At 65.9% G+C, this 55,514-nt stretch carries 53 protein-coding genes and 1 tRNA gene (1 of these 54 only partly in view); 21 read left to right on the top strand and 33 right to left on the bottom strand.

Translation table 11 applies throughout. The features are described from left to right. Positions 1-180: 180 nt before the first annotated feature. From fliG to ACQKLX_RS05115, 5 genes are all read right to left on the bottom strand, one after another. Positions 181-1,263, bottom strand: a complete 1,083-nt coding sequence (gene fliG / locus ACQKLX_RS05135) for a flagellar motor switch protein FliG (RefSeq protein ID WP_427360062.1) — start codon at positions 1,261-1,263, stop codon at positions 181-183. Between the two features lie 14 nt (positions 1,264-1,277). Beyond that, positions 1,278-2,966: a flagellar basal-body MS-ring/collar protein FliF gene (gene fliF, locus ACQKLX_RS05130; protein WP_427360061.1), complete on the bottom strand. Its 1,689-nt coding sequence runs from the start codon at positions 2,964-2,966 to the stop codon at positions 1,278-1,280. A 200-nt stretch (positions 2,967-3,166) separates the two neighbouring features. Then, entirely contained in the window at positions 3,167-3,442 is a 276-nt protein-coding gene (sciP, locus tag ACQKLX_RS05125; protein ID WP_057191455.1) for a CtrA inhibitor SciP, read from the bottom strand. A 112-nt stretch (positions 3,443-3,554) separates the two neighbouring features. After that, positions 3,555-4,232, bottom strand: a complete 678-nt coding sequence (locus tag ACQKLX_RS05120) for a flagellar hook assembly protein FlgD (RefSeq protein WP_427360058.1) — start codon at positions 4,230-4,232, stop codon at positions 3,555-3,557. 14 nt (positions 4,233-4,246) lie between these two features. After that, positions 4,247-5,854, bottom strand: a complete 1,608-nt coding sequence (locus tag ACQKLX_RS05115; protein ID WP_427360056.1) for a flagellar hook-length control protein FliK — start codon at positions 5,852-5,854, stop codon at positions 4,247-4,249. 246 nt (positions 5,855-6,100) lie between these two features. Here ACQKLX_RS05115 and mnmA point away from each other — a divergent pair, with 246 nt between their 5' ends. The 3 genes from mnmA (at position 6,101) to ACQKLX_RS05100 (ending at position 8,079) form a co-directional block, all read left to right on the top strand. After that, the gene (gene mnmA / locus ACQKLX_RS05110; protein ID WP_427360054.1) at positions 6,101-7,285 is read left to right on the top strand and encodes a tRNA 2-thiouridine(34) synthase MnmA; all 1,185 of its coding nucleotides are present in this window, start codon (positions 6,101-6,103) and stop codon (positions 7,283-7,285) included. Continuing rightward, positions 7,282-7,911: a class I SAM-dependent methyltransferase gene (locus ACQKLX_RS05105; RefSeq protein WP_427360052.1), complete on the top strand. Its 630-nt coding sequence runs from the start codon at positions 7,282-7,284 to the stop codon at positions 7,909-7,911. Before mnmA ends, ACQKLX_RS05105 begins: the two co-directional genes overlap by 4 nt. A gap of 91 nt (positions 7,912-8,002) precedes the next feature. After that, positions 8,003-8,079 (top strand) — tRNA-Met (locus tag ACQKLX_RS05100). A 233-nt stretch (positions 8,080-8,312) separates the two neighbouring features. Here the strand turns inward: ACQKLX_RS05100 and ACQKLX_RS05095 are convergent. From ACQKLX_RS05095 to ACQKLX_RS05085, 3 genes are all read right to left on the bottom strand, one after another. Beyond that, positions 8,313-9,038, bottom strand: coding sequence for a hypothetical protein (locus ACQKLX_RS05095; RefSeq protein ID WP_427360050.1), 726 nt, complete (start codon positions 9,036-9,038; stop codon positions 8,313-8,315). Between the two features lie 625 nt (positions 9,039-9,663). Beyond that, positions 9,664-11,499, bottom strand: coding sequence for a methyl-accepting chemotaxis protein (locus ACQKLX_RS05090; RefSeq protein ID WP_427360049.1), 1,836 nt, complete (start codon positions 11,497-11,499; stop codon positions 9,664-9,666). Between the two features lie 190 nt (positions 11,500-11,689). After that, positions 11,690-11,986 (bottom strand): acylphosphatase, encoded by a 297-nt coding sequence (locus ACQKLX_RS05085; protein ID WP_427360047.1) that lies wholly within the window; start codon positions 11,984-11,986, stop codon positions 11,690-11,692. Positions 11,987-12,507: 521 nt separating this feature from the next. On the opposite strand from ACQKLX_RS05085, the gene ACQKLX_RS05080 reads away from it, so the two are divergent. From ACQKLX_RS05080 to ACQKLX_RS05065, 4 genes are all read left to right on the top strand, one after another. Continuing rightward, a complete protein-coding gene (locus tag ACQKLX_RS05080) occupies positions 12,508-13,410 on the top strand; it encodes a helix-turn-helix domain-containing protein (RefSeq protein WP_427360113.1) in 903 nt (300 codons plus the stop codon). A gap of 127 nt (positions 13,411-13,537) precedes the next feature. After that, positions 13,538-14,824: an MFS transporter gene (locus ACQKLX_RS05075; RefSeq protein ID WP_427360045.1), complete on the top strand. Its 1,287-nt coding sequence runs from the start codon at positions 13,538-13,540 to the stop codon at positions 14,822-14,824. Further along, entirely contained in the window at positions 14,817-15,719 is a 903-nt protein-coding gene (locus ACQKLX_RS05070; RefSeq protein WP_427360043.1) for an amidohydrolase family protein, read from the top strand. The genes ACQKLX_RS05075 and ACQKLX_RS05070 overlap by 8 nt, the downstream gene beginning before the upstream one ends. Continuing rightward, entirely contained in the window at positions 15,716-17,119 is a 1,404-nt protein-coding gene (locus ACQKLX_RS05065; protein WP_427360111.1) for an FAD-binding oxidoreductase, read from the top strand. The genes ACQKLX_RS05070 and ACQKLX_RS05065 overlap by 4 nt, the downstream gene beginning before the upstream one ends. A 700-nt stretch (positions 17,120-17,819) precedes the next feature. Here the strand turns inward: ACQKLX_RS05065 and ACQKLX_RS05060 are convergent. Genes ACQKLX_RS05060 through ACQKLX_RS05050 form a run of 3 tightly spaced genes read right to left on the bottom strand, consistent with a single transcriptional unit; the run spans position 17,820 to position 21,076 of the window. After that, positions 17,820-18,779, bottom strand: coding sequence for a PDR/VanB family oxidoreductase (locus tag ACQKLX_RS05060; RefSeq protein WP_427360041.1), 960 nt, complete (start codon positions 18,777-18,779; stop codon positions 17,820-17,822). A gap of 1 nt (position 18,780) precedes the next feature. Beyond that, positions 18,781-19,839: a Rieske 2Fe-2S domain-containing protein gene (locus tag ACQKLX_RS05055; protein WP_427360039.1), complete on the bottom strand. Its 1,059-nt coding sequence runs from the start codon at positions 19,837-19,839 to the stop codon at positions 18,781-18,783. A 40-nt stretch (positions 19,840-19,879) separates the two neighbouring features. Next, the gene (locus ACQKLX_RS05050; protein WP_427360037.1) at positions 19,880-21,076 is read right to left on the bottom strand and encodes an ABC transporter substrate-binding protein; all 1,197 of its coding nucleotides are present in this window, start codon (positions 21,074-21,076) and stop codon (positions 19,880-19,882) included. Positions 21,077-21,284: 208 nt separating this feature from the next. Here ACQKLX_RS05050 and ACQKLX_RS05045 point away from each other — a divergent pair, with 208 nt between their 5' ends. Continuing rightward, positions 21,285-21,926: a TetR/AcrR family transcriptional regulator gene (locus ACQKLX_RS05045; RefSeq protein WP_427360035.1), complete on the top strand. Its 642-nt coding sequence runs from the start codon at positions 21,285-21,287 to the stop codon at positions 21,924-21,926. A gap of 16 nt (positions 21,927-21,942) precedes the next feature. Here ACQKLX_RS05045 and ACQKLX_RS05040 read toward each other — a convergent pair whose 3' ends face one another. The 8 genes from ACQKLX_RS05040 to ACQKLX_RS05005 form a co-directional block, all read right to left on the bottom strand. After that, positions 21,943-22,644, bottom strand: coding sequence for an ABC transporter ATP-binding protein (locus ACQKLX_RS05040; RefSeq protein WP_427360034.1), 702 nt, complete (start codon positions 22,642-22,644; stop codon positions 21,943-21,945). After that, a complete protein-coding gene (locus tag ACQKLX_RS05035; RefSeq protein WP_427360109.1) occupies positions 22,644-23,381 on the bottom strand; it encodes an ABC transporter ATP-binding protein in 738 nt (245 codons plus the stop codon). The genes ACQKLX_RS05040 and ACQKLX_RS05035 overlap by 1 nt, the downstream gene beginning before the upstream one ends. Positions 23,382-23,383: 2 nt before the next feature. Next, on the bottom strand, positions 23,384-24,382 hold the full coding sequence (locus tag ACQKLX_RS05030; protein WP_427360033.1) for a branched-chain amino acid ABC transporter permease: 999 nt from the start codon (positions 24,380-24,382) through the stop codon (positions 23,384-23,386). Positions 24,383-24,396: 14 nt separating this feature from the next. After that, entirely contained in the window at positions 24,397-25,311 is a 915-nt protein-coding gene (locus ACQKLX_RS05025; RefSeq protein WP_427360107.1) for a branched-chain amino acid ABC transporter permease, read from the bottom strand. Between the two features lie 64 nt (positions 25,312-25,375). Next, a complete protein-coding gene (locus ACQKLX_RS05020; protein ID WP_427360031.1) occupies positions 25,376-26,560 on the bottom strand; it encodes an ABC transporter substrate-binding protein in 1,185 nt (394 codons plus the stop codon). Between the two features lie 26 nt (positions 26,561-26,586). Further along, on the bottom strand, positions 26,587-27,318 hold the full coding sequence (maiA, locus tag ACQKLX_RS05015) for a maleylacetoacetate isomerase (RefSeq protein ID WP_427360029.1): 732 nt from the start codon (positions 27,316-27,318) through the stop codon (positions 26,587-26,589). An 88-nt stretch (positions 27,319-27,406) separates the two neighbouring features. After that, positions 27,407-28,222, bottom strand: coding sequence for an IclR family transcriptional regulator (locus tag ACQKLX_RS05010; protein ID WP_427360027.1), 816 nt, complete (start codon positions 28,220-28,222; stop codon positions 27,407-27,409). After that, positions 28,219-28,629 (bottom strand): acyl-CoA thioesterase, encoded by a 411-nt coding sequence (locus ACQKLX_RS05005; RefSeq protein WP_427360026.1) that lies wholly within the window; start codon positions 28,627-28,629, stop codon positions 28,219-28,221. The genes ACQKLX_RS05010 and ACQKLX_RS05005 overlap by 4 nt, the downstream gene beginning before the upstream one ends. Before the next feature lie 88 nt (positions 28,630-28,717). Here ACQKLX_RS05005 and ACQKLX_RS05000 point away from each other — a divergent pair, with 88 nt between their 5' ends. From ACQKLX_RS05000 to ACQKLX_RS04980, 5 genes are all read left to right on the top strand, one after another. Next, positions 28,718-29,860 carry an FAD-dependent monooxygenase gene (locus tag ACQKLX_RS05000; RefSeq protein WP_427360024.1) on the top strand — a complete coding sequence of 381 codons (1,143 nt, stop codon included), beginning with the start codon at positions 28,718-28,720 and terminating at the stop codon, positions 29,858-29,860. Continuing rightward, complete coding sequence (locus ACQKLX_RS04995; RefSeq protein ID WP_427360022.1) at positions 29,857-31,527, top strand: benzoate-CoA ligase family protein; 1,671 nt, start codon at positions 29,857-29,859, stop codon at positions 31,525-31,527. The genes ACQKLX_RS05000 and ACQKLX_RS04995 overlap by 4 nt, the downstream gene beginning before the upstream one ends. 35 nt (positions 31,528-31,562) lie before the next feature. Then, positions 31,563-32,621, top strand: a complete 1,059-nt coding sequence (gene gtdA / locus ACQKLX_RS04990; protein WP_427360020.1) for a gentisate 1,2-dioxygenase — start codon at positions 31,563-31,565, stop codon at positions 32,619-32,621. 20 nt (positions 32,622-32,641) lie between these two features. Further along, positions 32,642-33,349 carry a fumarylacetoacetate hydrolase family protein gene (locus ACQKLX_RS04985; protein ID WP_427360018.1) on the top strand — a complete coding sequence of 236 codons (708 nt, stop codon included), beginning with the start codon at positions 32,642-32,644 and terminating at the stop codon, positions 33,347-33,349. A 775-nt stretch (positions 33,350-34,124) separates the two neighbouring features. Further along, positions 34,125-35,072 carry a lipid kinase gene (locus tag ACQKLX_RS04980; RefSeq protein ID WP_427360016.1) on the top strand — a complete coding sequence of 316 codons (948 nt, stop codon included), beginning with the start codon at positions 34,125-34,127 and terminating at the stop codon, positions 35,070-35,072. Positions 35,073-35,116: 44 nt separating this feature from the next. On the opposite strand, the gene ACQKLX_RS04975 is transcribed toward ACQKLX_RS04980, so the two are convergent. Further along, positions 35,117-36,052 (bottom strand): hydrogen peroxide-inducible genes activator, encoded by a 936-nt coding sequence (locus tag ACQKLX_RS04975; RefSeq protein ID WP_427360015.1) that lies wholly within the window; start codon positions 36,050-36,052, stop codon positions 35,117-35,119. Between the two features lie 98 nt (positions 36,053-36,150). Here ACQKLX_RS04975 and katG point away from each other — a divergent pair, with 98 nt between their 5' ends. The 3 genes from katG (at position 36,151) to ACQKLX_RS04960 (ending at position 39,341) form a co-directional block, all read left to right on the top strand. After that, the gene (katG, locus tag ACQKLX_RS04970; RefSeq protein WP_427360013.1) at positions 36,151-38,328 is read left to right on the top strand and encodes a catalase/peroxidase HPI; all 2,178 of its coding nucleotides are present in this window, start codon (positions 36,151-36,153) and stop codon (positions 38,326-38,328) included. Between the two features lie 293 nt (positions 38,329-38,621). Then, complete coding sequence (locus ACQKLX_RS04965; protein ID WP_427360011.1) at positions 38,622-38,867, top strand: hypothetical protein; 246 nt, start codon at positions 38,622-38,624, stop codon at positions 38,865-38,867. 129 nt (positions 38,868-38,996) lie between these two features. Next, on the top strand, positions 38,997-39,341 hold the full coding sequence (locus ACQKLX_RS04960; RefSeq protein ID WP_427360009.1) for a hypothetical protein: 345 nt from the start codon (positions 38,997-38,999) through the stop codon (positions 39,339-39,341). On the opposite strand, the gene ccoS is transcribed toward ACQKLX_RS04960, so the two are convergent. From ccoS to ACQKLX_RS04915, 9 genes are all read right to left on the bottom strand, one after another. Next, the gene (ccoS, locus tag ACQKLX_RS04955) at positions 39,310-39,504 is read right to left on the bottom strand and encodes a cbb3-type cytochrome oxidase assembly protein CcoS (RefSeq protein ID WP_427360007.1); all 195 of its coding nucleotides are present in this window, start codon (positions 39,502-39,504) and stop codon (positions 39,310-39,312) included. The genes ACQKLX_RS04960 and ccoS overlap by 32 nt on opposite strands. After that, entirely contained in the window at positions 39,501-41,690 is a 2,190-nt protein-coding gene (locus ACQKLX_RS04950; protein ID WP_427360006.1) for a heavy metal translocating P-type ATPase, read from the bottom strand. The genes ccoS and ACQKLX_RS04950 overlap by 4 nt, the downstream gene beginning before the upstream one ends. Before the next feature lies 1 nt (position 41,691). Further along, the gene (locus ACQKLX_RS04945; protein WP_427360004.1) at positions 41,692-42,237 is read right to left on the bottom strand and encodes a FixH family protein; all 546 of its coding nucleotides are present in this window, start codon (positions 42,235-42,237) and stop codon (positions 41,692-41,694) included. Beyond that, positions 42,234-43,688, bottom strand: a complete 1,455-nt coding sequence (gene ccoG, locus ACQKLX_RS04940) for a cytochrome c oxidase accessory protein CcoG (protein ID WP_427360002.1) — start codon at positions 43,686-43,688, stop codon at positions 42,234-42,236. The genes ACQKLX_RS04945 and ccoG overlap by 4 nt, the downstream gene beginning before the upstream one ends. Before the next feature lies 1 nt (position 43,689). After that, positions 43,690-44,574 (bottom strand): cytochrome-c oxidase, cbb3-type subunit III, encoded by an 885-nt coding sequence (gene ccoP / locus ACQKLX_RS04935; protein WP_427360000.1) that lies wholly within the window; start codon positions 44,572-44,574, stop codon positions 43,690-43,692. A gap of 3 nt (positions 44,575-44,577) precedes the next feature. Further along, a complete protein-coding gene (locus ACQKLX_RS04930) occupies positions 44,578-44,733 on the bottom strand; it encodes a cbb3-type cytochrome c oxidase subunit 3 (protein WP_091837401.1) in 156 nt (51 codons plus the stop codon). Positions 44,734-44,741: 8 nt separating this feature from the next. Next, positions 44,742-45,506: a cytochrome-c oxidase, cbb3-type subunit II gene (gene ccoO, locus ACQKLX_RS04925; protein WP_427359997.1), complete on the bottom strand. Its 765-nt coding sequence runs from the start codon at positions 45,504-45,506 to the stop codon at positions 44,742-44,744. 8 nt (positions 45,507-45,514) lie between these two features. Beyond that, positions 45,515-47,128, bottom strand: a complete 1,614-nt coding sequence (ccoN, locus tag ACQKLX_RS04920) for a cytochrome-c oxidase, cbb3-type subunit I (protein ID WP_427360105.1) — start codon at positions 47,126-47,128, stop codon at positions 45,515-45,517. Between the two features lie 181 nt (positions 47,129-47,309). Continuing rightward, on the bottom strand, positions 47,310-47,966 hold the full coding sequence (locus tag ACQKLX_RS04915) for a helix-turn-helix domain-containing protein (protein WP_427359995.1): 657 nt from the start codon (positions 47,964-47,966) through the stop codon (positions 47,310-47,312). Positions 47,967-48,186: 220 nt separating this feature from the next. Here ACQKLX_RS04915 and ACQKLX_RS04910 point away from each other — a divergent pair, with 220 nt between their 5' ends. Continuing rightward, a complete protein-coding gene (locus ACQKLX_RS04910) occupies positions 48,187-48,651 on the top strand; it encodes a hypothetical protein (protein ID WP_427359993.1) in 465 nt (154 codons plus the stop codon). A gap of 169 nt (positions 48,652-48,820) precedes the next feature. Here the strand turns inward: ACQKLX_RS04910 and ACQKLX_RS04905 are convergent, their stop codons facing one another. Continuing rightward, positions 48,821-49,018 carry a hypothetical protein gene (locus ACQKLX_RS04905; RefSeq protein ID WP_427359991.1) on the bottom strand — a complete coding sequence of 66 codons (198 nt, stop codon included), beginning with the start codon at positions 49,016-49,018 and terminating at the stop codon, positions 48,821-48,823. A gap of 246 nt (positions 49,019-49,264) precedes the next feature. Between ACQKLX_RS04905 and ACQKLX_RS04900 the strand changes: the two genes are divergently transcribed. Continuing rightward, positions 49,265-50,299 (top strand): LLM class flavin-dependent oxidoreductase, encoded by a 1,035-nt coding sequence (locus ACQKLX_RS04900; protein WP_427359990.1) that lies wholly within the window; start codon positions 49,265-49,267, stop codon positions 50,297-50,299. Between the two features lie 14 nt (positions 50,300-50,313). On the opposite strand, the gene ACQKLX_RS04895 is transcribed toward ACQKLX_RS04900, so the two are convergent. The 3 genes from ACQKLX_RS04895 to ACQKLX_RS04885 form a co-directional block, all read right to left on the bottom strand. Further along, positions 50,314-51,399 carry an SMP-30/gluconolactonase/LRE family protein gene (locus tag ACQKLX_RS04895; protein WP_427360103.1) on the bottom strand — a complete coding sequence of 362 codons (1,086 nt, stop codon included), beginning with the start codon at positions 51,397-51,399 and terminating at the stop codon, positions 50,314-50,316. Between the two features lie 131 nt (positions 51,400-51,530). After that, complete coding sequence (locus ACQKLX_RS04890; RefSeq protein WP_427359988.1) at positions 51,531-52,250, bottom strand: ribonuclease activity regulator RraA; 720 nt, start codon at positions 52,248-52,250, stop codon at positions 51,531-51,533. A 164-nt stretch (positions 52,251-52,414) separates the two neighbouring features. After that, positions 52,415-53,401, bottom strand: coding sequence for a Bug family tripartite tricarboxylate transporter substrate binding protein (locus tag ACQKLX_RS04885; protein ID WP_427359986.1), 987 nt, complete (start codon positions 53,399-53,401; stop codon positions 52,415-52,417). A 205-nt stretch (positions 53,402-53,606) separates the two neighbouring features. Between ACQKLX_RS04885 and ACQKLX_RS04880 the strand changes: the two genes are divergently transcribed. From ACQKLX_RS04880 to araD, 3 genes are all read left to right on the top strand, one after another. Then, entirely contained in the window at positions 53,607-54,311 is a 705-nt protein-coding gene (locus tag ACQKLX_RS04880; protein ID WP_427359984.1) for a GntR family transcriptional regulator, read from the top strand. Continuing rightward, complete coding sequence (locus tag ACQKLX_RS04875; RefSeq protein ID WP_427359982.1) at positions 54,304-55,218, top strand: dihydrodipicolinate synthase family protein; 915 nt, start codon at positions 54,304-54,306, stop codon at positions 55,216-55,218. Before ACQKLX_RS04880 ends, ACQKLX_RS04875 begins: the two co-directional genes overlap by 8 nt. A 171-nt stretch (positions 55,219-55,389) precedes the next feature. After that, a protein-coding gene (gene araD / locus ACQKLX_RS04870) for an L-arabinonate dehydratase (protein ID WP_427359980.1) crosses the window boundary here: on the top strand, positions 55,390-55,514 show its 5' end (the start). It continues 1,606 nt past the right edge of the window; 125 of the gene's 1,731 nt are visible here — the first part of the coding sequence; its start codon is at positions 55,390-55,392; its stop codon lies beyond the right edge, outside the window.

Genomic DNA, 55,514 nt, shown 5'->3' with positions numbered 1-55,514 from the left:
CTTGGCCGTGACGAGCGACGCCGCAATCGGGCAAAATCGCCACGCCGCTGCGCGGTGAGGTGAAACCGGCCGACCGCCGCGTCGCACCGCTTGCCGATACTGCAGTATCGGCTGCGCAACGCTCCTGGCATTCAGACGGTTTGACCTCACCCAAGTCTTATCCATGGTCCATGAAAGCCTCTAATAAACCAACTCGTCTTCGGCATTGCCCTTGGAGATGATGATCTCGCCCTTTTCGGCGAGGTCCTTGGCCAGAGCCACCATCTTCATCTGCGCTTCGTCGACCTCCTTGAGACGCAGCGGGCCAAGGCCCTGTATGTCGTCCTGCAGGACCTTGGCGGCGCGTTGCGACATCGCCCCGAGGAAGAAGGCGCGCATCTCCTCGTTCGCGCCCTTCAGCGCCCGCGCCAGGGCCTCCTTGTCGACCTGGCGCATCAGAGTCTGCAGGCCGGCGGAATCGAGCTTGCCGAGGTCCTCGAATGTGAACATCAGCGCGCGGATGCGCTCGGCCGATTCCTGGTTGGTGGCGTCGAGCGCGGCGAGGAAGCGCATCTCGGTCTGGCGGTCGAAGCCGTTGAATATCTCGGCCATCATCTCGTGCGGATCGCGCCGGCGCGTCTGTGTCAGCGTCGAGACGAACTCGGTGCGCAGCGTGTTCTCGATATGGTCGAGCGCCTCCTTCTGCACCGATTCCATGCGCAGCATCCGGCTGACGACCTCGATCGAAAGCTCGTTCGGCAGGTTGCGCAGCACGCTGGCCGAGTGATCGGGACGGATACGCGACAGGATGACGGCGATCGTCTGCGGGTATTCGTTCTTCAGGAAGTTAGCGAGCACGACCGCGTCGATATTGCCGAGCTTCTGCCACATGTTGCGGCCGGCAGGACCACGGATCTCTTCCATGATCAGCGCGACTTGATCGGTTGGCAGGATCTTCTCGAGCAGCGAGATCGTCCGGTCGAAGGAGCCGGTGATCGCGCCGGCGCTCGACAGCCTGCCGACGAAATCGAGCATCAGCTTCTCGACCTGGTCGGAATCGACCGTGCCGAGCTCCGCCATGGCGCGGGTGATGATGCGGATTTCCTCGTCGTCGAATTCCTGCCAGATCACCCGGCCGTGCTCTTCGCCGAGGATGAGCAGGATCACTGCGGCGCGCTGCGGCCCGGTCATGCTCTCGAGCGTCGCCGGGCCGTCCGAATAGCTCGACGTCTCGTCCGAGTCGGCGCTTCCGCTGCGGGTGGCGATGGAGCGTGTCGCGGCCATGGTTCAGGCTCCCGTCACGCCGGTGCTTTTTCGTGGATCCAGCCGCGCAGCACCGCGACGGAATCCGCGGGATTCTGCGCGACCATGGCGCCGATCTTCTCGACCGACTGCGCCTTGAGCTGGCCCTTGATCTGCGCGATCGCGAGCATGCGCTCCGACGGCGCATCGACGTCGATCTGTCCGGGCTCGCCATCGGCACCAGCGCCGGCTCCGCCTGACGCGGACGAGAAGGTCGAGGGATCGCCCGTGCCCTGGTCGACGACGACCACGCCGTTGCGCATGAAACTCGGGATGGCCCGGAGCTCGCGATCGGGTGCCAGAACCTGCTTGAGCAGCGGCCGGACCACGACCATCAGCACGATCAGGATGAGCAGCGCGATCACGCCTATTTCGGCGAAGCGGACGATGTCCTCCCGGGTGAACGAGGCGAGCTGCTGCATCAGCGTCTGCTCGGCCAGGTCGCTCGGCGCCTGCGGCGCCTCGGCGAAGCGCAGATTGACGACCTCGACCTGGTCGCCGCGCTGGCGGTCGAAGCCGACCGCCGTGCGCACCAGCTGGCCGATCCGCTCCAGCTCCTCCTGCGACCGCGGCTGGTAGGTCGTCTCATTGCCCTGCCGGCTATAGACGCCATCGACCAGCACGGCCACGGAGAGCTTGCGGACTCGCCCGCCATCCTGCACCTCGGTGCGGGTCGTGCGCGAGATCTCGTAGTTGACGACCTCCTCGTTCTTCGAGCTGGTGTCGCGCTGCTGGCCCTGCTGCTGGCCCTGGTTCTGCTGCGCGCCCGGCAATTCGTTGCCGACCGTGACGCCCTCGCGCTGCTCGTTGGAGGCCGAGGCTTCCGTGCGGTTCTGGCTGGAGCGGATGACCTTGCTCTCGGGATCGAAGGTCTCGGAGCGGCTCTCGATCCGGTTCGAATCGAGCAGGGCCGAAACCTGCACGCGGGCGCGGCCCGGGCCGACGATGCTGGCGACGATGTCGTCGACCTGCGCCTTGATCCGCCGTTCGATCGCGCCCTGGCGCTCGTCCAGCGCCACGCCGACCATGCCCTGCTCGCCCTGGGCGCCATCGGCGAGGAGCCGGCCGCGCTCGTCGACGATCGAGACACGCTCGGGCTTCAGGCCGTCGACGGCCGAGGAGACGAGATGGCGGATCGCCCTGACCTGGGCGTTGTCGAGATCGCCGGCGAGCTTGAGCGCGATCGAGGCGCGCGGCGGCTCTCGGTCGCGCTCGAACAGGCGCCGCTCGGGGATGACGAGATGGACCCGCGCCGCCTGGACGCGGCCGATCGAGCGGATCGTGCGCGACAGCTCACCCTCGAGCGCGCGCAGATGGTTGATGTTCTGGACGAAGCTGGTCGAGGAGAAGGCGTCGCCCTTGTCGAAGATCTCGTAGCCGACGCCGCCGCCCGACGGGATGCCCTTGCCGGCGAGTTCGAGCCTGAGCTTCGGCACGTCGGCCCGCGGCGCCAGGATGGTCTGGCCGTCGCCGCGCAGCTCATATTTCACGCCGCGCGTGTCGAGGTCCTTGGTGATGGCGGCGATGTCCTGGCTCGACAGGTCGGCGAAGAGCACGCCCATCGCCGGCTGCGACATGCGCAGCATGACGAAGGCGAAGAAGCCGATCAGCGCCAGCGTCACGGCCAGCATCGCCGCCAGCCGCGCCGCGCCGAATCTCCGGAACTGTTCGACTAGCCCGTTCACGCCATTCTTCCGTCGCCCGGTACCTGTGAGACCAACGCACAGGCACACCACTAGGCAAGTTTTTCCCGGTGCATGGTTAGCGCCCGGTTAACGGCAGTTAGGAAACGGCACAGTTCGATGGGGACGATATGCGGCCAAAACGCGAAAGGCGCCGGCCATTCAGCCGGCGCCCGACAGATTTCATTAGATATCAGAATAGTTTACTGGCGATAGTGCTGGATTCGGGTGGTGCGCAGGCCGGCAAGGCCGTGCTGATCGATCGAGGACTGCCAGCTCAGGAATTCGTCGACCGTCAGCGTATAGCGCTGGCAGGCCTCCTCCAGGCTGAGCAAGCCACCGCGCACGGCGGCAACGACCTCGGCTTTGCGCCGGATCACCCAGCGGCGTGTGTTCATCGGCGGCAGGTCGGCAATGGTCAACGGGCTGCCATCGGGCCCGATCACATATTTGACGCGCGGTCGCAGCGGCTCGGTCATGGTACTCTCACACAACTCAACAGACCTACTGCCGGAGAGCCTACCCCCGTCGGGCTTAAATTTTGCCTAAAGCAACCATGCAGGCTTTCGGCATGAGTCATGACCCGGCTCGTCAGGCGCCGCTCTTCACCGATTTGACCTTGTCGAGCGGGACTTTGAGCGTGCCGATCAACAGGGTCGGGACGGTGGTCGAGAAGTCGATGCCGTCGACCTTGCCGGTGATCTCGGTCTTGATCGTGATTGCCGCGCCGGAGACGTCGGTGCCGTCCACCGTGATGGAGTATTCTCCGTCCGGCGCCGTGGAACCGGTCGAGGTCTTGCCGTCCCAGCTATAGGTCTGGTCGCCGGCAGTCAGCGTCTTCGTGCCGCTGTAGACCACGTTCCCCTTGGCGTCCTTGATCGTGATCGTGCCGGTGCCGCCCTTGGAGGCGTTGAGCTTCCACTCAGCCTTGCCCTCTGCGAGCTGCGTCGCCGCGCCATCGGCCGTAACGGTCTGGCCGACGAAGCCGATCGCGCTGGCGCCGGTCGTCGCCTTGCTGACGCCGAGCAGCGCGGTCAGCGTCTCGTTCTGCTTGAGTTGCTGCTCGACGCCGGCGAACTGCACCAGTTGCTGGGTGAACTGGTTGGTGTCGAGCGGATCGAGCGGGTTCTGGTTCCTGAGCTGCGTCGTCAGCAGGGTCAGAAACTGGTCGAAATTGTTGGCGATCGAGGTGCCGCTGCCAGTCGCGGTATTGTTCTGGGCCGCCGCGATCTGGGAGTTCGACAGTTTACCCGTATTGGAGACGGTCATGGCACGTCCCTCCTTCAGATGCTGAGATCGACGCCGCCGAGACGGCTGGCGTTGCGCGGCAGGCTGGCCGCTTCAGGGATCAGCGCGCTGTCGTCGGAGGCCTGGACCCAGACGCGGCGCCCGCGCGGCGCCTCTTCGTCCTGGCGCTGCTGGCGCGCGCCAGCTTGCTGATCGCCGGAATCGCGCAGGCTCAGGTCGATTCCACCGTCCGATGGCTTCAGCCCCGCCTGCTCGAAGGCACGCTCGAGCGTGCGTGCATCGCGCTGCAGCATGTGCAGCGTCTCGACCCGGTCGACCGTCAGCTTGGCGCTGACCTCACCCTTGTCGGAAATCTCCAGGCTGACATCTATGCGCCCGAGCTCGGCCGGATCGAGCCTGATGTCGAAGCGCTTGTTGCCGGCGAGCGCCCTCGCGCCGATCTCGACCGGCACGACATGCAACGGCGTCGCCCGGCCGGTCTCGCCGGAAAGCGTCCTGTGGGCAGCTTCCGCCTGGGTATGAGCCGTGGCCTGGGCGGCGGCATCGAGCTCGGTCAAAGGCGCTTGCGGCGTGGTCAGGCTCTGCGGCCCGGCTGCCAGGATCGCCTGCGGGCTCACGGGGGCGTTCGCTTGCGGCGTGGCCGCCACCGGAGCGGCCTCGTCCTTGGCGCTTGCCTGCGCAGGCTGGCCGGCGGTTGCCGCCTCTGTCGCCTTGATCTCGCTGCCGGCCGCAGTCGGCATCGCCTTGCCGGCCTCGCCCGCATCCTTCGGAGCCGTTAGGCCATCTGCGGCCTTGGCGTCGCCTTGCTGCACCTCGCCGGGCTTGGTGTCCGCCTTGGGCGCGGCGCCGGCTGCGGGAAGCTGCGCCGTCACACCGGTCTTGACGCCGGCCGCGGCAGCTTCGCCGCTCGCATTGGCCTGAGCCTCGACCGTCACCGACGCTGCCGGGCCCGGGACGACGACAGCATTCGCCGCTGCCGATGCGGTGGTGCTGGTCACAGTGCTCGCCGCAGTCACCTGGCCTTCGGGTTCGCCTTCCGGCGTAGCAGCGCCGTCCGGCTTGGCCTGCTCGCCACCCTGCACCGTCAGCGCCGCCAGAGCGAGGAATTCGGCCGCGACGGCGGGAACCGGCACTGGTTGTGGCACGGCGACCGGAACAGCGGGCGTCTCCGGCTTGCCCTCGGCAACGACCACAGGTGCTCCGTCGACCGCGGCGGCCGATCCGGCCTTGCCTTCCGCCGTCTTGCCTTTCGCCGGCTTGTCGCCATCGGCCGTCTTGGCGGTCTTCCCGTCGGCAGTCGTAGCATCCTTCTCAGCCGCCTCCTCGGTCGCCGGCTCTGTCTTCGGCTTGTCGGACGGCTCCTTTGCGTCTGCCGCCTTCTTTCCCTTGCCAGCGTCGTCGGTGCGGGCGGGAGGATTGGAGTCGGCTGCCGCCGTCCTGCGCGCGTCTTCCGATTTCGAGGGCTCGCGCGGCTCCGCGCTCTCGCGCGCGCCGCGATCATCATCGAGACGCGCACGCGGCCGCTCCGCCGGCTCCTGCGGCAGCGTGAAGGCCTGCTCCGGCTCGCTGCGCTCAGGCGCCCGGCGGCTCGGAAGCGGGATTTCGGGCAGCGCGGACGAACGCGAGACCGGCGCGGCGGACATGGGATACTCTCCGGAACAAAACCGTGATGTGGCCGCAACTCGCCGAGCAAGAGCCAAGCCAACCAGAAAATCCTTTTGATTCAGCGCCTTGACAAGATCCAACGCACGATTCACCCGGCAGGAATCGCTTGCTCGGTGTCGCTGACCCGGCAGGAATTGCCGGCCGGATGCTGGCCCGCACCTGTCAAAACCGCTATAGAGCGCCCAAATCCTCGGACGCATGCGCCGAACCCGCCCGGAACCCCGATGACCGTTTCCCTCAACTCGCTCGACATCGCCAAGCCGCCATCGGCGACGCGCGTCGTCGCGGCCATGTCGGGCGGTGTCGATTCCTCGGTGGTGGCGGCCCTGCTCAAGCGCCAGGGCTACGATGTCGTCGGCGTCACCTTGCAGCTCTACGACCATGGCGCCGCCGTGCACCGCGCCGGCGCCTGCTGCGCCGGCCAGGACATCCACGACGCCCGCCGCGTCGCCGAGGCGATCGGCATCCCGCATTACGTGCTCGACTATGAGAGCCGCTTCCGCGATGCGGTGATCGAGCGCTTCGCCGAGAGCTATCTCGCCGGCGAGACGCCGATCCCCTGCGTCGAGTGCAATCGCACCGTGAAGTTCCGCGATCTGCTCGGCCTCGCCCGCGAGCTCGGGGCCGACGCGCTCGCCACCGGCCATTACGTCGCCAGCCGCGATCTCGGCACCGGCCATCGCGGCCTGTTCCGCGCCGCCGATGAGAGCCGCGACCAGAGCTATTTCCTCTATGCCACCACGCAGGAGCAGCTCGATTTGCTGCGCTTCCCGCTCGGCGGCCTCGACAAGGTCCAGACGCGCGCGCTCGCCGCCGAGTTCGGCCTCGCCATCGCCGACAAGCCCGATAGCCAGGACATCTGCTTCGTGCCGAACGGCCGCTATGCCGAGGTGATCGAGCGCCTGAAGCCGGGCGCCGCCCGCGCCGGCTCCATCGTCCATCTCGACGGCCGCGTGCTCGGCGAGCATGAGGGCGTGCTGCGCTACACGGTCGGCCAGCGCAAGGGCCTCGGCATCAGCGGCGCCGAGCCGCTCTATGTCGTCGCGCTCGACGCCGAGAACGCCCGTGTCATCGTCGGCCCGCGCGAGGCGCTGAGCGTCAGCCGCGTCGACCTGCGCGACCTCAACTGGATCGGCGACACCGCCCTCGCCGATCTGCCACCCGAGGGCATCGAGGTCGCGGTCCGCGTCCGCTCGACCCGCGCCCCGCGCGAAGCCCGCCTGCTCACCGACGACAAGGGCGTCCACGTCCTTCTGGCGCAGGGCGAGGAGGGCGTCTCGCCCGGCCAGGCCTGCGTGATCTACGACCATGCCGGCAGCGGAGCCCGCGTGCTCGGCGGCGGCGTCATCATGGCCAACCGGGCGCCCCGCCCGGCGTCGCAGCCCGAGCCCGCCTACGCCACCACATGACGACGACGAACGGTCTCGACGCGCAGAAGCGCGTCTATGCGGTCTGGGCAAAATTCTACGACCGGATCTATCAGGGGCTGCTCGCCCGCGCCCAGCGCGAGGCGGTGGCGGCGGCCTGCGCCAGCGGCCGCGACATCCTCGAGATCGGCGTCGGTACCGGCCTGACCCTGCCCTATTTCGAGCGCGACAGGCAGGTCGTCGGCGCCGACCTCTCGCTCGACATGCTGCGCGTCGCCCGGGCCAAGGTGCTGAGCCAGGGCCTCGCCCATGTCCGCGGCCTGATGGTGATGGACGCCTGCCGGCTCGGCTTCGCCGATCGCTCCTTCGACGCGGTCACCGCCCAGTTCGTCATCACCCTCGTTCCCGATCCCGAGCAGGCGCTCGCCGAGATGGACCGGGTGCTGCGTCCCGGCGGCGAGATCGTCATCTCCAGCCGCCTCGTCGACGATGGCGGCTTCGCCGCGCCGTTCTGGAAGGCGGTCGCGCCATTGGCCCGCGCAATCGGCTGGAGCAGCGATTTCAAGGTCTCGCGCCTGACCGGCTGGGCCGCCAGTACCGGCCGTTACGAGACCGTCCATGTCGGCCAGGGCTATTTCAAGGTGGTCAGGCTGAGGAAGCTGAGCTGAACCGCGCCATCAAGGCTTGACGCCGGCACCTGCCGCCCCCTATATCCGCGCCGTCGCGATTGACCGCCGTCCTTCGGCGCGTCGCCATCGGGGCGGGGTAGCTCAGCTGGTTAGAGCAGCGGAATCATAATCCGCGTGTCGGGGGTTCGAGTCCCTCTCCCGCTACCAAACTCTCTTTCATCGACATTCGGTGACGACCGTGACCGGCCCCAGAAGGGCCGGTTTCTTTCGTTTCTGGCTTGTTTTCAGTATTGGTGACAACTCCATTAATCTCACTAGAAAATGTAACATTCATATGTCCTGTATCGCCAAATTCTCCTGGCCTATAATAATTAATGGTAATTTTATAATATGATGAAATCTCTATTTCTCCGCCTTGATTTGATAAGCGCGACAATTTATCATTTGGTTCTGATCTTTATTCGGCATGTCGACCCACTTTGAACTACCTCGTCGACTGATATCGAAGCCAAGCTTTTGAAGATTCGATCTATTTCATCAGAGCTTGGGCGCATCGATTCATCGCTGATATTGGATAGTTTTTCGAATTGCCAAAGCTTTACACTACCGCTCGCTCGTAAATTATATTTTTCTATCGTCGCTTTAGTTATCGTCAGAGAATAAAAATCGCGTAAGTAAATTCGAGAAGAAATCATATCACCAAGATCATTGCAATTACCGATAGCGGGATAGATATATTCTCTTTCCTTATGGCCGGAAATGAATTTTGCGTAGATCGGGACGCAAGGTATTTCTCGTACTTCATTTTCCGGCTGGAATGGAAGAATTCCCGTTCGATGTACTTCACGCTTGCGCGACACAGGGGGAATATAAAAAAACTGCTCGAAGCTCTCCGTTGTCCGAATCGACGCCATGATCGTATCGTTGCAAACAACCCCTCCCGCAGCATACGCCGCATGCCCAAGCCAAGCGCGCGTCAAAAGACGCTCGATAAGTATTCCAGCATTTTTCAAGGATTCTTCTGCCGCAGAGCCCTTCATAATAAAGCGGCGATCGTTGGCTGACACATGAAAAGGTAAATTAAAGCCCGTCAATAAAACAAAAACAAAAAATATCTTCTTTCGGAAACCCAGATTTGCGGGACACCATATGGAATGCCTCACCATAAACGCTTCCCGAGCCGACGTCCGATCTCACGATCGCGGCTGTTCAGCACGCTCCCCATCCTCTCGCAGGCAGGCGCCAACCGCAACCCTAGCGCGAAGAGAGCATAATTCAGCAGCAGGTCGCAAGGCAGATTATCTGTATGCGGCTCACTATCAGACGTGCCTAAACTTGAAACTCACGGGCCGCACCGCGTCGCGCCGGCCCTCTACTCCATCGGCTCATGAAATCGAGCCGAAAGCGCCCTCACAGGCTGCTGGACAAGCCCGCAGCCAAGCATGGCCCTGCGCGACAAAACCGTCTAGGAGGCCATCGTTACGACCATTGATGCCACATAGCCTATCGTTTTCGTAACAGTGCGACTTTTGGCCGAACGAAGCGATCCGGAAAGGTCGAGGATCGATGCCGGAGGCCGACCTGCAACGTCCGCATTCCGGCCGGATCTCAACGTCCGGTCCTGGCGCGTTGCGGCACAAGCGCAAGCGGCGTCCGCTATCTGCAGCAGGATCGGTCCAAGGGACTAGAGTGCACAGGCATCGCACCCATCCACGAGATCGCCGCCCTTGGGAACGGCCCAGCGGCAAGGCTCAAGGAGGCTGTCGAAGCGTCCTCAAACCGCAAGACAGGTCAAAATTCGCTCCACCCGCCAACAGCGCTACCCGAGGCACGCTTCGGGGACTGCGTAGGCTTTGACGTCCCAGGCACGATGGCCGCCATATGCGAAGCCGATTGGCGCAGCTGCGAGGCGAGGTTGCCAGCAAGATCGCTTTCGACCTTGCCGCCTTCCGAAGATCCCACTCGGAAATCCTGGACCATCTTCTGCAGCGCTTCGGTCGCCCGCTGGAGTTCGGCTGCGACACCCGCGCTCTGCTCCGCCATCGAGGAATTGCGCTGGGTCATCTCGTCCATATGCGCGACGACCTTCGCGACCTCCTCGATGCCATTGGCCTGCTCGCGGGAGGCGCTGGTGATGTCGGTCAGGGCCGAGGCTACGCTGGTCGAGGAACGCACGATCTCGGCGAGCGACGAGCCGGCCTCGTTCACCAGCCTGACCCCCTCTCCAACCTCCTGCGTCGAGTTCGAGATCAGCTTCTTGATGTCGTTGGCGGCTTCGGCTGAGCGCTGCGCCAGCGTCCTGACCTCGCTGGCGACCACCGCGAAGCCCTTGCCGGCATCGCCGGCGCGGGCGGCCTCCACGGCGGCGTTGAGCGCGAGAAGGTTGGTCTGGAAGGCGATGTCGTCGATCACGCGGATGATCTCGCCGATATCGTTGGAGGCCTTCTCGATCCGCTCCATCGCCGTTACCGCATCGGTGACGATCTTGCCGCCGCGATTGGCCGCAGCGTCGGCAACAGCCCCCAGGCCCGCAGCCTCGCGGGCCCGCTCATAGCTCTGCTTGACAGAGGCTGCGAGCTCTTCCGTGGTCGCCGCCGTCTCCTCGAGCGAGGATGCCTGCTCCTCGGTGCGCTGGGCCAGGTCCTTGCTGTCGGCGCCGATGCGCTGGGACCCAACGGCGACCTGCGCCGAGATCTCGCCGACGGCGCGGATGATCGCACCGAAGGACTCGACCAGCTCGTTGACGCCCTGGCAGAGATCGCCGATCTCACCGGTCTTGCCGTCGAGCGGAACGCGCTGCGTCAGGTTCTTGGCCTGCGTCGCCGCAATGACCGTCCGCGTTTCCTCCACCGCCTGACGAAGCGCGATCTCTGCCTGCTTGTTGGCGGTGATGTCGGTGGCGAACTTCACCACCTTGCAGACCTGGCCGAGGGCATCGACGATCGGATTGTAGGATGCCTGGATCCAGACCCTGCGTCCGCCCTTGCCGATCCGCAGATATTGGCCGTCGTCATATTCCCCGCGGCCGAGCTTCTGCCAGAAGCGGACATAGGCTTCACCGTTGCGCTCGCCGGGCTCGACGAAGATCGAATGGTGCCTGCCCTTGATCTCATCGACCGTATAACCCAGCGCCCGCAGGAAATTGTCGTTGGCGTCCAGGATATTGCCGGAGAGATCGAACTCGATCACGGCCTGCGACTTGCCGATCGCCGCGATCTGGCCCTGGGCATTCGACATCGCTTCCTTGATGTGGGTTATGTCGGTCGCATATTTGATGACCTTGAAGGGCTGGCCACCACCGCGTCCGCAGATCGGCGTATAGGTCGCCTGCAGCCAGATGCGGCGGCCATCCTTGGCGACCCGGGCGAACTGCGCCTGAAACGCCTGCCCTCGCTTCAGGCCCTGCCAGAAGCTTCGATAGGTCTCGCTCTCGCGTTCCTGCACAGGAACGAACATCGCATGATGCTGACCCACGACCTCGCTGCGCGCGTAGCCGACCGTTTTCAGAAAAATCTCGTTCGCGTCCAGAATCTTCCCATCGAGGTCGAATTCGATGACTGCCTGCCAGCGCCGGATGGATGCTGCTTCCGCCGTCGCCTGAGAGTCCGCTCCCGAGAAAAAACGCATCCGCTGCCCCTGAGTTCAAGGTTTGTGCTACTGCGGAAGCGAAGCATTGATTGGCTAGCGATCCGTTAACGTCAGGATCGGAGCAGTTAATGCCAGTGTCTTTCCCAATCGCTGAAGACTGCGGCGAATGCACTCCGCTGAAGCTCAATCTCCGCCGGACATTAAACCACGCCAGAATTGGGAAGCCCGCTCAGTTACCTCCAAAGGCAGTTGCGGCAATGAAGAAGCTCTGGCCACCCCCATCCAGCCGCGGCGGGGCTGCTTCGAGCCGCCGAACGTCCTTGACAGCTGCGCCATGGGGGCCCTGCCGCGCCTCAAGAACCAATCGCTCGACACGTTCGGCTGGACCGGAAAGCGCCGCTTCCACGGTGCCGTCCGCGCAGTTGCGCACCCAACCGCTTACACCGGCAGCGAGGGCGCGGCCGCGGAACCATTGCCGGTAGCCAACTCCTTGGACCCGTCCGGAAATGCTGATGTGCAGCTCCATGCGATCCCGCGCTTGTCCGTCAAGAAATCGCTGCAGAAATTCTGACACCTCGCCTGCCCGCTCTCAAGGCATAGGCGCGGCACCGTAGCTTCGAAATTGACCGCGCCGGGACGTCGAAACAGATTGCCAACTTAAGATACGCGATCGCCGCATGGCGGTCATCCATAGGCTGGAATTGCGATTGGAATGAATGTCCGCTTCAGGCCGGCCGGCCAATGTCCGGGAATGGCGCTGCGCGGCCGTGAGTCCTGTCCGCGGGGAGTAGCCAGCTTGGGTGGTTTCCTGACGCTTGGAGCGCCTACCCATACGCCCTTGTTGCATCTCTTTTGACGTGACAGGTTAAGTGCCGGGAGGTTCGCCTATGCCGTCGTCTCCACAGCGAGCCATGCTCGCCGCCCGAGCGATGCTGCTTACATTCGAAGAGCGTCTCACTGGGGCATCTGCCACTGTTGGTTCGTCGCCTGTGGCCAGCCTGAAAGTGCAATGCTAACGGTATCAATCATCGAGTTTCACGTTCTTTGATGCAGTTGAATCCACTTCTCCACGCTGAACTGGTCACCGGGCGAAGGCAGTCAGCTCTCATCGACCTTTGGTCGACAACCGGCTTCGCTGCAGCCGTGAGTGAAGTCACGGGTCCACATCTCTACGAGTTCGGCGAACTGCCGGTTCCGACGGTCGCGATCACGCTCTACGACGTCCGCCGCCATGTGCTGATCGAAAACGGCAGGGTCCGGCGCGACGCGCCCGTCCATACGGGGCGCTTCCGCATCGGGCAGCCGGGGCGCAGCGTCGTCGTGGATGCCGTGCCCGAGGTTGGGTCCGGGAAGCTGCTTCTGCTCTATCTCGGCAAAGCCCTGCTCAAGGAGGTCGGCGCAGCGCGCGGATCTGCGGACCCGATTGCGCTGATGGACATGGCTTGGGACACCGAGGATCCGTTGCTGGAGATGTCGGCCCGGCGGCTGGTCGAGGCGAGCGACAGCGGCCAGCGGCCCAATGCGCTATTGGCCGAGCAGGTCGCCTACACGCTCGCGCTGCACCTGTCGGATCGCTATGCGGCGCCGGGTTCCCCGAAATCAGAGCCTCTGCCGAGTCTGGACGAGACGATGCGTGCGCGCGTCGTCGAGTTCGTCCGGGCCGATCCCAGCGCTCCGGTCACGTTGGCGGCGATGGCGCAGGTGGCGGGCATGACCCCTTCCAGCTTCGTCCGAAGCTTCAAGCGCTCGACCGGCCTCACACCGCATCGTTTCGTGGTCGAGCAACGTATTCTCGCCGCCCGGCGCCTGCTTGCGACCTCGGACCTGCCGATCGTCGAGATCGCACTGTCGGTCGGCTTCTCCTCGCAATCGCATTTCGGCGTCGCCTTCCGCGCGGTGACCGGCGAGAGCCCCGCACGCTATCGCCGCCTGCAGCGTGGGCACGGATAATTTTTCGACAAAACGCCGGACGCCAGGGAGCTGCCGGAGAATATTCCGGCAGACGTATCCGGCGGTTTTGGGAGACCTGTCCTCTCGCGCTGATCGCCCACGGAAGGCGATGCGAGGGAGGATACGAATGGCGACATCTACAAGCACGGTCGCGCCGGCCGAGGATACCAGCCTGACCGGCTTCTACAGGGACATGACCGTTCCCGAGAAGCGCACCTTCTGGGCCTGCGCGACGGGCTGGGCGCTCGACGGCATGGACTTCATGATCTACCCGCTGGTGATCGGCACGATCATCATGCTCTGGCAGGTCGATGCCGGCACCGCCGGCCTTGCCGGTACCGTGACCTTGCTCGCCTCGGCGCTCGGCGGCTGGGGGGCCGGCTATCTCGCCGATCGCATCGGCCGGGTCCGCACGCTGCAACTGACGATCATCTGGTTCTCGTTCTTTTCGCTGCTCTGCGCATTTGCGCAGAATTTCGAGCAGCTGCTGATCTGTCGCGCCCTGCTTGGCCTCGGCTTCGGCGGCGAATGGGCGGCCGGCGCCGTGCTGATGGGCGAGACGATCCGCGCTCAATATCGGGGCCGGGCCGTCGGCTGCGTCCAGTCGGGTTGGGCTGTCGGCTGGGGGCTCGCCGTGCTGGCGCAGGCCGCGCTGTTCTCGCTGCTGCCGGCCGAGCAGGCCTGGCGCTGGATGTTCGCGATCGGAGCGCTGCCGGCGCTGCTCGTCCTGTATCTGCGTGCCTATGTGAAGGAGCCGGAGGTCTCGATCGAGGCCCGCGCCAAGGTTGCCGCCACCGGCGATCGCCCGTCGATCCTCGAGATTTTCCAGGGCCCGATCCTGAAGACGACGATCCTCGCCTCGCTCGTCACCACCGGTTGCCAGGGCGGTTACTACGCCATCACCTTCTGGGTGCCGCGTTTCCTGACAACGGAACGGAAACTCTCGATCGTGAGTTCGACTGGCTATCTTTCGGCTGTGATCATCGGCTCCTTCGTCGGCTATCTCGTCGGTGCCTGGTTCGCCGACAAATACGGCCGCCGCCGCCTGTTCCTGACCTTCTCGCTCGGGGCCATGGTGGTCGTCCTCGCCTATACCCAGCTTCCGCTGTCGAACGAATTGCTCTGGGTGCTCGGCTTCCCGCTCGGCTTCTTCGCCTCCGGCTATTTCTCGGGCATGGGCGCCTTCCTGACGGAACTGTACCCGACCAGGCTGCGCGGCTCCGGCCAGGGCTTCTGCTACAATTTCGGACGGGGCATCGGCGCACTTTTCCCCTTCCTCGTCGGCTACCTCTCGCAGATGACGTCTCTCGCCAACGCGATCTGCCTGTTCGCCCTGTTCGCGTATGTGCTGTTCTTCCTGGCTGCCTATGCGCTGCCGGAAACGCGCGGCAAGGTGCTGCACGCAGATGCGTGAAGAAGCTTCCGTAACCGATCGGGCTCCGGCCTGCCCAGGGCCCGATCCCCGTCCGCACCGGCCGACGCGCTTCGTCGTGCCGCCAGGCGCGGTCGATACCCACGCACATGTCATAGGGCAGCCCCCGGCCCAGCCCTTCGTAGCCGGCCGCAGCTACACGCCGGTGCCGGCCACGCCGGAAGGCTACCTCGCCATGCTGGACGCGACCGGCATGGCCTATGGCGTCCTCGTCCAGGTCAGCGTGCACGGCACGGACAACCGCTTGATGGTCGAGACCTTGAAGGCGAACCGTGATCGGCTACGCGGTATCGCCGTCATTCCGCTCGGCCTGCCCGACCGGGAACTCGCGGCACTCAAGGAAGCCGGGGTGGTCGGCCTGCGCCTCAACATCCTCTATGGCGGCGGCATCGGTTTCGACCAGTTGGACGACTATGCGGCCCTGGCCAGGGAGTTGGGCTGGCATCTGCAGTTCCTCATCGACGCCAGGGACCTGCCACCGCTGGCGCCAAAGCTCGCCAAGCTGCCCGTGCCCTTCGTCGTCGATCACTGGGGACATTTTCCGGTCTCGCGCGGGATCGACGATCTGGGCTTCCGGACGCTCGTCTCGCTCGTGCGCGACGGGGGCTGGGTCAAACTGTCGGGCGCTTACCGCAATACGGTCGAGGGACTGCCCTATGCCGACACGATTCCATTCGCTCGTCTTCTTCACGAGGCAGCGCCGGAACGTTGCGTCTGGGGCTCCGACTGGCCGCATGTCGCTCACTGGCAGCACATGATGAATGTCGGCAACCTGCTCGACCTTCTCGCCGATTGGGTGCCCGACCCGGCTGCCCGCGACCGCGTGCTCACGCACAACGCGCACCGCCTCTACGGCTTCAGGCAGCAAGGCTCATGAAAACCCCTCCCAGCACGGACGACGCGTTCCTGGAGGCTCTGCGCTCCATCCTGAGCGATACCGGTCTCGTTCTCGGCGATGAAGCCATGTCGCCCTACTGCGTGGACTGGCGCGGCGAGTTCGGCGCGCCCGCGCTCGCTGTGACTCGGCCAAAGAGCGTCGATCAGGTCTCTGCCGTAGTGCGGCTCTGCGCCGAACGGGGTATCGCGATCGTGCCGCAAGGCGGCAATACCAGCCTCGCTGGTGGCGCAGTGCCGATCGCCGGGCGGGCCCAGATCGTACTCAGCCTGTCGAGGATGAATGCGATACGCTCGATTGACCCGGTCGGTATGACCATGACGGTCGAGGCCGGAGCCGTGCTCGAAACCGTGCAGGAAGCGGCGCGAGAGCATGAGCTGCTCTTCCCCGTTAGCTTCGCGGCCCAGGGCTCGAGCCAGATCGGCGGCATCGTCTCGACGAATGCCGGCGGCATCAACGTCCTGCGCTATGGCATGACGCGTCAGCGCATGCTCGGGCTCGAAGCCGTTCTTGCCGACGGCTCGGTCGTCGCTGGCCTGCGCCATTTGCACAAGGACAATGCCGGCTATGACTGGAAGCAGCTTCTGATCGGCGCCGAGGGCACACTCGGGATCGTAACGGCGGCAAGCCTGCGCCTCTCGCCACGGCCGAAGCATAGGGTCACCGCATTCCTCGCCGTGCCCGATCCGGCATCAGCGCTGGCCTTGCTCGAGCACGCCACTGCCGAGCTTGGTGACGCGATTTCCGCCTTCGAACTGATCTCGCCATCCGCCCTCGCGCTGGTGAGACAGCATTTCGGATTGAGACCGCCAATGGAGATGCAGTCCTGGGCCGTGCTGGTCGAGGCCGCCTCGAGCCTCTCCGGCCTGCGCGATGCGATGGAGGCGGCGCTGGGCAGCGCCCTGGAGGCCGGCGATGCCAGCGACGGCGTGATTGCCGAAACCGAGACGCAAGCCGCTGCCCTGTGGGCCCTGCGGGAGCATGTGACCGAGGCTGAGCTGAAATCCGGGCGCAGCGTCAAGCACGACGTCTCCGTGCCGATCAATCGCATTCCGAACTTCATTCGCGATGCCTCATATGCTCTGCACAAGGCTTTCGATGGGCTGCAGGTCGTCGTGTTCGGCCATGTCGGGGATGGGAATGTCCACTTCAATGTGCTTGCCGGCGCAGCTGAGGCCAAGGCGGCGATCAACCGTGTCGTTCATGACGTCGTAGCCGGATATCAAGGAAGCATTTCCGCCGAGCACGGCATCGGCAGCTACCGGGTCGCCGAACTCGCCCACTATAAGCAGCCTGCCCAGCTTGAGCTCATGCGGACGCTCAAACGCGCGCTGGACCCACAGGGTATCCTCAACCCAGGTAAAATTCTGGATGCGCCCTAGAACCAACCCATGTTCGGCACCTGAGGCAGGACGCCCGCTTCTGGGCAGAGCGTCAACGTCGGCTTCTGGCGCCCACCAGGCCAGCCCCATGCATAAGATCGGGGTGCTTGATGATTGTCATTCGCCAAACTGGATGCTTCCACGCCCATAGGGTCGACAACGCTCATCACTCAATCTGCTATCCTGGGCGCGAACACAAACCTAAAGCGGTATGAGAAACGGCATGATACGACGCTACACGGTTTCAGCTTGACCCATCACTCCCAGAGTGAGTTCCACCGACTCACGGAAGTCGAAAAGGGCATGCCGATGGAGCCCCCGGAGAAATTGAACCAAGCAATTCTCGAGTTCCTCGTGCTTTGCCTCGAAGACAGCTCGCTGAAAGCCGTAGGAAGCTGGGATCTCGCGCAGATTCTCAAAGAGGCTGAAGACAACGCAGGTTCAGAGCGATGAAGTTAAAAGCTCAGGCTGCCGGCGGACTGCGACCGGCCGTGAGCCCTTTGTCGTTCCGAACGGCCCGCTCGGCTCGAACTCGACCGCGAGGCGCCACACGGCAATGTCTGCTTTCGGACAACGCGCTAGTGTCCGAAAGTGGCGCACGGTGGCAGGCCGTTCCAAGAAAAGGTGGTGATTTGAGCGGTTGTTGGTGCGACCACGACCGAGTTCATGCCGCATCTGTTTCACGCACTGTACGCGCCAACTATAGGTCGAGGACGAGGCGCTGGGAGGCAGCGCGCGACACGCAGATGCAGATGCGGTCGCCCGCCGCTTGTTCCTGCTCGGTCATGTAGCTGTCGCGATGGTCCGGGAGGCCATCGAGCACGCGCGTGATGCAGGTTCCGCAAATGCCCTGCTCGCAGGACAGTTCGGGCTCGATGCCGTGACGCCGAAGCGCTTCGGCGATCGTTTCGCCGGCGCCGACCTCGATCACGCCAGGGCGCGAAGCCAGCACCAGTTCGAAATCCCGGTCGCCCGCAGCCGCCGAGGTCGCGCAGGCGCTGAAATGCTCGCAGTGCACCGCCGTACCCGGCCAGCCCAGCTCGGATGCGATGGACTGCGTGGCCGCGATGAAAGCCGGTGGGCCGCAGAGATAGACATGCGTCCCGCTCTCGATGGCCGCCAGCCGCTGGCGGAGCGCGCCGGCGGTGTGGTCGCCTGACAGGCCGTACAGAAGCTCGATCTCGCCCTTGGACGCCAGTGCGGCCAACGTCCCGGCGAAGGCGGCGTGCTCCGGCGAACGGGCGAAATAGTGCAGTGTGAACTGGGAGTCTCCGACCGCGAGATGGCGCGCCATCGACAGCAGCGGCGTGATGCCGATACCGCCGGCGAAGAGCAGGTGCCGTGTTGCCACTGCCACGAGCGGGAAATTGTCGCGCGGCGGGCCGATCTCGATGACGCGGCCTTCGGGCAAGTCATGCATCGCCGCCGAGCCGCCGCGCGATGCCTCCTCGCGCTTGACCGCGATGGTGTAGCAATGCGCCGGCCCCGGTCCGTCGCAGAGGGAGTATTGCCGCGTCAGCCCCGGCGCGATGAAGACATCGATATGCGCTCCGGGTCGGACCGGCGGCAGCATGCCGCCATCCAGCGGCTCCAAGGTGAAGCCAGCGATGTCGACGGCCTCGCGCCGGATGCTGCTGACGCGGACTGGAATGCGGCTCATGTCATTCGCCGGCCATCAGCGCCGGCGCGCGTTCGGCTGCCCTGAGCTGGTCCATGATCCGCCGCCAGCGCACGACCCCGAGATCGGTCTCGAGCATCACCGGCTTGAGCTCCGCCGGATCGCTCATCCGGATGTTGCGGTGCTGCGCGCGGATCATCGGCTCATCCTGCTCCTCGAAGGCGAAACGGCGCAGGTCGGAGATCTTCTCGCGCGTCGCCTGGTCCTCGGAATCCGGGCGAATGTTCCAGCGCGTCGCCGCAAAATGGTAATGCGTCGTGGTCTCGGTTTCCGGCGTTAGGATATGCGTGCCGAAATAGCCGGTTCCCTCCTCGCGCGGCCGGCCGGGCAGCGTGACGCCGACATCGAGCAGCAGGCAGCTCGGCGCATCCCAGCGGAAATCGGTCCAGCAATCGACCGGCGCTCCGTCCTGCCGGAACAGCATGTCGAACATCCCGGGCGGCGGCACATTGCGGGCGAAGCGCTTGACGTTGATCGTGTTGCCGGCCTGCTCGATCGTCGTCGGCGCCGCGATCATCGGCTCGTTGCCGAGGATGCCGTCGTGCAGGAAGCTTGTGTGGCTGCAGTCGAGCAGATTGTCGACGATCAGGTCATAGGGAACGTCCATCACCATGTGGTCGCGGCGCGTCACGGCCGGCCCCTCGCTGGTGTCGTCGAGTTTCGAGAAGTCCGGGATCAGTCCCGGATCGGTAGCCCGTTCGCCCATCCAGATCCACAAGCCGGAATGCTTTTCGACCACGGGGTAGCTGCGGATGCGTGCCGCAGCCGGGATCTTGCCCGAAGGATGCGGATTGCGGACACAGGCACCCGAGCCGTCGAATTCCAGCCCGTGATAGCCGCAGATGATGCGGTCGCCTTCGACGCGCCCCATCGACAGCGGTGCGAAGCGGTGCGGGCAGCGATCGTCGAGCGCGATGACCGCACCATTCCCTCGGCGGGTGAAGACCAGCGGACGGCCGATGATCGTCCGCGGGAACAGGACGCCCGGCTTGATCTGCTCGGCCCAGGCGGCGAAGTACCAGGTGTTCAGAAGATAATCCATGAGCGACCTCCCTGGGGTCTGCTTGCCGAATGCGGCTCGTTCACGAGCCCATCTTGCAGTCGCCGACATAAGGGTCGGCGCCGTTCTCGAGCGCGAGGCTGGGCGCGGTCAGCCCCCAATTGCCGTCGGGCTGCGCGGCGACGGTGAGGGCGTAGTAATTGTCCAGCGGCATCTGGTTCCTGCCGAACCGGAACACGCCGCGCACCGATCGGAATTTCGCCTCGGCCAGGGCCTTCTGCAGCGCGGCCTTGTCGGAGAGATCGCCCTTCACCGTTTCCAGCGCCGCCTTGATGAAGGGAATGACGTCGTAGGCCGCGGCAGCGTAGTTCGACGGCGTCCGGCCGTAGCGGGTGCGGAAATCGGCGACGAAGCGCTTGTTCTCGGGCGTATCGAGATCGGGGTACCAGTAGTCGATCAGCCCGGTGCCGAGCGCCCCGGTGACGTTGCCCTGCTGCAGTGACGGCAGCGCGGTCTGGTCGAGGGTATAGACGGTGTAGAGCTTGACCTTGCCAGCCAGTCCCGACTGCTCGAACTGCTTCATGAAGGCGGCGGCGCGGCCGGGATAGAAAGCGACGAGCGCCTCGGCGCCGCTGGCCGCGGCCTTGGTCAACTCCGCCGAGAAGTCGAGCTGCGGGTCGTCCCCCCATTTGGTGAAGTCTTGACCGACGACCTTGCCCGAAAAGGTCCGCTGGAAGCCGGCGATCACATCTTTCCCGGCGGCGTAGTTCGGCGCCATCGTGTAGGCCGTCTTGACGCCGCGGCGGTCGAGATCTGCGCCGAGCGCCATCGCCATCACGTCGCCCTGGCCGCGCATGGCGAAGAAGGCCGGGTTGCACAGGCGCCCTGCCATGTCGGACGGTGCGGCATTGGTGCTGATCAGGATCTTGCCGGCATCAAGCACGCTCTTGCGCGAGGCGAGCAGCACGTTCGACCAGACATAGCCGGCAACGATATCGACATTGTCCTGCCGGATGAGTTTCTCGGTCTTCTGCCGGCCGATATCGGGCTTGAGCCCGTCATCCTCGACGATCAGCTTGAGCTTGAGCCCGGCCGCTTCGCCGCCGGCATGTTCGACCGCAAGGTTGAGCGCGTCCTGAACCTCGCGCCCGATGATCGCAGCCGGCGTCGTCAGCGTCGTGACGACACCGATCCTGACCTCCCTGGGGGCCTGGCCCTGGACCGAAGTGGCCGCCAGGCATGCGGCCGCGATCGCGCCCGCTGTCGCGAGTTGTCTCATGATGTCCTCCCTAGCGGCCAACGGCCGTACATGCGGCTCTTGGCGGCCGGCACAAATTAATATACCGAATAAGCGGTATGTTTTGTCAATGCCATTTTTGAAGAGTTCTCGATTGGGTGGCGCGCCGGTGAGTGGTTATGACTGTGGCGAGGCCGCGGCGCAGCGAGGCGGGATAGTCCGACGTGGAACCGTAATGATGACGAGGACCATGCGGAGCAGAAGGACGCAGGCTGAACGCAGCGACGAGACCAGGCACAAGCTGCTGCAGGCCACCATCGAAGTCCTGGTGGCGCAAGGCTATCACGGGCTCACGACCGCGCAGGTCGACGCCAGGGCCGGCATGTCGAGCGGTGCCCGGGTCCACCACTATCGCAGCAAGGCCGATCTCGTCATCGCGGCCACGAGCTATGCCTATGACTGCGCCGCCGTGCTCGGCCGGCAGCGCGCGGCGGCGGCTGCCACGGCGCCGGAGCCGCTGCGCGAGTTCATCGCCGACCTACGGACGATCTATTTCGATTGGCCCTTCCTGGCAGCCACGGAAGTCCTCGTCACGGCGCGAACCTCGCCCGAACTGATGGCCAGCCTGAAGCCGGTCCTCGAGCACTTCCACGCCGGCATGAAGGCTGTCTGGCTGGAGGCGTTCGTGGCGGCCGGCTACGAGCCGCCACAGGCCGAAACCCTGCTCGCGCTGACCCTCAACCTGATCCGCGGCATGGCGATCAACCGGATCTGGCAGCAGGACCAGGCAAGCTACGAGCGCCTGATCGAGGACTGGTGCCAGCGCGAGGCTAGCGCACGGGCTGCGGCCGTCCAGGGCGGCGCATCACCGCGCGCCGCAGCACGGCAATAAAGCGCGGTGTACCGTCTCAGACACTGAGATAGCGGTCGACGATGCCGGGATCGCGGGCGACGGCGTCGGCCGACCCAGACCAGGCGATCCGTCCCTTCTCCACCACGTAGAAGGCGTCGACGACGGCTGCAAGACGCTTGATGTGCTTGTCGATCACGATGATCGATTGCCCGACCGAGCGCAGCTGCGAGAGGCAGGCCCAGATCTGGTCACGGATCACCGGGGCCAGCCCCTCGGTCGCCTCGTCGAGGATGAGCAGGCGAGGATTGGTCATCAGCGCCCGGCCGATCGCCAGCATCTGCTGCTCGCCACCGGAGAGCAGGTTGGCGGCTGAGGTGCGGCGGGCATGCAGTCCCGGGAACAGTTCGTAGATCCTGTCCACCGTCCAGGGCCGGGCCGCGCCCGTCCGGTTCGCGGCGGTCGCGATCAGGTTCTCGTGCGCCGTGAGGTTCGGGAAGATCTGTCGTCCCTCGGGCACCAACCCGAGACCGCGTCGCGCGATCCGTGCAGCCGGCAGGCTGGCGATCGAGGCGCCCTCGAAATTGATCTCGCCGCTCCAGCTGGGCAGAAGTCCCATCAGCGTCCTGACCGTGGTGGTCTTGCCCATGCCGTTGCGGCCGAGCAGGCAGATCGCCTGGCCGGCCTCGACCGAGAAGCTCATGTCGAACAGGACCTGGCCCTTGCCATAGCCTCCGGACAAATTCCGCACCTCGAGCATCACTCGTCCTCCCCGAGATAGGCTTCACGGACTACCGGGTCATGCCGAATCGCCTCCGGCGGGCCGCAGGCGATCACCTCCCCGCGGACAAGGACGGTCACGCGGTCGGCGAGCGCGAAGACGGCATCCATGTCGTGCTCGACCAGAAGGATCGCGACGCTGCCCTTGAGATCGGCGAGAAAACGCGTGACCCGGCGGCTCTCCTCGGTGCCGAGCCCCGCCATGGGCTCGTCGAGCAGGAGCAGGCGCGGCGAGCCCGAGAGTGCGATCGCGAGTTCCAGCAACCTCTGCTCGCCATGGCTGAGCGTCGCGACCGGTTCCTCGGCGCGGTCCGACAGGCCCACGCGCGCCAGCGCCGCCGTCACACGGCGCTCGATGGCCCGGTCCCGGCGCAGATCGCCCCAGAAGCGGAAGGCGTGACCATCCTCGGCCATCACGGCGATGGCGACGTTCTCGTAGATGGTGAGATCACGCGCCAGGGTGGTGATCTGGAAAGAGCGCGCCATGCCGAGCCCCGCCCGCGCATGGGTGGGCAGCCGCGTGACGTCGCGGCCGTCCAGCAGCACGTTGCCGGCGTCCGGCAGGATCTCGCCGAAGAGCTGGGAGACCAGGGTCGTCTTGCCGGCGCCGTTGGGGCCGATCAGGGCATGCATTTCGCCATGCGGCACGCTGAGATTGACGCCGCGCGAGGCGAGCAACCCACCGAAGGATTTCGAGACATTCCTGACATCGAGCATGCTCATGGCTGCCCCCGCCGCGTCAGGAGACCGACGATACCACCCCGCGCGAACAGCGCGACCAGGATGAGCAGCAGGCCGAAGGGAAAGTGCCAATAGATCGTCACGCTGCCGAGCAATTCCTCGATCAGCAGAAACAGGATCGCGCCGAGCAGCGGCCCCGCCAGCGTCCCGGTTCCGCCTAGGATGACGATGAAGATCAGCTCGGCCGAGCGCGTCCAGCCCATGATCTCCGGGGTGACGAAGCTGGTATGGTTCGCGCTCAGAAAGCCCGCAACGGCACAGACGGCTCCGGCGAGCACATAGGCGGCAAGCCGATATCGGAACGGATCGAAACCGCTGGCTGCGACCCGGCGCTCGCTGCCCTTGGCGCCCAGGAGCACGAGGCCGAAACGGGAGCGGCGCAACCGGGCGAAGCCGAACAGGGTCAAGGCGAGCACCGCAAGCACCGTATAATAGAGCACCGTGCGGTTCTCGAGAGTGAATGGCGCTGGGAACTGGCTGCCCTCATTGATGGTCAAGCCATCGTCGCCGCCGAACTGGCGCAGGCCGATCATCACGAAATAGAGCATCTGCCCGAAGGCGAGCGTGATCATGATGAAATGGACGCCGCGCGTGCGCAGGGCGACCATCCCGGTCACCAGCGCGAACAGGGTCGCGACCGCCAGCGCGATGGCGAGCTGCACACCGCCGGCCGTCAGCCCGAGCTCGGCGCAGATTCCGACCGTATAGGCGCCGATGCCGAGAAAGGCGGCATGGCCGAGGCTGACCAGCCCGCCGATGCCGACGAGCAGGTTGAGGCTCGTCGCGGCGATGGCGAGGATCATCACGCGGTTGAGCAGATCGGCCCAGAAGGAGTTCCCGGTGGCATTGGCGAGCGGCAAGGCAAGGAAGAGCGCCGCCAGGAGCACACCGCACAGGCCGAGATCCAGGTCGAAGCGTCGCGCCGGCGCCTCGGCCGGCAGCGGTACGGCAAGCGATTGCGAAGAGACTGTCTGCATCGGGAACTCCGGGATCAACGGCTCGCCGGCGGGAACAGGCCAGCCGGCCGCAGCACCAGGACGAAGGCCATGCTGAGATAGATCAGGATCGAGGCGAGCGCCGGCCCCGCCGAGGACGACACCGTCGGCGAGAAGACGAGGCTCATCAGACCGACGAGATAGGCGCGGCCCAGCGTGTCGATCAGCCCGACGGCGAGCGCGGCGATGAAGGCGCCCTTGATCGAGCCGATGCCGCCGACGACGATGACGACCAGCGCCAGGATGACGATCTGGTTGCCCATGCCGATCGAGGTCCCGGTGATTGGAGCGACCAGCAGGCCCGCCAGCGCGGCGAGCGCGGCTCCAGTAGCGAAGACCAGCGTGAAGAGCAGCTTGGTCTCGACACCGAGCGCCCGAGCCATCGGCTCATTCGACGCCGCCGCGCGGACCAGCATGCCGGCCCGGGTCCGGGTGATGACCAGCCAGAGCAGCGCCGCCACGACGAGGCCGACCGCCACGACGAAGAGCCGGTAGGCCGGCATGGCGATACCACCCAGCGCAACCTGGCCGCCAAGCCAGGCCGGCAGCGGCACGGACAGGCCCTCCGGCCCCCACAGATATTTCACCGCAGTGTCGAAGCACAGGATCAGGCCGAAGGTCGCGAGCACATGGTCGAGATGGTCGCGCTTGTAGAGCCGGCGCGCGACCAGCCATTCGACCGCGAGGCCGAGCAGGACCGCCGCCGGGATCGCGACGAGAAGCCCGAGGAAGAACGAGCCGGTGACGATCGCGACCGTCGCGCAGAGATAGGCACCGACCATGTAGAAGACGCCATGGGCGAGATTGATGAAGTCCATGATGCCGAAGACCAGCGACAGGCCGGCGGCGAGCAGGAACAGGATCAGGCCGAGCTGGAGCCCGTTCAGGATCTGGTTGATCAGCAGAATCATATCCACGAGGCGTCCCACCTGTGCGATGGGCCGGTGCCGGCAGCAGCGCCGGCACCGGCCGGGCTCACTGCGTCAGCTTGCAATGCCGGGCGTAGGGGTCGAGCTCGCCCTTGAGCGCGATCTCCCTGGTGCGCAACGCCCAGGCGCCGGACGGCTCGGCGACGACGTCGAGGCTGTAATAGGTGTCGATCGGGAAATGGTTCGGGCCGAGCTGGTAGCGGCCCCGCACCGAGGCGAAGTCCGCCTTCTCCAGCGCCGTGCGGACCTTGTCGGTCGCGCCGATATCGCCACCGGCCTGTTCGACCGCCGCCTTGACGTAAGGGATCAGGTCATAGGCCGCAGCCGCATAGTTCGATGGGGTGCGGCCGTATTTCGCACGAAAATCGGCGACGAAGCGGGCGTTCTCCGGCGTCTTCAGATCGGGCGACCAGTAATCGGTGAGCTCGGTGCCGAGAACGGCGTCGACCTTGGCCTCCTGCAGGCGCGGCAGGGCGATGTCGTCGACCGTGTAGACGGTGTAGAGCTTGACGGAGTCGGCGATCCCCGCCTGCTGGTACTGCCGCGCGAAGGCGGCGGCCCGACCGGGATAGAAGGCGAAGATCGCATCGGCGCCGGAGGCCTTGGCCTTGGCGAGCTCGGCCGAGAAGTCGAGCTGCGGGTCGTCGCCCCATTTCGTGAAATCACGGCCGACGACCTCGCCCTTGAAAGTCCACTCGACGCCCGCCGCCATGTCCTTGCCGGCCGAGTAGTTCGGCGCCATCACATAGAGCTTCTTGACGCCGCGCCGGTTGAGCACCTCGCCGAGCGCGATCGGGACCATGTCGTTCTGGCCGCGCATCGAGAAGAAATTGGCGTGACAGCCCTTGCCGGCGAGCTCGCTCGGCCCGGCATTGGTGCTGATCAGGAACTTGCCGGCGTCGATCACCGGCTTGCGGGCCGCCAGCAGCACGTTCGACCAGATGAAACCGGCGACGATGTCGACCTTGTCCTGACGCACCAGCTTCTCCGCCTTCTGGCGGCCGAGCTCGGGCTTCAGCCCGTCATCCTCGAAAACGACCTCGATCGGCTTCCCGGCGATCTTGCCGCCGGCATGCTCCACCGCCAGGTTGACGGCGTCCTGCATGTCGCGGCCGATCACCGCGGCCGGCGTGGTCAGCGTGGTGATGAAACCGATCCTGACGCTGTCCGCCGCCTGGGCAGCCGTCGTCGTGGCCGCCGCGAGCGCGGCAGCAATCGTCATACGCCTCATCGATGTCCCCTCCGATTGAAGCCGGCTTATTCAGCGTCCGGCTGATTGTCCGGCGCCGCCGCCCGAAAGGCCGGCAGCGCCATGCAGTTGGTGTGAATGCGCGCGATGGTCGGGTAGGCGCCCATCTCTACTTGGAAGCGCGCATTGTTGATGACCTGCCCGGCGAGGCAGATGTCCGCCAATGTCGGCTCGTCGCCATGGCAGAAGCGCCCGGTCTGCGGCTCTTCGCGCAAGCGCGCCTCCAGGGGAGCGAAGGTCTCCGCCACCCAATGGCGGAACCAGCGGGCGAGCGCCTCGTCGTCGGCGCCGAACTCCGCCTTGAGATGGCCGAGGACGCGCAGATTGTTGAGCGGATGGATGTCGAGCGCGATCATCTGTGCCAGCGAACGGACGCGGGCGCGTCCGGCCGGGTCGATCGGCAGGAGCGGCGGCTGCGGCATTGTCTCGTCGAGGAACTCGATGATCGCCAGCGACTGGGTGTAGTCGCGCCCGTCGCTCCAGCTCAGCGTCGGGACGAGCCCTTGCGGATTGAGCGCGAGATAAGCCGGGCCGCGCTGCTCGCCGCGCCGCAGATGGAAGGCGCGATAGTCGAAGGGAACGCCCTTCAGCGCCAGTGCCGCGCGCACCCGGAAGGAGGTCGAGCTGCGGAAATAATTGTGCAGCACGACCCGCCGGTCATGCGGCCGGCCCGGCTCACCACGCGCCGACGCGGCGTGCGCCTCCGTCGGCCGCTCCGCGGCCATACTCTCCTCTGACATGATTTCCGTTCCCGCTTGTCGTTTTCCGTATCCTAGAAATCATTGCACAGAATGCAAGTCATTTCTGAAGGCGGAAGCGCTGCGGGAATCAGCCGCCTCGCGACGGGCCGGACATGGAGAGCTTTTTGGTGAATTCCGTCAGCGTGCGGATCGCGCTGCCTGCCGGATCGAGGATCGCCTCTGATATGCCGATCAGGGTCACCGCCACCTGCGCCTCGCCGGCCCAATCGGTGACCGGCGCCGAGACCGCTCTGAGGCCCGGCACGAAGCGCCCGTCGACGCAGGCGAGCCGGTCGGCCCGCACGCGCGCGATCAGCGACTCGACGCTCGCCATGTCCGGGTTGAGGTCGGGCCAGACCAGGCCCGCCTCGCTGGCGCGAGCCAGTTCGACCGCAAGGCGCAGTGCCGTCACCTTGCGCGGCAGGAAGGCGAGGAAGATCCGGCCGCTAGCGGAGGTCAGCAGAGGCAAGGTCGAGCCCAGGCCGAAGGACGTCAGGATCGGGCTCGCGGCACGCTCCCAGCGGACAACGGTGGCGCCGCCATTGCCCCAGGTCGAGAGCAGCGCCGTCGCGCCGGTCGCTTCGGACAATTCGGGCAGGACATCGGCCGTGCGGTTGACGAAATCATTGCGCGCCAGCGCCGCCAGCCCGAGCTCGCTCGCAAACGGCCCGAGATCGTAGCGACCCGAGCGCTCGCTCTGAGCGACAAGGCCGGCATGGATGAAACTGGCCAGATAGCGGTGCACCTTCGAGACCGGCATGTCGACCGAGCGCGCCAGATCGGTCAGCGTCACCGAGCCCGGCAACGTCGCCATGGCGCGCAGGACGAGCAGCGCCGTGTCGAGCGACTGGATACCGCCGCGCGCGTGCCCGTCCGCGCCGGCCTCGTCGTGATCCTCGCTCATGGCTCAAGCAGGGCGCGGAACTCGGCCGGAATCGCCCCTCCCCCGATCCCGCCATCAGACTTCAGAACTGCCCATGCCCTCACTTCATGCCCCTCCGCAACCAGGCGATCGCCGCACTGCACCTCGTAGCGCAGACGGAAGCGGCGCTCTTCCCATAGCTCGATGGAGGTGGTCACCGCCAGAACGTCGTCATAGCTCGCGGGCGACCGGAAGCGTGCCCCGGCATCGACGATCGGCGTGACAGCACCGAAGCGCGCTCGCAGCCTTCTCTGGCTGAGACCGCAGCGGCGCAGCAAGCCCTGAAAGGCGCAGTCGAACCAGTAGAAGTATTTGGGATAAAACACGATTCCCGCTTCGTCACAATCCCCGAACTCGACGACCGCCTCGCGGACGAAACTCCCCGCCATAACCATAGCCTCCCCAGCGCTTGCGCAATTGATTTTCATATAATAGAAATGTTTTCATAGTATGAAAACTATGGATCTGGGAGGGACCATGCGCATTGCCGTATTGGGCGGCGGGCCCGCCGGGCTCTACGCCGCCTATCTTCTCAAGCGTCGACACCCCGAAGACGCGGTCATTCTGCTCGAGCAGAACGCGGCCGACGCCACGTTCGGCTTCGGCGTGGTGTTCTCGGATCGCGCCATGGATTTCCTGCGGGCAGACGACCCGGAGACGGCGGATGCCGTGACGGCGCGGATGGAGACCTGGCAGGACATCACGCTGGTCCACCGCAACGAGGCGATCGCGATCGACGGCGTCGGCTTCTCGGCGATCGGCAGGCTCGACCTGCTCATGCTGCTGCAGAGGCGCGCTCAGGCGGTCGGCGTCGAGCTGCGCTATCTTACGCCACTCGCCAGCCTCGACGTCCTCGACGATTTCGATCTGGTGATCGGCGCGGACGGTGTCAATTCGCTGGTGCGCCGCAGCCACGAAGGCGATTTTGGCACCTCACTCTCTTATCTCGACAACAAGTTCGCCTGGTTCGGCACGCCCAAGCGCTTCGAAACCCTGACGCAGACCTTCGTCGAGAGCGAGCACGGCACCTTCAACGCGCACCATTATCGCTACTCGCCGGAGATGAGCACCTTCATCGTCGAATGCGACAGGCAGAGCTGGCTGCGCGCCGGCTTCGATCGACTTGGGCCGGAGGAATCGCGTGCGCTTTGCGAGCGCATCTTCGCTGAGGCACTCGGCGGCGAGCCGCTGGTCGCCAACAAATCACTCTGGCGCAATTTCCCCTGGCTGTGGAGCGAGCGCTGGTCACATGGCAACCGCGTGCTGATCGGCGACGCCGTGCGCACCGCACATTTCTCGATCGGCTCGGGCACGCGGCTCGCGCTCGAGGACGCGATTGCGTTGTCGGGGGCGCTTACCGAGCACCGCGCCGACCTGCCTGCGGCGCTCGCGGCCTATGAAGCGGCGCGTCGGCCGATCGTCGAGAAGCTGGTGCGCGCCTCCAAGACCAGCGCCGCCTGGTACGACCGCTTCCCGGAGCATATGCGGCTGGCGCCCTACGATTTCGCCTACAGCTACATCACGCGCTCCGGACGCGTCGACGACGAGCGGCTTCGGGCGATGGCGCCAGGCTTCATGGCCCGTTTCGAAGCCTCGCGCAGCCGGGAGAACGCGGCATGACCGGGCGCGCGAGCGACATCACCAGCTTCTCCGCCGCGATCGTCGATCAGGTTCCGCGCGCGGCATCGGGGGCGGCCGAGATCGGCTTTTCCCTGCCCGAGCGCTACAATGCGAGCGCGCTCCTGTTCGACAATCTCGAGCGCGGCCGCGGCGAACATCCGGCCGTGACCGGCCCGGGCGGCACGCTGAGCTATCGCCAGCTCTGCCACGAGGCCTGCCGCTTCGGTCATGCGCTGGCGGGCTTCGGCCTCGAGCGAGGCGAGCGCGTCCTGCTCTTCATGGACGATACGCCGGCCTATCCGGCGGCACTCTTCGGCGCGATCCGGGCCGGCTTGGTGCCGCTCCTGGTCAACACGCTGACGCCGCCCGACCTGCTCGCCTTCTATCTCGCCGATTCCGGGGCGCGCATCGCCATTGCGGACGCCACCTTCGCCGAGCGCTTCTGTGCGGACGCCGTCGCCGCGACAGGGCTTACGGATCTGATCGTGGTCGGTGGCGAGACACTGCCGGTGCAAAGCGGAGCGATGAGGCTGCATCCCGCCGCCGAACTCCTCGGCCGGCAGCCGGACTGGCTCGACGCCGCAGACACCCACCGCGACGACATGGCTTTCTGGCAATACTCCTCCGGCTCGACCGGGCGGCCGAAGGGCATCGTCCATCTCCAGCACGACATGGCCTATACGGCGGCGTCCTATGCCCGCCACGTCCTGCGCATCGGCCCGAACGACATCTGCTTCTCGGTGCCGAAGATCTTCTTCGCCTATGGGCTCGGCAATTCGCTGACCTTTCCGTTCTCGGTCGGCGCGACCAGCGTCTTGCTCGCCGGCCAGCCGAAGCCCGGCCCGGTCTTCGAGGCAATCGCGCAGTTCACGCCAACCCTCTTCTTCGGCCTGCCGACGCTCTACACCGCGCTGGCGACCGCGCCGGAGGCGGCCTCGGCCGACCTGTCGAGCCTGCGCCTCTGCCTATCGGCAGCCGAGGTGCTGGCCTCCGAGGTGGCGGAAGCCTGGCGGCGTCTGTCGGGCCTCGACATCGTCGAAGGGCTCGGCTCGACCGAGGTGCTCCACATCTACCTGTCGAACGACGAAACCGCCCGCAAGCCGGGAGCGGCCGGGCGCCGCGTGCCGGGCTACGAGATCGCGCTGCGCGACATGGATGGGCGCGAGGTCGGCGATGGCGAAGAGGGCATCCTTTGGGTGCGCGGCGACTCGAATGCGCCGACCTACTGGAACCGTCCCGACAAGACGGCCGACACGATGCGGGCCGAAGGCTGGATCTATACCGGCGATCGGATGACGCGCGACGCCGAGGGCTTCTACGTATTCCGCGGCCGGGCCGATGACCTCGTCAAGGTTTCCGGCCAATGGGTCTATCCGCTCGAGGTCGAGCTCTGCCTCGCCGACCACCCGCTGGTGCACGAATGCGCCGTGCTCGCCTTCGAGCTGCCGGACCGACGCATGACCCTGGAGGCCTATGTGGTCGCAGCCGGCGAGCACCGGCCCGAGCTCGCGCAACTCCTCCAGGCCCACGTCAAGACCACGCTGCTGCCCTACAAATATCCGCGCCAGGTCCACATCGTCGATGCCTTGCCGAAGACCGGTACCGGCAAGATCGACCGTCAATCGCTGCTCGCCCAGTGCCTGTCCCGTGCCGGGCACGCCGCCTGAGCCAGTCATCTCCGCAATCCAGGAGCGACATTGCCATGAATGTCTCAACAAGCCCGTCACCCGCGCTGGAACGGCAGCGCCAGGATTTCTACGAGCGGATCGGCCGCAGCAACATGACGCCGCTCTGGCTGTCGCTCGCCGATCTCGTCACACCGGAACCGCGCAGCGCCTGCCGTCCGGCCTCCTGGCGCTTCGCCGAGATCCGCGCGGCGATGCTGGAGGCGGGGGGGCTGATCACCGCCAAGGAAGCCGAGCGCCGGGTGCTGGTTCTGGAGAACCCCGGCCTGCGCGGACAGTCGAAGATCACGACATCGATGTATGCCGGCGTCCAGCTCGTCCTGCCCGGCGAGGTCGCGCCGGCGCACCGGCATACCCAGTCAGCCTTGCGCTTCGTCCTCGAAGGCTCGGGCGCGCACACTTCGGTCAACGGCGAGCGCACCATCATGCACGAGGGCGACTTCGTCATCACCCCGCCGATGGCCTGGCACGACCACGGCAATGAAAGCGACGAGCCGATCTTCTGGCTCGATGGACTGGACATCCCGGTGGTGCAGTTCCTCGATGCCTCCTTCGCCGAGATGCTCGACAAGGACGCGCAGGACCTGACCCGCCCGGACGGCGACAGCGACGCACGCTATGGCGCCAACCTCCTGCCGGTCGACCACAAGGGTGGAGGCGGCACTTCTCCGGTATTCAACTATCCCTATTCCCGCACGCGCGACGCGCTGGAGCGGCTGAAGCGCGCCGAGGCCTGGGACCCCTGCCACGGCCTGAAGATGCGCTACACCAACCCGATCACCGGCAACCACGCTATGGCGACGATGGGCACCTTCATCCAGCTGCTGCCCAAAGGGTTCCAGACCGCCGCTTACCGCTCGACCGACGCCACCATCTTCGTCCCGATCGAGGGCAAGGGCCGCTCGATCGTCGGCGACGACCATATCGTCGACTGGGAGAAGCGCGACGTCTTCGTCGTGCCGAGCTGGAAGCGGGTCCGCCACGAGGCGCACGAGGACAGCGTGCTGTTCTCGTTCTCCGATCGACCGATCCAGGAAGCATTACATCTGTTCCGCGAAGATCGCGGTAATCTCTGAGGGTGGGCCAGGTTTCGACGATGAGCAGCGACAACTACGTTATTCCGCCGCCGGCGCCGGCCTCGGTCGCCATTGCCGGCTCGCAGGCACGCTTTCCCGTCCGGCGCATCATCTGCGTCGGCCGCAACTATGCCGCCCATGCGCGCGAGATGGGCCGGGATCCTGATCGCGAGCCGCCCTTCTTCTTCCTGAAGCCGGCCGATACGGTGGTCGATGACGGCGCAGCCGTGCCTTATCCGCCAGAGACCAGCAATTTCCACTACGAGATCGAGCTCGTGGTCGCGATTGGCAAGGACGGCGCAAACATCCCCGTCAAACGGGCCCTCGACCATGTCTGGGGCTACGGTGTCGGCATCGACCTGACGCGCCGCGACCTGCAATTGCAGGCGCGCGAACAGGGCCGCCCCTGGGATTGGGGCAAGGGCTTCGACCACTCCGCCCCGATCGCACCGTTGCGGCCGGTCGCCGAGGTCGGGCACCCCAGCAGCGGCCGCATCTGGCTATCGGTCGACAACGCCGTCAAACAGGATTCCGACATTGCCAAGCTGATCTGGCCGGTGCCCGACATCATCGCCATCGCCTCGCACTCGATGACGCTGAAGGCCGGCGACCTGATCATGACCGGAACGCCGGAGGGGGTCGGACCGGTGATGCCGGGCGAGACGATGCGCGGCGGCGTCGACGGCATCGGGCAGATCACCATTCCTGTGTTTGCCTCCGCATTCTGACTAAGGATCGAACCAGACGTTGCCTGGAGCGCTTCGCTCTCGATATGAAGCGCTCAGGCATCAAGGCGCTGCCGGGACCGCAGGATGAGTTCAGCGCGTGCTCGGTTCAATCCTCGAAAACAACGGCCGATCTCACCAACCGGGAGACCGTTTCGGGTCACTCCTCAAACCTGCCCCCGTTGATTCATGAGGACGAGCCCTTTTGCTTCACGGGTTTGCGCAACGCGTCGAGAACAGCTCTTAAATTCCGTTCCACAGAGTGTCCGCTGTCGGGCAGGTGCCCAATGTCCGGTTCTGGCGCAGAGTAGACGAGCGTAAGCCACACGACTGTAAGCTATCATTATGCTTTGGCTCACTGGCCCCGAGCTGCTGCTCGGCCCGACCGATGCGGTCCAACTAGCCGGGGCCGACAATAAGCGGGTTTACGAATTTGGTTGGTGCGACACTCTGCCCGCTTCGCGGCAGTTCTGTTCGCTGATGCTCATTGGCAACATCAACGAACGTTGGCCTTTATGATGGCCTCGATCTACAGTTTCGAACTTAATTATTAGATATATCAATTATTTAGAAGTGATATTAAAGTCTCTCTCCCGCTACCACATTCCTCGATCAGATCACTTGCCACTGCCCGCGCCGCCTTTCGTCTGACAGCGGGGCTCGGCGCTCATTGCAGGGCCAGTCTCGGCGCTATCAGCTCTTCACGAAACGACGAGCCTGCCAGCTGGACAGCCTGCCCGGTTGAAATCGAGTTCGGCGTCCCCCAACTGCCTCCGGCATGTCTCTGATACCCGACAATCCCACACACCGACCGAAGCGAGCCCTGCTGCTGCGCAACCCGAAGGCGCGCCGCGGCCAAGAATCGATTGCGCCCCTTCTCGATCGCCTGAAGGATGGCGGCCTCGACGTCACCATCGAGACCTTCGAGGCACTGCCGGAAATCGCGCGCGACATCGTGCGCCTGCGCGACAGGGCCGATCTCGTCATCGTCTGCGGCGGCGACGGCTCGGTGTCTTCCGCTGCACTGGCAGCGATGGAAAGCGGCCTGCCGCTGGGCATCATCCCGATGGGAACGGCAAACGACCTGGCGCGAACCCTCGACATCCCGATGGATCTTGTCGGTGCGGCAGACGTCATCGCTCGCGGCGAGATGCGCCGGGTCGATGTCGGCACGGTCAACGGCTACGCCTTCTTCAACGTCGCGAGCATCGGGTTGAGCAGCGAGCTGGCGCAAAGCCTCGACCCGGTGCTGAAAAAGCGGTTCGGGAGGCTGGGCTATGCTCTGGCCGCCATGAAGGTCATGACGCGCGCATCGCGGTTCAAGGCGAAGATCACCGAGAAGGGGCGGACGATCGACGTCGAGTCCTACCAGATCGCCGTGGGCAACGGCAGGCACTATGGCGGCGGCAACGTGGTGCAGGAGAATGCCGAGATCGATGACGGGCATCTCGACCTTTACAGCCTCGAGATGACGAATCTCTGGAAACTGGCGCTGATGCTGCGCTCGTTCCGCTCAGGCACTCACGGTGCCTGGCGCGAGGTCCGGACGGCGAAATGCATCGAGTTCGACATCGAGACAAGAAAACCCATGCCCGTGAACACCGACGGCGAAATTGTCACCGCCACGCCGGCGCACTTCAAAGTTCACCCGAAGGCCATTTCGATCTTTGCGCCGGCCGCAGATGAGCGTTCGGAAACCGCTCGTCCGGCGCTCTATCACCGCTGAAACCCGCAGCGGAACCGATATGGACGGTATCGAGGCCGACCGCCTCAGCCAGCCCTGGAAGAGCGTGTTCCACCGGCTTGCCGCAGCGTCCCGGCCGATTGCCGCACCAGTTCCGCGATCTGAAGCAGTTGCTTCGCCAGCGGACTGGTCTTGCGCCAGACCATGCCGATCGTCCGGGACGGCTCCGGCGCCTTGAAATGCGTGATCGAGACTGCGGCCGAGCGTGTCTCGACCGCCACCGCCATTTCCGGGATCAGAGTGACGCCTAAGCCCGCATCGACCATCTGCACCAGCGTCGACAGCGAGCTGGCGTCGAGCAGGTCGCGCGACTGCACCGTGCGCGGCTTGGTGCTGCAGAACGACAGGGCCTGCTCGCGGAAGCAATGCCCCTCCTCCAGCAGCAGCAAACGCATCTCGCGCAGCGCCTCGCGGTCGGGAGCCGGTTTGCCCTCGTCCTCGCGCGGCCGCACGAGCACGAAGCGTTCGGTGAACAGGGCGACCTCGGTCAATGACGGCTCCGACACCGGCAAGGCGACGATCGCCATGTCGAGCCGGCCTTCGTTCAGCTCCTGGACCAGCTTCGGCGTCAGGGTCTCGCGCACATTGAGGTCGAGCCCATCATGCAGGTGGGTGAGATCGCCGATCAGGCCGGGCAACAGATAGGGCGCGACCGTCGGGATCACCCCGATGCGCAGGCGCGTGACCAGCCCATCGCGGGAGGCATGGGCGTAACCTTCGAGTTCGTCGAGCGAACGCAAGACATCCCTGGCCCGCGCTGCGATCTCTTCGCCAAAGCGCGTCAGCCGGACCTGGCGCCTGTCCCGCTCGAACAGCTCGCTGCCGAGCTCTTCTTCCAACGCCTTGATCTGCTGCGACAAAGCCGGCTGCGAGATCGCGCAGGCTTCCGCCGCGCGGCCGAAATGGCTGTGCCGTGCCAGCGCCTCGAAATAGCGGAGCTGCTTGAAAGTCAGATTTGTCATAATCGCAGCTTATCGTCGTGATCGGAAAATCGGAATTAAAATAATGAAACGGCCCTGCTAAGACCCTCCCCAGCAGCCAGCCAAGCTCGGAGAGAGACATGAACGCGAAGACTGAGGACAGCACGGGCAAATGCCCCGTCGCCCATGGTGGCGGCGCCCGTCAGAACCGCGACTGGTGGCCCAGCCAGCTGCCTGTCGACCTGCTGAATCAGCACTCGGCCAAGTCCGATCCGCTCGGCCAGGCCTTCAGCTATCGCGAGGCCTTCAAGAGGCTCGACTACGAGGCGCTGAAGAACGACCTGCGCAAGCTGATGACCGACTCGCAGGACTGGTGGCCGGCGGACTTCGGCAATTACGGCCCGCAATTCGTGCGCATGTCCTGGCATGCCGCCGGTACTTACCGCCTCGCCGACGGCCGTGGCGGCGGTGGCCGCGGCCAGCAGCGCTTCGCTCCGCTCAACAGCTGGCCGGACAATGTCAACATCGACAAGTCGCGCCGCCTACTCTGGCCGATCAAGCAGAAATACGGTCAGGCCATCTCTTGGGCCGACCTGCTGATCCTGACCGGCAATGTCGCGCTGGAGACCATGGGATTCCGCACCTTCGGCTTCGCCGGCGGCCGCGAGGACACCTGGGAGCCCGATCACGATGTGAGCTGGGGCACCGAAACGGCATGGCTGACCCATCGCCCGCTCGACAAGTTCGATGCGCCGCTCAGCGCCACCGAAATGGGCCTGATCTACGTCAATCCGGAAGGGCCGGGCGCCAATGGCGACCCGATCTCGGCGGCGCATTTCATCCGCGAGACCTTCGCCCGCATGGCGATGAACGACGAGGAGACGGTCGCGCTGATCGGCGGCGGCCACACCTTCGGCAAGACCCATGGCGCCGCGCCCGAATCCCATAAGGGCCCGGATCCGGAAGGCGCCGAGCTGGAGGCGCAGGGCCTCGGCTGGGCCAGCAATTTCGGCACCGGCCATGGCGCCGACGCCGTCGGCAGCGGCATCGAGGTCACCTGGACGCAGACTCCGGCGCAGTGGAGCAACTTCTTCTTCGAGAACCTGTTCAAATACGAATGGGTGCAGACCCGCAGCCCGGGCGGCGCGATCCAGTGGGAAGCCAAGGACGCTGAGGCGGTCATCCCCGACGCGCACGACCCGTCGAAGAAGCACAAGCCGACCATGCTGACGACCGACCTGTCGCTGCGCCTGGACCCGGCCTATGAGAAGATCTCGCGCCGCTTCCTCGAGAACCCGCAGGCCTTCGCCGAGGCTTTCGCCCGCGCCTGGTTCAAGCTGACCCATCGCGATCTCGGCCCGCGCTCGCGCTATCTCGGCCCGGAAGTGCCGAAGGAAGAGCTGATCTGGCAGGACGTGCTGCCGGCGGCCGACCACCCGCTGGTCAACAAGGCCGACATCGCTGCGCTCAAGGAGAAGATCAAGGCTTCGGCCCTCACCGTCTCCGAGCTGGTCGGCACCGCCTGGGCCTCGGCCGCGACCTTCCGCGGCGGCGACAAGCGTGGCGGCGCCAATGGCGCCCGCGTCCGCCTTGCGCCCCAGAAGGACTGGGAGGTCAACCAGCCGGCGCAGCTCGCCAGGGTGATCGAGGTGCTCGACGGGATCCGTCGCCAGTTCAACAAGGAGGCCGATGGCGACCAGAAGGTCTCGCTGGCGGACCTGATTGTGCTGGCCGGCAATGTCGGCGTCGAGCAGGCGGCGAAGGCCACCGGCCACGACGTGAGTGTGCCGTTCACCCCGGGCCGCACCGACGCCAAGCAGGAGCAGACCGAGGTCCATTCCTTCGCGGTGATGGAGCCGGCTCTCGACGGCTTCCGTAACTACCAGAAGGCCGGAGCCAAAGTGCCGGCCGAGGTGGCGCTGATCGACCGCGCCCAGCTGCTGACGCTGACTGCCCCGGAATTGACGGTTCTGGTCGGCGGACTGCGCGCCATCGACATCAATGCCGACGGCTCCAAGCACGGCATCCTGACCGACCGGCCGGGCGCACTGACGAACGACTTCTTCGTCAACCTGCTCGACATGGGTACGCAGTGGAAGGCGATCTCGGAGGCCAAGGACGTCTTCGAGGGCACCGATCGCAAGACCGGCGCCGCCAAGTGGACCGGCACCCGCGTCGACCTCGTCTTCGGCTCGAACTCGATCCTGCGCGCTTTGGCCGAGGTCTATGCCAGCACCGACGCCAAGGAGAAGTTCGTCAAGGACTTCGTCGCGGCCTGGACCAAGGTGATGAACCTCGACCGCTTCGACGTCGCCTGACGTTGAGGAAACGGGCCGCCCGGCGTGATCGCCACGCCGGGCGCAAAAGCGCGGCCGCGCCCGCAAAGGGGGCGGCACATTCCTGAGCGTAAGTGGAAAGGAGATTCAAGAGCAGAATTCATAAGATCTCTCGAAACGACAGATCGATCGAGACGCCTGCCAGCATCAATAAGATCGATCTTTGTTACCGAATACAGCGCAGCCCCCCGTTATAGCGAGCGAGCCATAGCTTCACAATTCGTTCATGTTTCCTGTGGTCAGCTCCGCGAAGGGCGACACCAAGGAGAGAAAACATGAACCGACGTTCATTCATCGCCACACTGTGTGGTGGAATCGCCGCAAGCGCCGCGGGTGTGAGCATGGCGAGCGCGCCGGTCGCCGCCGCGTCTCTGGCCACCGAGGACGCCGCCAAGCTCGATGCGGTTCCGGCCGAATTCAGCCAGTACTGGCGCCGTCGGCGCCGTCGCCGGACGGTCTGCACGGTCCGGCGCAACCGCTTCGGACGCCCCGTGCGCGTCTGCCGCACGGTCTACTACTGACGGTATTGCCCCGGCGGTCAGCGCCGGGGCTCTCCCTCGTCCGACGCAAGGGAAGCAGCCCGAGCGAATTATTTCGCCGCATCACGATCCGTCCTACCATGACCAAGGGTTAGGATAGGGATCGCGAGCATGAACCGCATCGCCTGGATTGCTGTTTGCGCAGGGCTCACCGTTGGCACGCTGCCGGCGCAGGCGACGGAATGGATCGGGCGCTGGGGCACGCCGGGCTGCAGCGCAGATGACACGGTGATCGGCCTCGACAGGCGGGAACTCGACCTCTCCACCTTCGAAACGAGCTGCCGGACGCTGCGCGCCGAGCAGCGACGGGACGTCTACGAGATCACTGCAGAATGCCACGGCGAAGGCCGGCCCAGGCGGGTGTCGTTCACCGTCCGCGTCGAGGGCGAGACGCTGTCCTTCATTCGCCAGCGGGGCTTCGATTTCAGCCCGAAGCGTTTCCGCCGCTGTCGCTGACACCGCCCCGCCGCCCGGCAACCGCATCATCGTCCTGCAGCACCCGCCAGGCCGCGCCGTCGAGATCGGCGTACTGGCCGCTGCGCATGCACCAGAAGAAGGCGCCGAGCCCGGCTAGGCCGAGGCCCAGCGCCAGCGGGAACAGGACCACGATGATGTTCATGCCTGCGCCTCCCCCGCTGCACGGGCGCGCAGCGCATTGAGCGTCACCACCAGCGAGGACCCGGACATGGCGGCGGCGGCGACCAAGGGCGTCGCCAGCCCGGCGATCGCGATCGGCACCGCGACCGCATTATAGAGCACGGCGAAGCAGAGGTTCTGCAGCATCAGCCTGCGCGCCCTGCGGGCGATCATCAGCGCCGCCACGACCGGCGCCAGGCTCTCGCCGAGGAAGACGATGTCGGCCGCCGCCTGCGCCAGATGCGTGGCGCTGACCGGCGAGAGCGAGACATGCGCGCCCGCCAGCGCCGGCGCGTCATTGAGCCCGTCGCCGACCATCAGCACCTTGCGGCCATCGGCCGCCATCCGTTCCAGCAGGGCGAGCTTGTCGCCCGGCATCAGGCCGGCATGCAGTTCGGTGACGCCAAGCTCGGTAGCGATCGGCGCTGCCGCCTCGAACCGGTCGCCGGAAAGGATCGCAACCTGAAGCCCTGCCTTGCGCAGCGCTTCTACGGTCTCGCGGGCCTGCGGGCGCAAGGCCTGCCCGAGCGCCAGCACGGTGCGGAAGGAGCCATGGCGATAGGCGATCAACGAGGCGCCGCGATGCAGCGCCGCGACCATGGCGGCCTCGGCCTGCGCGCCACAGAAAGCGACGCTGCCAAGACGGCGCTCGTCTTCCCTATCACCGACCGAGAGGCCTTGCCCCTTCTCCTCGTGCACATCCTCCGCCGCACGCGACACACCGAGTGCGCGGGCGAGCGCCTGCGCCAGCGGATGCCCGCTCGCTGCCGCGAGCGCACCGATCTCGGCCCGCTGCTCGGCAGGCAGCGCCTGCGGGTTGAGAATCTCCGGTTCCGGCAGGGTCAGCGTGCCGGTCTTGTCGAAGACGGCGATGTCGGCTTCGGCGAGGCGCTCCAGCGCATCGCCTTCCTTCAGCATGATCTTGCGCTTGAACAAGCTGGAAGCCGCGACGACCTGCACGGCGGGGATGGCGAGGCCGAGCGCGCAGGGACAGGTGATGATCAGCACGGTGACGGCGATCATCAGCGCCTCAGGCCAGGCGAGCCCCCATGCCAGCCAGCCGAGGAAGGTCGAGGCCGCCAGCGTGTGCACCACCGGCGCATAGAGCCGTGCGGCGCGGTCGGAGAGGCGGACATAGCGCGAGCGGTTGCCAACCGCCTGGTCCATCAGCCGGTCGATCTCGTCGAGCAGCGTGCCCTGCCCGGCCGCCTCGACCCGCACGGTCAGCGCGCCAGTGAGGTTCAGCGTGCCGGCATGGACGCGCTCGCCCTGCCTGATGGCGACCGGCGCGGTCTCGCCGGTGACGAGGCTCTGGTCGAGCTCGGAGCGGCCGGTCTCGACGATGCCGTCGACGCAGACGCGCTCGCCCGGCCGCACCAGCACGAGATCACCCGGCGCTATCGCGGCGATCGGCAGCATCGTCGTGCTGCCGTCGGCGGCGAGCCTCGTCGCGGTCTCGGCCTTGAGCGCAGCAAGGTTGCCGGCGAGATTGCGGGTGCGCCGCCGCATCAGCTGGTCGAGATAGCGCCCGATCAGCAGGAAGAAGAGCAGCATGACCACACCGTCGAAATAGGCGTGGCGGCCATGGTTCCAGGTCTCGGCGACCGACATCACCAGCGCCAGCACGACGCCGATGGTGATCGGCACATCCATGTTGACGGCGCCGGCCTTCAGCGCCCTAAGCGCGCTCTCGAAGAAGGGCCGGCCGGCATAGGCCGCCGTCGGCAGCGCGATCAGGGCAGAGAGCCAGTGGAAGAAGTCGCGCGTCGTCGGATCGATATCGCCCGCATTGCCGGACCAGACTGCGACCGAGAGCAGCATGATGTTCATCGAGGCGAAGCCGGCGACGCCGAGCGCGCGTAAGAGATAGCGCTCCTCGCTCGCGGCTCCCTCCTCCCGCCGCTCGGGCGCGAAGGGGTAGGCCTTGAAGCCGAGCGCGGCGAGCTTCTCGACTACCGCTTCGGGCCGCAGCAACGCCTCGCGCCATTCGACCGAGACGCGCTTCAGCGCGAGATTGACGCGGGCGCCCAAAATAGCCGGCTCGCGGGCAAGCCCACCCTCGATCGCCTGCATGCAGCCAGCGCAGCGCATGCCGTCGACCGCCAGCTCCATGCTCGCGATGCCATCGTCGCGATGGCGCACGAAGACCGAGAGATCCTGCGCCACCATCTCAGCGCTCCGCCAGAGTGACGCGGCTGCGCGAGACGAAGACGACTTCCTCCCCGCGCTTCGCCTGCAGTTCGAGGATCCAGGACCCGGCCTCGATCCGGTCGAAGCGCGTCTCGTAGCGCCCCGGCCGGCTCTCGCTCAGCATCAGCTCCCGGTCGCGGGCGGAGGTCGCGGGATGGCGCAGGCGTGCGCTCGTGACGAAGCCGGCGAGCGCTCCGCCATTGCGATCGGCCAGGGTCACGGCCAGCGTCGCCCCTTCGCCTTGCCGGATGATAGTCGCGGCGGCGGACCAGCCGCGCGCATCGCGCTCGTGCTGGCGGGCGATCTCCTCGTTGAAGTGCTGGCTCTTCTCATAGGCGCTGCGGGTCTCGACGCCCGGCATGGTCCGCAGCGCCATCGTCATGATCGTCGCGTTGACCGAGACGATCACGCCGAAGAACAGGATCAGCATGGCCGCGACCATGCCGCCGGTCAGCTGGAAGGGACGGCGCTGGGCAGCCTGCACGGGATTCTCGTAGGGCATGATGATGACTCCGCAGCAGCTCATGGCTGGGTCCCTGGCGCGATGAAGTGGTCATCCGCGCGCACCGTCTCGCCGGCGAAGAGATCGGAGGCGGTGATGGTGATCGCCTGCGAGGGCGAAAGCGGCACGCCGGCCGGGACGGTGACGAGCACGCGCACCTCGCGCGTGGAATCGGGGTCGACGGTGACGACGGGCCGAAGATCGGCGCTCGGCGCGACGCCGACCGCCTCGATCCTGATGCCCGGCAGGCCGGAGACGGTCAGCGCGAAGGGCCGGTGCTCCGGCCGCTTGTTGAGCAGGCGCACCGCATAGGCGTTGCGGATCGAGCCGTCGCTCAGCCTGACGAAGAGCGGTGTGCGCTCATGCAGCACGGAGATGCCGGCAGTGCTGCGCGTCGCGAGCTGCCAGAGCATCGCGCCGCCGACGATCGCGATCAGCGCCGCATAGGCGAGCGTGCGCAGGCGCAGCGGCCGGTAGATCGCGGCGAGTCCGGCGAGCCGGCGCTGGACATTGCCGTCGGTGTCATAGGCGATCAGCCGGGTCGGGCGACCGATCTTGGTCATGACGTTGTCGCAGGCGTCGATGCACAGGCCGCACTGGATACAGTCGACCTGCGCGCCATCGCGGATGTCGATCCCGGTCGGGCAGACCGCGACGCATTGGAAGCAGTCGATGCAGTCGCCCGCCGGCGCGCCCTGCGCCTTGAGCTTCGCTGCCTGTTTCACCGAGACCCGCGGCTCGCCGCGATCGTAGCGATAGGTGACGTTCAGCGCCTCGTCGTCGGTCAGGGCCGCCTGGATGCGCGGCCACGGGCACATATACTTGCAGACCTGCTCGCGCATGATGCCGGCGAGCGTGTAGGTGGTGAAGGTCAGGATCGCGATCCAGACATAGGCCGAGAGCGGGGCGGTGAAGGTCGCAAGCTCGCGCACCAGCGTCGGCGCGTCGGCGAAATAGAGCACCCAGGCGCCGCCGGTCCACCAGGCGATGATCAGCCAGACCGCGTGCTTGGCGCCCTTGCGCCAGATCGTGTCGAAGCTCCAGGGCTCGGCGTCGCGGCGCATGCGCTCGCGTCGGTCGCCCTCGAAGAAGCGCTCGACGACGAGGAAGAGGTCGGTCCAGACCGTCTGCGGGCAGAGATAGCCGCACCAGACCCGGCCGGCGACGGCGTTCATCAGGAAGAGGACGAAGGCAGCCAGGATCAGCAGGCCGGTGAAGTAATAGACCTCCTGCGGCCAGATCTCGATGAAGAAGAAGTAGAAGCGGTTGTTGGCGATGTCGGCCAGCACCGCCTGGTTGGGGAGATACGGGCCACGATCCCAGCGCAGGAAGGGCAGGAGGTAGTAGATGGCCAGGCACAGGAAGAGGATGAGCCACTTCGCGCGCCGGAACGGGCCGGACACGCTCTGCGGATAGACCTTCCGCGACGCCGCGAAGAGCGGGATGTCGTCCTGGTCGGTCCCGGCCGTGCTCACGCTACTGCCCTCCCCCCAGCGAGTGGACATAGACGGTCAGCGCCTTGATGGTGGTCTCGTCGAGACGCCCGGCCCAGCCCGGCATCACACCGTTTCGGCTGTTGCCGATGGTCTCTGTCAGCGAGGCCATGTCCATGCCGTAGAGACTGATCGCGTCGGTCAGGTTCGGCGCGCCCAGCTCCTGATTGCCCTTGCCTGCGGCGCCATGGCAGGCGGCGCAGTTGTCGGCGAAGACCTTGCGCCCGAGCGGCAGATCCGCCTTCGGCTCGGTCGGCAGGCCGGCGAGCTCGCGGACATGGCTGGCGACGGCTGCGATCTCCTCGCGCTTCAGCACGCCGTCGCGCCCGAAGGCCGGCATCTGGCTGACGCGGGTGTCGTTGTCGCCGGCGACGCGAATGCCATGGCGGATCGTTTGCTGGATCGCTGCGGGCGAGCCGCCCCAGAGCCAGTCATCGTCGTTGAGGTTGGGGTAGCTCTTGGCGCCGGCTCCGCCGACGCCGTGGCACGCGGCACAATTGTCGCCGAAGGCGGCCTTGCCCTGCGCCATCGCGATCTGGAACAGCGTCGGGTCGGCCTTGATCTGCTCGGGAGTGGCGTCCGCCATGCCGGCAGCCTGGGTTGCGCGCTGCGCCTTGAGCTTGGCCATGTCGGCGCTGATCTCGGCCCGGCTGGCATAGCCGATTACGCCCTTGGTCGTGTCGGTCAGCAACGGCCAGGCCGGATAGACGATCCAGTAGCCGATCGACCAGACGATCGTGGCGTAGAAGACGTAGAGCCACCAGCGCGGCAGTGGCGTGTTGAGTTCGCGGATGCCGTCCCATTCATGGCCGGTCGTGGCCATGCCGGTAGCCGCATCGACATGCGGATCGTCGTGCTTCTGGTCCATCGATCAGTCCTCGCGCAGCGGATTGAGCGCAGCTTCCTCGAAGCGGGCGCGGTTCTTCGGCCAGAAGGCGTAAACGCAGACCCCGAGGAAGACGGCGACGAAGTAGAGGAGCCCTGCGGACTGGGCGAAGCCGGCGAGCCAGTGATAGGTCGTTTGCATGGTCGGGCTCAGCGGATGTTGGCTTTGTCGTCGTAGAGCTTGAAGTCGACCATCGTGCCGAGCGCCTGCAGATAGGCGATCAGGGCATCGGCCTCGCTGATGCGCTGCGGATTGCCGTCGAAGTCGCGCGACTGTGCCTTGGGATAGCGCTTCTCCAGATCGGCCTGACCGGGATGATCCGGCGTCGCCTGCGCCTTCAAATCGGCCTGCGCCTGCGCGATCATCTCGTCGCTATAGGGCACGCCGCCAGCGCGGTTGGCGCGCAACTCGTCGGCGATGTCCCCGAACGCCAGCTCGGTCTTCGCCAGGAAGGGATAGCCCGGCATGATCGACTGCGGCACGATCGCGCGCGGCTCCGCCAGATGCGCCCGCTGCCATTCGTCGGAATACTTGCCGCCGACGCGGGCAAGGTCCGGCCCGGTCCGCTTCGAGCCCCATTGAAACGGCTTGTCGTACATGCTCTCGGCCGCGAGCGAGTAGGGCCCGTAGCGCTCGACCTCGTCGCGCAGCGGCCGGATCATCTGGCTGTGGCAGTTGTAGCAGCCCTCGCGGACATAGATGCCGCGGCCGGCGAGCTCGAGCGGCGTGTAGGGCCGCATGCCTTGCACCGTCTCGATCGTGTTCCTGAGGTAGAAGAGCGGCGCGATCTCGACGAGACCGCCGATCGAGATCACCAGCAGCGTGCCGATGACCAGGACGATCGAGTTGGTCTCGAAGATTTTGTGCTTGGCCCAGAGCGAGCGGCGCGGCGGCTTGTGTTCGATGCTCGTCATGATGGTCCTCAGGCGGTGGCGAACTGGCCGGACGGCAGCGCATGGGCTTCAGGCGTGTCGGCAGCCTCCTCGCAGCGCACGGTCATCCAGAGATTGAAGGCCATGATCAGCGCGCCGATCAGGAAGAGCGCGCCGCCCAGCGCCCGGATCACATAGAACGGGTGCATCGCCGCGACGGTCTCGATGAAGGCGTATTCGAGGAAGCCGAGCGAGGTGTAGGCCCGCCACATCAGGCCCTGCAGGATGCCCGAAACCCACATCGCCGTGATGTAGAAGACGATGCCGAGGGTCGAGACCCAGAAGTGCCAGCTCACCAGCCTGAGCGAGTAGAGCCCCTTGCGGTTCCACAGCCAGGGCACCAGGCAATAGATCGCGCCGAAGGAGATATAGGCGACCCAGCCGAGAGCCCCGGCATGGACATGGCCGATGGTCCAATCGGTGTAGTGCGACAGGCCGTTCACCGCCTTGATTGACATCAGCGGCCCCTCGAAGGTCGCCATGCCGTAGAAGGCGAGCGAGACCACCATCATCCGCAGCACGGGGTCGGTGCGCAGCCGGTCCCAGGCGCCCGACAGGGTCATGATGCCGTTGATCATGCCGCCCCAGGAGGGCATCCACAGCATGATCGAGAAGGTCATGCCGAGCGTCTGCGCCCAGTCGGGCAGTGCGGTGTAGTGGAGATGGTGCGGGCCAGCCCAGATATAGATGAAGATCAGGGCCCAGAAATGGATGATCGAGAGCCGGTAGCTGTAGATCGGCCGCTCCGCGCGCTTGGGCACGAAGTAATACATGATCGCGAGGAAGCCGGCGGTCAGGAAGAAGCCGACGGCGTTGTGGCCGTACCACCACTGGAACATCGCATCCTGCACGCCCGACCATAGGCCGTAGGACTTCGGCGACAGGATCGAGACCGGCACGGCGACATTGTTGCCGATGTGCAGGACCGCGATGGTCAGGATGAAGCCGAGATAGAACCAGTTCGCCACATAGATATGCGGCTCATTGCGCTTCCTGAGCGTGCCCAGGAAGACCAGGAGATAGACGACCCAGACGATGGTCAGCCAGAGATCGGCGTACCATTCGGGCTCGGCGTATTCCTTGCTCTGGGTGATCCCGAGCAGATAGCCGGTGCCGGCGATGACGATGAACAGGTTGTAGCCGAGCACGACGAACCAGGGCGAGAGATCGCCGGCGAGGCGAGCCCGGCAGGTGCGCTGGACGACGTAGAACGAGGTTGCGATCAGAACGTTGCCGCCGAAGGCGAAGACCACCGCCGAGGTGTGCAGCGGGCGCAGCCGGCCGAAATTCGTCCAGGGCAGATCGAAATTCAGCCCCGGAAAGGCGAGCTGCAGCGCGATGATCAGCCCGACGGCGAAACCGGCGATGCCCCAGACCATCGCGGCGACGGTCGCGAACTTTACCGGCCCCATATTGTAGTTGGGCTTGCCGTCGATCTCCTGCGGCGGGACCGCGGGCGAGCCGTCGAAGCAGCGATTGCCGATCAGGATCATGCTCGCGGCGGCCACGGCCGCCCCGAGCAAAGCGTGGAAGGCGTAGCCGGAGTTCTCGGTCAGCGCGCCGATCACGATCAGCGGCAGCACGCAGGCCCCCGCGATCAGCATCCCGATCATCTCGCCGACCGTCATTGCCCTGACAGGGCTCGTAGTCGCGCTCACAGCTGACTCCCGCTCATTGCGGGCGCATGGATCGCGCCCTCAGTGGGAGGCTTAGCGACCAGCCGATTGAGCGGCTTTGATCCAGGTCAAGGGTGGGAAGGCGGGGACTGCGGCGGGATCGCGCAGCTCACGCCGCGACGGCCTGCATCCGCTCGGGGTTCATCACGCGCACGCCGCCGGGCACGATCAGGATCATCTTGTCCTTGGCGAGGCGGGTAAAGGTGCGGCTCACCGTCTCGATCGTCAGGCCGAGGAAATCGGCGATATCCTGCCGCGTCATCGGCAGCTGTACCGTCACCGAGGGCTTGCCGAGCCTGGCCCAGCGCTGCTGCATGCCGAGCAGGAAGCAGATCAGCTTCTCCTCGGCAGTGCGGCGGCCGAGCAGCATCATCTGCTCATGGGCGAGCGTCAGCTCATGCGTCGCGAACTCATGCAGGCGCTTCAGCAGATGCGGCTTGGCGTCGACCAGCGCCGTGTATGCTCCACGTGAGAAGGCGCAGGCCGCGACATCGCCGATCGCATCGGCCGAAAAGCCATAGGCGTCGCGCATCGCAAGGCCGAGGAAATCGCCCGGCAGCGCGAAGCCGACGACCTGGCGGCGCCCGTCGGACAAAAGCTTGTAGAGCCGAATGACGCCGCCGGTGACGTTGTAGACGCAATGCGCTTCGGCGCCTTGCGAGAACAGCGTGTCGCCGGAGGCAAAATGCGTTGGCATCGCCAACTGCTCCAGCAAGGCGAGCTCGTCATCCGTCAGGGAGGCGCAGACGCTGACCAGGCGGACCATGCAGTTGCGGCACCCGCTCTCGCCGCGGGCGGCGGCGCTACACACCGAGGGCTGACAGTTCACAATCGCACCTTCCTGTTCCTCACAGGACCCTAACTCATGGCCGCAGGCTGACAAAGCACGCGCCATGCCTCGGCGCTGCGGATTTGATCCAGATCAATGCGGCAATAGGCCCTGCAACACGAGGTTGCTGCCTGGAAACTCGGGAGAGCCGCACGTGATGGGCGATGACATCTTCGAAGTCGCGCGCATCATGCCGGGCAGCGCCGATACAGTTTACGGGCTCATTACCCTGCTGCACCCCGAGGTCACACCCGATGGCTGGGCTGCCTTCGTGCGCGAGCATTCGCAGGATGGGGCGCAGCCATCAGGTGTCTTTGCCCTTCGGGATGCGCGCCGCATGCCGCACGCTTTGTTCGGCTTCCGCATCGCGCGGACGATCGCCGGCGGCGCGACATTGGAGATCTCCGAGATCGCCATGCTGCGCCTGCCCGGAACCTGTCTCGTCGACGCGCTGCTCCGCTTCGCCAATCAGCTCGCGGCGCAACTCGACCTGCCGCGCATCGCGATCTCGCTGGAGCGCTCGGCCGCCTGGCCGCAGGATCATGATGCGCTTCAGCGCTGCGGCTTCCAGATCGATCGCGTTATGGTCCTCGGCCGCGCCCGGCTCGAGCCGGCGGCCTGAACGCTCGGCGAAAGAACTACGCAAAAACAGAGAGAGCCGGTGCATCCGGCGAAGCGGCTTCGCCGGATATCGTCTGGGAGCGGCCGGTTCTAAAGCCGCCATCGATTGGTCGCCCACCATGCAGCCGCCGCGAGGGCGACCATGCCGAGCGCGACAAGAAGCGCCTCGCCTATCGGGCCGGCTCCTTCCGTGCGTCCATGAAGCTCGCGAACCATGCGCCGTCGACGGCCGGCGCGGCGCCGTCGCGCTGCTCCGCCGTGATCCGGCACAGCAGCTCGATCTCTTCGAAGGACAGGTCGAAGAACGGCAGCAGCATCGGATTGCCCACGATCGAGCGATCGCTCTCGGCCGCAGCTTCGCCGCCCATCACCCTCTCCCCCCTTATGGCCACGCCCGACTCCGTTCCCCTGAGGTCGGTTCGAGGCAACAGCAATCATTCCCCCACCGCCACACCCAAATGGGGGGCATGGCAGATATTATTGTTCCTCATGGTACCGATTTCCGCGAATTCGCATAGACCCCTCGGCACCGGCGCATCTTGAACCCGGGCCATCGCGGCGCCAGATGGCGCGAGCGGCGCCAATCCGGCGCAAGGCAACGCTCGGACTCGCTTATGCCCGCTTCTCTCCAGCTCGGCCTCGACACCTTCGGCGACGTCACCGCCGGCCCGGACGGCACGCTGCTGCCGCATGCGCAGGTGATCCGCGATCTCGTCGAGCAGGCCGTACTGGCCGACGAGCTCGGCATCGATTTCTTCGGCATCGGCGAGCATCATCGCAGCGATTTCGCGGTCTCCTCGCCCGAGACGGTGCTCGCCGGCATCGCCACCCGCACCAGCCGCATCCGCCTTGGCTCGGCCGTCACCGTGCTGAGCTCGGACGACCCGATCCGCGTCTTCCAGCGCTTCTCGACGGTCGATGCGCTCTCGAACGGCCGCGCCGAGGTCATCCTTGGCCGCGGCTCCTTCACCGAATCCTTCCCGCTCTTTGGCTTCGACCTCAGCCAATACGAGGCACTGTTCGAGGAGAAGCTCGACCTCTTCGTCGAGCTGATCCGCAAGAAGAGCGTGACATGGGAGGGCAGCCTTCGCCCGCCGCTTCGTAATCAGCAGGTCTTCCCGCCGATCGAGACGGCCGAACTGACTACCTGGATCGGTGTCGGCGGCAGCCCGGAATCGGTGGTGCGGGCGGCGCGCTACGACCTGCCATTGATGCTCGCCATCATCGGCGGCCCGGCCCAGCGCTTTGCGCCTTATGCCCAGCTCTATCGCGACGCGATGGGGCGCCTCGGCCATGGCGAGCGGCCGATCGGCGTGCACTCGCCGGGCTATGTCGCCGCGACGGACGAGCAAGCGGCCGAGGAGTTCTTCCCGGCCTACAAGGCAATGCGCGACCGCATCGGCGCCGAGCGCGGCTGGGGACCGATGTCACGCGAGGAATTCGAGCGCGAGGTTTCGGGCGGCGCGCTCTATCTCGGCTCGCCCGAAACCGTCGCCCGCAAGATCGCCGCGACGGTCAGGGCGCTCGGCCTGCAGCGGTTCCAGCTCAAGATCAGCGCGGGTCCCCTGTCGCAGGACAAGCTGCTGCGCTGCATCGAGCTCTATGGCCGCGAGGTCATCCCGATGGTGCGGGAGCTGCTCGCGGCCTGAAACGCGTGGAGGCGTCAGACGGCGCCGTGCGCCTCGACATAGAGCGCGTAGAGCGAGTGCGAGCTCGCCATGTAGAGCCGGTTGCCCTTCGGCCCGCCGAAGCAGAGGTTGGCGCAGCGCTCCGGCAGGCGGATGAAGGCGAGCGGCTTTCCGGCCGGGCTGAACACCATCACCCCGTCGAGATCCTCCGACTTGCCCCTCAGCGTAAAGACCTTGCGGCCGCCGACATCGCTCGGCTCGGCATTGAGCGCGCCGTTGCTGCCATAACCGCACCAGAGATTGCCGTCGCGGTCGACGCGGAAGCCATCGAGCGCGCCGAAATCGGCGGCGTCGACCAGCTTCACCTTGTTCGAGACCTTGCCATCGGCGTCGACATCGTAGCTCCAGATGCTGCGGTTCGGCGTCCCCCGCCATTCGACGACGTAGAGCTTCTTCTCGTCGGGGGAGAAGGCGAGCCCGTTGGGATTGACCAGATCGGTGATCACCGCGGTGAGCTTGCCATCTGGCGCGAGCCGATAGACGTTCGTCGTCGCCTGCTCGGGCTTGGCGCGCGAGCCCTCCCATTCGCCGTTGATGCCGAAGAGTGGGTCGGTGAACCAGATCGTGTCGTCTGACCGGACGACGACGTCGTTGGGCGCGTTCAGGCGCTTGCCCTCGAACTTGTCGGCCAGCACCGTGATCCGACCGTTCTTCTCGGTGCGGGTGATGCGCCGCGTCACCGAATGCTCGCAGGTGACCAGCCGCCCCTGCCGGTCGCGGGCATTGCCATTGGCGTAATTGGCGTTCTCGCGGAAGACGGTGAAGCTGTTCTTCATCTCGTCATATTTCATGATCCGGTTGTTCGGGATGTCGCTGACGAGGAGGTAGCGCCCTTCCGGAAAATACACCGGCCCCTCGGCCCAGCGCATGCCAGTGCCGAGCTGTTCGACCGAGCTCGAATAGATCCGGTACTTGCCGAAGCTCGGATCGAGGATGTCGACCGCCGGATCGGGATAGCGCTGGTTCGGCTTGAACGGGAAGGCCTGCGCCAGAGCCGGCGTCGCCAGGGCCGAGCCCGCCGCAGCAGCGAGCCCACCCTTGAGCAGGTGACGGCGAAACATGTCGATCATCGCATTTCCCCCTGTGCTCTTGTTGTCATGGCTGTTCGTTCGGGCGCCGATTGACGGCGCCCATCTCCACCGCCCTTCGGCGGGTCCTTAACCGTCGCGGTAGCGACGGGAGCGCTCTCAGGTCATTTCCAGTCCGGCCGCCACCTGGCGAACTCGGCCTTGGTCTCGGCATTGGCCGGGTAGAGCCCGAAGATGCCGCGCCCTTCCCGGACCTTCATCTCGACGAAGTCCTCATAGGCTGTCTGCTCATAGGCTTCGGCCGCGACCTCATTGGCGAGATGGGCCGGGATCACGCAGACGCCCTCGCCGTCGCCGACGACGATGTCGCCGGGATAGACAGGTACGTCGCCGCAGCCGATCGGCGCGTTGATGTCGAGCGCGTGGTGATGGATCAGGTTGGTCGGCGCGCTCGGCCGGCTGTGATAGGCGGCAAAGCCGAGCGCCGCGATGTCGGGGCTGTCGCGGAAGCCGCCGTCGCTGACGATGCCGGCGGCGCCGCGCTGCATCAGGCGCGTCACCAGGATGCAGCCCGCGGAAGCCGCACGCGCATCCTTGCGGCTGTCGATCACCATGACATGGCCCGCCGGGCAGGTCTCGACCGCGACGCGCTGCGGATGTTGCGTGCCCTCGAACACGCCGAGATGGTCGAGATCCTCGCGCGCCGGGATGTAGCGCAGCGTGAAGGCCTCGCCGACCATGCGCGGCGCGTTGGCTGAAAGCGGGCGCACATCCTGGATGAACTGGTTGCGCAGGCCGCGCTTGAACAGCGCCGTGGTCAGGGTCGCGGTCGAGACGCGCTTCAGCTTCTCGCGGTTCTCTTGGGTGAGCGCGGTAGCGGTCATGTCAAAATCATCCTCTCGCGGCCGATAGTCGGCACGCCATTCCAGAACCCGTCATCCCAGGCTTGCCCCGGGATCCATCGTAGAGCTCAGCATCCTACGATGGATCCCGGAGCTCCGCTTCGCTGCGTCCGGGATGACGGCGTGCTTGTCACTCAGCTGGCAGATCACTCGATCTTCACATTGGCCTTCTGCGCAACGTCCGCCCAGCGCTTGGTCTCGCTGGCGATGTGGGCGGTGAACTCGGCCTGGCTTGAACCCACCGGATCGACGCCGAGCTTCTTGAGCTGCTCGATCACCGCCGGCTCGCGCATGATCGCCTGCGTCTCGCTTGACAGTTTGGCGACGATCTCCGGTGGCACCTTCGACGGTGCGAAGAAACCGTGCCAGGAGCTGGCGTCGTAGCCGGGGATGAACTCGGACAAGGCCGGCAGGTTGGGCGCGACCGCGAGCCGCTTCGGCGTCGCTGTCGCCAACGCCCGGATCTTGCCCGCTTCGACATGCGGCCAGGCGATGGTGATGTTGTCGAAGGTGAGCTGGATCTGGCCGGAGAGCAGGTCCTGGGTTACCTGCCCGCTCGACCGGTAAGGCACGTGGACCATGTCGGTGCCGGTCGAGACCTTGAACAGCTCGGCCGCCATATGGGTCGAGGTTCCCGCGCCTGACGAGCCGAAGGAGTATTTACCGGGGTTCTTCTTCAGGAGCTCGATCAGCTCAGGCACGGTCTTCGCCGGCAGGTCGACATTGACCATCAGCAAGTTCGGCACGCTCGCCACCTGCGAGATCGGCGCGAAGTCCTTGATGTGGTCATAGGGCATCTTGGTGTAGACGCCGGGATTGATGGCATGGCTGGAGACCGTGCCCATGGTCAGCATGTAGCCGTCCGGTTCCGCCTTCGCGACCGCGGCCGCACCGGTGTTGCCGCCGGCCCCGACCCGGTTCTCGACGATGAACTTGCCGCCGAGGCGCGCGCCCAGCCGGTCGGCCAGGATGCGCCCGAGCAGATCGGTCGTGCCACCCGCGGCGAAGGGCACCACGATGGTGACGACCCGGCTTCCCGGATAGCCGCTCTGCGCCCAAGCGGGCGTCAAGGCCGGTGCTGCCAGCATGACGCCAGCTCCGGCGAGCAGGCTGCGGCGTGTGATCGATGTCATCCAGTCCTCCCTCGTCATTGTCCATCCGGCCTTGCCGTTCCGGCGTCTTGCGGCCGTCTTGCTCGACTCCATAGCACGCAATTCCAGATTTGAAATCTGAAATTTCAGACTTGATATCACTTGCGCTTTGTGATGTCTGGTGAGGCAATGGCGCAGGGCTGGCGCGGGCATCGAATCGCGCCGCAGTCCCGCCAGAGGAATTGGGATGTCGAACGCGCTTGCCATCGAACCGGTCTCGCCGCATCTGCTGCGCTCGCTGCGCGAGCATGTGCACGAGCGCCTGCGCCGGGCGATCGTCGCGGGAAAGTTCCGTGACGGCGAGCGGCTGAACGAGCGCCAGCTCGCCGACATGCTGGGGGTCTCCACCACGCCGGTGAAGGACGCCATCCGCATGCTGGAGAGCGAGGGGCTCGTGCGCACGGAAGCCCGCCGCGGTGTCTTCGTCGAGTTCTCGGCCCGCCAGGCGCTGGAGATGGCGCTCGGCCGCGCCGCGCTCGAAAGCGTCATGACCCATATCGCCGCCAATCGGATCAGCACCGGCGAGATCGCCGAGATGGCCCGCCTGATCGACGAGATGGCGCATGCCACCGCGCACGGCGACCTCGAAGACCTCGTCAATCTGAACGAGGCCTATCACGGCATGATCCACCGCATCTCCGGCTGCGGCTATCTCGAGCGCCGGCTCGACGGCCAGCGCATGTACGACCATGCCCAGCGCATCGCCCTGCTCGGCGAGCCCAGCGAGCGCACCAAGGGCTTCGAGGAGCATCGCGGCATCTTCGAGGCGCTGCGCGCCCATGAGCCGGCAAGGGCCGAGCAGCGCATGCGCAGCCATATCGTGCGCTCCGCCAAGAGCCATGTGCGCCAGGTCTTCGGCGCCGATGCGGAAGGATTGGATTACGATGAGTGACAGAGTTCGCGCCGCGCTGCGCGGCATTTCCGGCGTGCACGTCACCGCCTGGAAGGGCGATGGCGAGGCCGATTGGGCGCTGACCGGCACGATCGTCGCGCGCATCGCGCAGGCCGGCATCCACAACATCGTCTCGGCCGGCAACACCGGCGAGTTCTACCCGATGACCACCGAGGAAGTGGTGCGCAGCCACGCCGTGGCAGCGGAGGCCGCCGCCGGCAAGGCGCTGGTCACCGCCGGCATCGGCCGCTCGTTGCGCGAAGCGATCTCGACCGGCAAGCTCGCCGCCACCGCCGGCTGCGATGCGGTGATGGTGCATCACCCGCTCGACCCCTTCGCCGCGCCGCATTCGCAAGCGGACTATATCCTCGCCATCGCCGAGGCGCTTGATATCCCGCTCGTCGCCTACATCCGCTCCGACGCGATCGGCGTGAAGGACCTCGCCCGCGTCGCGACCCATCCCAATGTCGCCGGCGTCAAGTTCGCCTCGCCGAACGTCATGTTGCTCGCCGAGTGCGTCCGCGCCACGCAAGGCTCGAGCGCCAACTGGATCTGCGGCCTTGCCGAGGGCTGGGCCGCGCCCTTCCACGCGCTCGGCGCCCGCGGCTTCACCTCCGGCCTGGTCAATGTCGCGCCGGAACGCTCGCTGGCGATCTGGCAGGCGCTGGAGGCCAATGACTACGATCGCGCCCGCCGCCTCGTCGACGAGATCGCCGGCTTCGAGACGCTGCGGACCAAATACGGCAACGGCGCCAACGTCACCGTGGTCAAGGAAGCGCTCGGCCTGCTCGGCACCAATGTCGGCCCCGTGCGCCTGCCAGGCCTGCCCGAGCTGAACGAGGTCGAGCGCGCCGAACTGCGCGCGATCGTCGGAAGCTGGAGCAGCCAGCGCGCGGCGGCGGAATAACCTCTGTCATTCCGGGGCATCGCGCAGCGATGAACCCGGAACCCACGGCCGGGTGAGCCCCTCGTCTAGTGAAGGTCGTTTCACCCAGTCGTGGGTTCCGGGTTCGACCCTGCGGGCCGCCCCGGAATCACAAGTCGTTGAATTGACAAAGAACACACCGAGGAAACGCCGATGTCCCATCCCCGCAAGACGCCCGATACGCTGCGCTCCAAGCGCTGGTTCGGCGCCAGCGATCTGCGCTCCTTCGGGCATCGCTCGCGGGCGCTGCAGATGGGCCTGAACCATGACGAGTTCAT

The organism is Allobosea sp. NPDC003192 (assembly GCF_050275675.1).
Lineage (GTDB): Bacteria > Pseudomonadota > Alphaproteobacteria > Rhizobiales > Beijerinckiaceae > Allobosea.
This window is presented reverse-complemented; position numbering and strand designations above follow the sequence as displayed.

Coding starts and splice junctions, on each gene's coding strand:
- ccoS (WP_427360007.1), bottom strand. CDS start 39,504: ATGAACATCATCGTGGTCCTGTTCCCGCTGGCGCTGGGCCTCGGCCTA.
- ACQKLX_RS05065 (WP_427360111.1), top strand. CDS start 15,716: ATGAAAACCCCTCCCAGCACGGACGACGCGTTCCTGGAGGCTCTGCGC.
- ACQKLX_RS04950 (WP_427360006.1), bottom strand. CDS start 41,690: ATGGTGGCGCAGGATCTCTCGGTCTTCGTGCGCCATCGCGACGATGGC.
- ACQKLX_RS04985 (WP_427360018.1), top strand. CDS start 32,642: ATGAGCAGCGACAACTACGTTATTCCGCCGCCGGCGCCGGCCTCGGTC.
- ACQKLX_RS04995 (WP_427360022.1), top strand. CDS start 29,857: ATGACCGGGCGCGCGAGCGACATCACCAGCTTCTCCGCCGCGATCGTC.
- ACQKLX_RS05090 (WP_427360049.1), bottom strand. CDS start 11,499: ATGCGTTTTTTCTCGGGAGCGGACTCTCAGGCGACGGCGGAAGCAGCA.
- ACQKLX_RS04930 (WP_091837401.1), bottom strand. CDS start 44,733: ATGCAAACGACCTATCACTGGCTCGCCGGCTTCGCCCAGTCCGCAGGG.
- ACQKLX_RS04980 (WP_427360016.1), top strand. CDS start 34,125: ATGTCTCTGATACCCGACAATCCCACACACCGACCGAAGCGAGCCCTG.
- ACQKLX_RS05085 (WP_427360047.1), bottom strand. CDS start 11,986: ATGGAGCTGCACATCAGCATTTCCGGACGGGTCCAAGGAGTTGGCTAC.
- maiA (WP_427360029.1), bottom strand. CDS start 27,318: ATGTCAGAGGAGAGTATGGCCGCGGAGCGGCCGACGGAGGCGCACGCC.
- ACQKLX_RS05030 (WP_427360033.1), bottom strand. CDS start 24,382: ATGCAGACAGTCTCTTCGCAATCGCTTGCCGTACCGCTGCCGGCCGAG.
- ACQKLX_RS05045 (WP_427360035.1), top strand. CDS start 21,285: ATGCGGAGCAGAAGGACGCAGGCTGAACGCAGCGACGAGACCAGGCAC.
- ACQKLX_RS05035 (WP_427360109.1), bottom strand. CDS start 23,381: ATGCTCGATGTCAGGAATGTCTCGAAATCCTTCGGTGGGTTGCTCGCC.
- mnmA (WP_427360054.1), top strand. CDS start 6,101: ATGACCGTTTCCCTCAACTCGCTCGACATCGCCAAGCCGCCATCGGCG.
- ACQKLX_RS05105 (WP_427360052.1), top strand. CDS start 7,282: ATGACGACGACGAACGGTCTCGACGCGCAGAAGCGCGTCTATGCGGTC.
- ACQKLX_RS05050 (WP_427360037.1), bottom strand. CDS start 21,076: ATGAGACAACTCGCGACAGCGGGCGCGATCGCGGCCGCATGCCTGGCG.
- ACQKLX_RS05060 (WP_427360041.1), bottom strand. CDS start 18,779: ATGAGCCGCATTCCAGTCCGCGTCAGCAGCATCCGGCGCGAGGCCGTC.
- ACQKLX_RS05025 (WP_427360107.1), bottom strand. CDS start 25,311: ATGATTCTGCTGATCAACCAGATCCTGAACGGGCTCCAGCTCGGCCTG.
- ACQKLX_RS04965 (WP_427360011.1), top strand. CDS start 38,622: ATGAACCGACGTTCATTCATCGCCACACTGTGTGGTGGAATCGCCGCA.
- ACQKLX_RS04910 (WP_427359993.1), top strand. CDS start 48,187: ATGGGCGATGACATCTTCGAAGTCGCGCGCATCATGCCGGGCAGCGCC.
- ACQKLX_RS05070 (WP_427360043.1), top strand. CDS start 14,817: ATGCGTGAAGAAGCTTCCGTAACCGATCGGGCTCCGGCCTGCCCAGGG.
- ccoO (WP_427359997.1), bottom strand. CDS start 45,506: ATGACGAGCATCGAACACAAGCCGCCGCGCCGCTCGCTCTGGGCCAAG.
- ACQKLX_RS05005 (WP_427360026.1), bottom strand. CDS start 28,629: ATGGCGGGGAGTTTCGTCCGCGAGGCGGTCGTCGAGTTCGGGGATTGT.
- ACQKLX_RS05055 (WP_427360039.1), bottom strand. CDS start 19,839: ATGGATTATCTTCTGAACACCTGGTACTTCGCCGCCTGGGCCGAGCAG.
- ACQKLX_RS04960 (WP_427360009.1), top strand. CDS start 38,997: ATGAACCGCATCGCCTGGATTGCTGTTTGCGCAGGGCTCACCGTTGGC.
- ACQKLX_RS04895 (WP_427360103.1), bottom strand. CDS start 51,399: ATGTTTCGCCGTCACCTGCTCAAGGGTGGGCTCGCTGCTGCGGCGGGC.
- ACQKLX_RS04975 (WP_427360015.1), bottom strand. CDS start 36,052: ATGACAAATCTGACTTTCAAGCAGCTCCGCTATTTCGAGGCGCTGGCA.
- ACQKLX_RS04945 (WP_427360004.1), bottom strand. CDS start 42,237: ATGAGCTGCTGCGGAGTCATCATCATGCCCTACGAGAATCCCGTGCAG.
- katG (WP_427360013.1), top strand. CDS start 36,151: ATGAACGCGAAGACTGAGGACAGCACGGGCAAATGCCCCGTCGCCCAT.
- ACQKLX_RS04890 (WP_427359988.1), bottom strand. CDS start 52,250: ATGACCGCTACCGCGCTCACCCAAGAGAACCGCGAGAAGCTGAAGCGC.
- ACQKLX_RS05095 (WP_427360050.1), bottom strand. CDS start 9,038: ATGGTGAGGCATTCCATATGGTGTCCCGCAAATCTGGGTTTCCGAAAG.
- ACQKLX_RS05115 (WP_427360056.1), bottom strand. CDS start 5,854: ATGTCCGCCGCGCCGGTCTCGCGTTCGTCCGCGCTGCCCGAAATCCCG.
- sciP (WP_057191455.1), bottom strand. CDS start 3,442: ATGACCGAGCCGCTGCGACCGCGCGTCAAATATGTGATCGGGCCCGAT.
- ccoN (WP_427360105.1), bottom strand. CDS start 47,128: ATGCTGATCGCGGGGGCCTGCGTGCTGCCGCTGATCGTGATCGGCGCG.
- ACQKLX_RS04915 (WP_427359995.1), bottom strand. CDS start 47,966: ATGGTCCGCCTGGTCAGCGTCTGCGCCTCCCTGACGGATGACGAGCTC.
- ACQKLX_RS05080 (WP_427360113.1), top strand. CDS start 12,508: ATGCAGTTGAATCCACTTCTCCACGCTGAACTGGTCACCGGGCGAAGG.
- ACQKLX_RS04900 (WP_427359990.1), top strand. CDS start 49,265: ATGCCCGCTTCTCTCCAGCTCGGCCTCGACACCTTCGGCGACGTCACC.
- ccoP (WP_427360000.1), bottom strand. CDS start 44,574: ATGGACCAGAAGCACGACGATCCGCATGTCGATGCGGCTACCGGCATG.
- ACQKLX_RS05120 (WP_427360058.1), bottom strand. CDS start 4,232: ATGACCGTCTCCAATACGGGTAAACTGTCGAACTCCCAGATCGCGGCG.
- gtdA (WP_427360020.1), top strand. CDS start 31,563: ATGAATGTCTCAACAAGCCCGTCACCCGCGCTGGAACGGCAGCGCCAG.
- ACQKLX_RS04905 (WP_427359991.1), bottom strand. CDS start 49,018: ATGGGCGGCGAAGCTGCGGCCGAGAGCGATCGCTCGATCGTGGGCAAT.
- ACQKLX_RS05000 (WP_427360024.1), top strand. CDS start 28,718: ATGCGCATTGCCGTATTGGGCGGCGGGCCCGCCGGGCTCTACGCCGCC.
- ACQKLX_RS04875 (WP_427359982.1), top strand. CDS start 54,304: ATGAGTGACAGAGTTCGCGCCGCGCTGCGCGGCATTTCCGGCGTGCAC.
- ACQKLX_RS04885 (WP_427359986.1), bottom strand. CDS start 53,401: ATGACATCGATCACACGCCGCAGCCTGCTCGCCGGAGCTGGCGTCATG.
- ACQKLX_RS05075 (WP_427360045.1), top strand. CDS start 13,538: ATGGCGACATCTACAAGCACGGTCGCGCCGGCCGAGGATACCAGCCTG.
- ACQKLX_RS05020 (WP_427360031.1), bottom strand. CDS start 26,560: ATGAGGCGTATGACGATTGCTGCCGCGCTCGCGGCGGCCACGACGACG.
- fliG (WP_427360062.1), bottom strand. CDS start 1,263: ATGGCCGCGACACGCTCCATCGCCACCCGCAGCGGAAGCGCCGACTCG.
- ACQKLX_RS05040 (WP_427360034.1), bottom strand. CDS start 22,644: ATGCTCGAGGTGCGGAATTTGTCCGGAGGCTATGGCAAGGGCCAGGTC.
- ACQKLX_RS04880 (WP_427359984.1), top strand. CDS start 53,607: ATGTCGAACGCGCTTGCCATCGAACCGGTCTCGCCGCATCTGCTGCGC.
- ACQKLX_RS05010 (WP_427360027.1), bottom strand. CDS start 28,222: ATGAGCGAGGATCACGACGAGGCCGGCGCGGACGGGCACGCGCGCGGC.